General features: G+C 30.1%; 50 protein-coding genes and 2 tRNA genes (2 of these 52 cut by a window edge). 40 read left to right on the forward strand and 12 right to left on the reverse strand.

The window, feature by feature from the left end; genetic code table 11:
* On the forward strand, positions 1–64 hold the 3' portion of the coding sequence (gene trxA / locus BMX42_RS12680; RefSeq protein ID WP_091315057.1) for a thioredoxin. 254 nt of this gene lie to the left of the window's left edge; the window shows 64 of its 318 coding nt (coding positions 255–318); its start codon lies beyond the left edge, outside the window; the stop codon is at positions 62–64.
* A 47-nt stretch (positions 65–111) separates the two neighbouring features.
* Here trxA and BMX42_RS12685 read toward each other — a convergent pair whose 3' ends face one another.
* From BMX42_RS12685 to BMX42_RS12695, 3 genes are read right to left on the reverse strand one after another with little or no spacing between them, the layout of a single operon-like run.
* Positions 112–2,178: a tetratricopeptide repeat-containing sensor histidine kinase gene (locus BMX42_RS12685; protein WP_091315061.1), complete on the reverse strand. Its 2,067-nt coding sequence runs from the start codon at positions 2,176–2,178 to the stop codon at positions 112–114.
* A 30-nt stretch (positions 2,179–2,208) separates the two neighbouring features.
* Positions 2,209–4,206: an ATP-binding protein gene (locus tag BMX42_RS12690; protein ID WP_091315064.1), complete on the reverse strand. Its 1,998-nt coding sequence runs from the start codon at positions 4,204–4,206 to the stop codon at positions 2,209–2,211.
* Positions 4,203–4,907: a LytR/AlgR family response regulator transcription factor gene (locus BMX42_RS12695; protein ID WP_091315066.1), complete on the reverse strand. Its 705-nt coding sequence runs from the start codon at positions 4,905–4,907 to the stop codon at positions 4,203–4,205. Before BMX42_RS12695 ends, BMX42_RS12690 begins: the two co-directional genes overlap by 4 nt.
* A 142-nt stretch (positions 4,908–5,049) precedes the next feature.
* Here BMX42_RS12695 and BMX42_RS12700 point away from each other — a divergent pair, with 142 nt between their 5' ends.
* The 6 genes from BMX42_RS12700 (at position 5,050) to BMX42_RS12725 (ending at position 13,554) form a co-directional block, all read left to right on the forward strand.
* Complete coding sequence (locus tag BMX42_RS12700; protein WP_091315070.1) at positions 5,050–5,550, forward strand: hypothetical protein; 501 nt, start codon at positions 5,050–5,052, stop codon at positions 5,548–5,550.
* A gap of 161 nt (positions 5,551–5,711) precedes the next feature.
* Positions 5,712–8,690 carry a tail fiber domain-containing protein gene (locus tag BMX42_RS12705; RefSeq protein ID WP_091315073.1) on the forward strand — a complete coding sequence of 993 codons (2,979 nt, stop codon included), beginning with the start codon at positions 5,712–5,714 and terminating at the stop codon, positions 8,688–8,690.
* 25 nt (positions 8,691–8,715) lie between these two features.
* Positions 8,716–9,309 carry a hypothetical protein gene (locus BMX42_RS12710; protein WP_091315075.1) on the forward strand — a complete coding sequence of 198 codons (594 nt, stop codon included), beginning with the start codon at positions 8,716–8,718 and terminating at the stop codon, positions 9,307–9,309.
* Between the two features lie 117 nt (positions 9,310–9,426).
* Positions 9,427–10,353 carry a DUF58 domain-containing protein gene (locus BMX42_RS12715; RefSeq protein WP_091315081.1) on the forward strand — a complete coding sequence of 309 codons (927 nt, stop codon included), beginning with the start codon at positions 9,427–9,429 and terminating at the stop codon, positions 10,351–10,353.
* A gap of 86 nt (positions 10,354–10,439) precedes the next feature.
* Positions 10,440–10,513 (forward strand) — tRNA-Asp (locus BMX42_RS12720).
* A gap of 308 nt (positions 10,514–10,821) precedes the next feature.
* A complete protein-coding gene (locus BMX42_RS12725) occupies positions 10,822–13,554 on the forward strand; it encodes a DUF7619 domain-containing protein (protein WP_091315085.1) in 2,733 nt (910 codons plus the stop codon).
* 35 nt (positions 13,555–13,589) lie between these two features.
* On the opposite strand, the gene BMX42_RS12730 is transcribed toward BMX42_RS12725, so the two are convergent.
* Positions 13,590–14,090, reverse strand: a complete 501-nt coding sequence (locus tag BMX42_RS12730; protein ID WP_091315088.1) for a DUF456 domain-containing protein — start codon at positions 14,088–14,090, stop codon at positions 13,590–13,592.
* Between the two features lie 40 nt (positions 14,091–14,130).
* On the opposite strand from BMX42_RS12730, the gene BMX42_RS12735 reads away from it, so the two are divergent.
* Positions 14,131–14,604, forward strand: coding sequence for a hypothetical protein (locus tag BMX42_RS12735; protein WP_091315090.1), 474 nt, complete (start codon positions 14,131–14,133; stop codon positions 14,602–14,604).
* Between the two features lie 96 nt (positions 14,605–14,700).
* Here the strand turns inward: BMX42_RS12735 and BMX42_RS12740 are convergent, their stop codons facing one another.
* From BMX42_RS12740 to BMX42_RS14555, 3 genes are read right to left on the reverse strand one after another with little or no spacing between them, the layout of a single operon-like run.
* Positions 14,701–15,792, reverse strand: coding sequence for a glycosyltransferase family 2 protein (locus tag BMX42_RS12740; protein ID WP_245748292.1), 1,092 nt, complete (start codon positions 15,790–15,792; stop codon positions 14,701–14,703).
* Positions 15,793–15,798: 6 nt separating this feature from the next.
* On the reverse strand, positions 15,799–16,737 hold the full coding sequence (locus BMX42_RS12745) for a lysylphosphatidylglycerol synthase domain-containing protein (RefSeq protein ID WP_091315096.1): 939 nt from the start codon (positions 16,735–16,737) through the stop codon (positions 15,799–15,801).
* Complete coding sequence (locus tag BMX42_RS14555; RefSeq protein ID WP_177169172.1) at positions 16,718–16,855, reverse strand: hypothetical protein; 138 nt, start codon at positions 16,853–16,855, stop codon at positions 16,718–16,720. Before BMX42_RS14555 ends, BMX42_RS12745 begins: the two co-directional genes overlap by 20 nt.
* On the opposite strand from BMX42_RS14555, the gene ruvC reads away from it, so the two are divergent.
* From ruvC to BMX42_RS12810, 13 genes are all read left to right on the forward strand, one after another.
* Entirely contained in the window at positions 16,791–17,345 is a 555-nt protein-coding gene (ruvC, locus tag BMX42_RS12750) for a crossover junction endodeoxyribonuclease RuvC (protein WP_091315100.1), read from the forward strand. The two genes, BMX42_RS14555 and ruvC, sit on opposite strands and share 65 nt — an antisense overlap.
* A 72-nt stretch (positions 17,346–17,417) precedes the next feature.
* Positions 17,418–19,550, forward strand: a complete 2,133-nt coding sequence (locus BMX42_RS12755) for an erythromycin esterase family protein (protein ID WP_091315104.1) — start codon at positions 17,418–17,420, stop codon at positions 19,548–19,550.
* A gap of 58 nt (positions 19,551–19,608) precedes the next feature.
* Positions 19,609–20,736 (forward strand): radical SAM family heme chaperone HemW, encoded by a 1,128-nt coding sequence (hemW, locus tag BMX42_RS12760; protein ID WP_091315106.1) that lies wholly within the window; start codon positions 19,609–19,611, stop codon positions 20,734–20,736.
* Between the two features lie 56 nt (positions 20,737–20,792).
* Positions 20,793–21,077, forward strand: coding sequence for a GIY-YIG nuclease family protein (locus BMX42_RS12765; protein ID WP_091315109.1), 285 nt, complete (start codon positions 20,793–20,795; stop codon positions 21,075–21,077).
* Positions 21,078–21,147: 70 nt separating this feature from the next.
* Entirely contained in the window at positions 21,148–21,906 is a 759-nt protein-coding gene (locus BMX42_RS12770; RefSeq protein ID WP_091315112.1) for a cyclase family protein, read from the forward strand.
* Between the two features lie 7 nt (positions 21,907–21,913).
* The gene (locus BMX42_RS12775; RefSeq protein WP_091315115.1) at positions 21,914–22,273 is read left to right on the forward strand and encodes an MmcQ/YjbR family DNA-binding protein; all 360 of its coding nucleotides are present in this window, start codon (positions 21,914–21,916) and stop codon (positions 22,271–22,273) included.
* Positions 22,274–22,380: 107 nt separating this feature from the next.
* The gene (locus BMX42_RS12780) at positions 22,381–23,103 is read left to right on the forward strand and encodes a PH domain-containing protein (protein ID WP_091315119.1); all 723 of its coding nucleotides are present in this window, start codon (positions 22,381–22,383) and stop codon (positions 23,101–23,103) included.
* A 310-nt stretch (positions 23,104–23,413) separates the two neighbouring features.
* Entirely contained in the window at positions 23,414–24,709 is a 1,296-nt protein-coding gene (locus BMX42_RS12785) for a site-specific integrase (protein WP_091315123.1), read from the forward strand.
* Between the two features lies 1 nt (position 24,710).
* The gene (locus BMX42_RS12790) at positions 24,711–25,526 is read left to right on the forward strand and encodes a hypothetical protein (RefSeq protein WP_091315127.1); all 816 of its coding nucleotides are present in this window, start codon (positions 24,711–24,713) and stop codon (positions 25,524–25,526) included.
* Between the two features lie 144 nt (positions 25,527–25,670).
* Positions 25,671–26,006 carry a MerR family transcriptional regulator gene (locus BMX42_RS12795; protein ID WP_091315130.1) on the forward strand — a complete coding sequence of 112 codons (336 nt, stop codon included), beginning with the start codon at positions 25,671–25,673 and terminating at the stop codon, positions 26,004–26,006.
* Positions 26,007–26,139: 133 nt separating this feature from the next.
* A complete protein-coding gene (locus BMX42_RS12800; RefSeq protein WP_091315133.1) occupies positions 26,140–27,426 on the forward strand; it encodes a hypothetical protein in 1,287 nt (428 codons plus the stop codon).
* Positions 27,427–27,635: 209 nt separating this feature from the next.
* Positions 27,636–29,777, forward strand: coding sequence for a hypothetical protein (locus tag BMX42_RS12805; protein ID WP_091315136.1), 2,142 nt, complete (start codon positions 27,636–27,638; stop codon positions 29,775–29,777).
* Complete coding sequence (locus BMX42_RS12810; protein ID WP_091315139.1) at positions 29,764–30,063, forward strand: hypothetical protein; 300 nt, start codon at positions 29,764–29,766, stop codon at positions 30,061–30,063. The genes BMX42_RS12805 and BMX42_RS12810 overlap by 14 nt, the downstream gene beginning before the upstream one ends.
* A 120-nt stretch (positions 30,064–30,183) precedes the next feature.
* On the opposite strand, the gene BMX42_RS12815 is transcribed toward BMX42_RS12810, so the two are convergent.
* Positions 30,184–31,590 (reverse strand): cyclodeaminase/cyclohydrolase family protein, encoded by a 1,407-nt coding sequence (locus tag BMX42_RS12815; protein ID WP_091315144.1) that lies wholly within the window; start codon positions 31,588–31,590, stop codon positions 30,184–30,186.
* A 138-nt stretch (positions 31,591–31,728) separates the two neighbouring features.
* Positions 31,729–32,232: a hypothetical protein gene (locus BMX42_RS12820; RefSeq protein WP_091315151.1), complete on the reverse strand. Its 504-nt coding sequence runs from the start codon at positions 32,230–32,232 to the stop codon at positions 31,729–31,731.
* Positions 32,233–32,303: 71 nt separating this feature from the next.
* Between BMX42_RS12820 and BMX42_RS12825 the strand changes: the two genes are divergently transcribed.
* A complete protein-coding gene (locus BMX42_RS12825; RefSeq protein WP_091315155.1) occupies positions 32,304–32,543 on the forward strand; it encodes a helix-turn-helix transcriptional regulator in 240 nt (79 codons plus the stop codon).
* Positions 32,544–32,759: 216 nt separating this feature from the next.
* On the opposite strand, the gene BMX42_RS12830 is transcribed toward BMX42_RS12825, so the two are convergent.
* Positions 32,760–33,440, reverse strand: a complete 681-nt coding sequence (locus BMX42_RS12830) for a metal-dependent transcriptional regulator (protein ID WP_091315158.1) — start codon at positions 33,438–33,440, stop codon at positions 32,760–32,762.
* 87 nt (positions 33,441–33,527) lie between these two features.
* Here BMX42_RS12830 and BMX42_RS12835 point away from each other — a divergent pair, with 87 nt between their 5' ends.
* The 10 genes from BMX42_RS12835 (at position 33,528) to BMX42_RS12880 (ending at position 45,561) form a co-directional block, all read left to right on the forward strand.
* Positions 33,528–34,709, forward strand: coding sequence for a di-heme oxidoredictase family protein (locus tag BMX42_RS12835; RefSeq protein ID WP_091315161.1), 1,182 nt, complete (start codon positions 33,528–33,530; stop codon positions 34,707–34,709).
* Between the two features lies 1 nt (position 34,710).
* Complete coding sequence (locus BMX42_RS12840; protein ID WP_091315164.1) at positions 34,711–35,151, forward strand: Rieske (2Fe-2S) protein; 441 nt, start codon at positions 34,711–34,713, stop codon at positions 35,149–35,151.
* Entirely contained in the window at positions 35,148–36,371 is a 1,224-nt protein-coding gene (locus BMX42_RS12845) for a hypothetical protein (protein WP_091315167.1), read from the forward strand. Before BMX42_RS12840 ends, BMX42_RS12845 begins: the two co-directional genes overlap by 4 nt.
* Before the next feature lie 61 nt (positions 36,372–36,432).
* Positions 36,433–36,753: a DUF6660 family protein gene (locus tag BMX42_RS12850; protein ID WP_091315170.1), complete on the forward strand. Its 321-nt coding sequence runs from the start codon at positions 36,433–36,435 to the stop codon at positions 36,751–36,753.
* Positions 36,754–36,849: 96 nt separating this feature from the next.
* Complete coding sequence (locus tag BMX42_RS12855) at positions 36,850–41,199, forward strand: CusA/CzcA family heavy metal efflux RND transporter (RefSeq protein WP_091315174.1); 4,350 nt, start codon at positions 36,850–36,852, stop codon at positions 41,197–41,199.
* 11 nt (positions 41,200–41,210) lie between these two features.
* Positions 41,211–42,500 (forward strand): efflux RND transporter periplasmic adaptor subunit, encoded by a 1,290-nt coding sequence (locus tag BMX42_RS12860; RefSeq protein WP_091315178.1) that lies wholly within the window; start codon positions 41,211–41,213, stop codon positions 42,498–42,500.
* 27 nt (positions 42,501–42,527) lie between these two features.
* Complete coding sequence (locus BMX42_RS12865) at positions 42,528–42,815, forward strand: heavy metal-binding domain-containing protein (RefSeq protein ID WP_091315181.1); 288 nt, start codon at positions 42,528–42,530, stop codon at positions 42,813–42,815.
* A gap of 19 nt (positions 42,816–42,834) precedes the next feature.
* Positions 42,835–43,191, forward strand: coding sequence for a heavy-metal-associated domain-containing protein (locus tag BMX42_RS12870; RefSeq protein WP_091315185.1), 357 nt, complete (start codon positions 42,835–42,837; stop codon positions 43,189–43,191).
* 2 nt (positions 43,192–43,193) lie between these two features.
* Complete coding sequence (locus BMX42_RS12875) at positions 43,194–43,559, forward strand: DUF3703 domain-containing protein (protein WP_091315188.1); 366 nt, start codon at positions 43,194–43,196, stop codon at positions 43,557–43,559.
* A gap of 10 nt (positions 43,560–43,569) precedes the next feature.
* Positions 43,570–45,561, forward strand: coding sequence for a heavy metal translocating P-type ATPase (locus BMX42_RS12880; RefSeq protein ID WP_091315192.1), 1,992 nt, complete (start codon positions 43,570–43,572; stop codon positions 45,559–45,561).
* A gap of 284 nt (positions 45,562–45,845) precedes the next feature.
* On the opposite strand, the gene BMX42_RS12885 is transcribed toward BMX42_RS12880, so the two are convergent.
* Positions 45,846–45,918 (reverse strand) — tRNA-Phe (locus tag BMX42_RS12885).
* 121 nt (positions 45,919–46,039) lie between these two features.
* Between BMX42_RS12885 and BMX42_RS12890 the strand changes: the two genes are divergently transcribed.
* The 7 genes from BMX42_RS12890 (at position 46,040) to BMX42_RS12920 (ending at position 53,933) form a co-directional block, all read left to right on the forward strand.
* Positions 46,040–46,774: a type III pantothenate kinase gene (locus BMX42_RS12890; RefSeq protein ID WP_091315196.1), complete on the forward strand. Its 735-nt coding sequence runs from the start codon at positions 46,040–46,042 to the stop codon at positions 46,772–46,774.
* A complete protein-coding gene (locus BMX42_RS12895) occupies positions 46,767–48,017 on the forward strand; it encodes a BamG family beta-barrel-assembly machinery protein (protein ID WP_091315199.1) in 1,251 nt (416 codons plus the stop codon). The genes BMX42_RS12890 and BMX42_RS12895 overlap by 8 nt, the downstream gene beginning before the upstream one ends.
* Before the next feature lie 4 nt (positions 48,018–48,021).
* Complete coding sequence (gene lptC, locus BMX42_RS12900) at positions 48,022–48,567, forward strand: LPS export ABC transporter periplasmic protein LptC (protein ID WP_091315332.1); 546 nt, start codon at positions 48,022–48,024, stop codon at positions 48,565–48,567.
* A gap of 102 nt (positions 48,568–48,669) precedes the next feature.
* The gene (locus BMX42_RS12905) at positions 48,670–48,861 is read left to right on the forward strand and encodes a hypothetical protein (protein ID WP_091315204.1); all 192 of its coding nucleotides are present in this window, start codon (positions 48,670–48,672) and stop codon (positions 48,859–48,861) included.
* Between the two features lie 80 nt (positions 48,862–48,941).
* The gene (locus BMX42_RS12910) at positions 48,942–51,047 is read left to right on the forward strand and encodes a peptidylprolyl isomerase (protein WP_091315209.1); all 2,106 of its coding nucleotides are present in this window, start codon (positions 48,942–48,944) and stop codon (positions 51,045–51,047) included.
* A 73-nt stretch (positions 51,048–51,120) separates the two neighbouring features.
* Positions 51,121–51,774 carry an aminoacyl-tRNA hydrolase gene (gene pth / locus BMX42_RS12915; RefSeq protein ID WP_177169173.1) on the forward strand — a complete coding sequence of 218 codons (654 nt, stop codon included), beginning with the start codon at positions 51,121–51,123 and terminating at the stop codon, positions 51,772–51,774.
* Positions 51,775–51,866: 92 nt separating this feature from the next.
* On the forward strand, positions 51,867–53,933 hold the full coding sequence (locus BMX42_RS12920) for a T9SS type A sorting domain-containing protein (protein ID WP_091315213.1): 2,067 nt from the start codon (positions 51,867–51,869) through the stop codon (positions 53,931–53,933).
* A 533-nt stretch (positions 53,934–54,466) separates the two neighbouring features.
* Here the strand turns inward: BMX42_RS12920 and BMX42_RS12925 are convergent.
* On the reverse strand, positions 54,467–57,325 hold the full coding sequence (locus tag BMX42_RS12925; protein ID WP_091315216.1) for a T9SS type A sorting domain-containing protein: 2,859 nt from the start codon (positions 57,323–57,325) through the stop codon (positions 54,467–54,469).
* A gap of 261 nt (positions 57,326–57,586) precedes the next feature.
* Here BMX42_RS12925 and BMX42_RS12930 point away from each other — a divergent pair, with 261 nt between their 5' ends.
* A protein-coding gene (locus tag BMX42_RS12930) for a bifunctional riboflavin kinase/FAD synthetase (RefSeq protein WP_091315219.1) crosses the window boundary here: on the forward strand, positions 57,587–57,671 show its start. It continues 848 nt past the right edge of the window; 85 of the gene's 933 nt are visible here — the first part of the coding sequence; its start codon is at positions 57,587–57,589; the stop codon falls past the right edge of the window.

A 57,671-nucleotide genomic window follows, 5' to 3' on the forward strand; every position in this document is an offset into this window, starting at 1 on the left:
TGGAAGACAAGTTGGAGTTGCTCCAAAGAAAACATACACAGACGCTATTGATGCTTTATTATAATAGCTAAGTAAATAAACAAAAAGGCTCCACGAAACTGGAGCCTTTTTTTATAACTTTAATGTAAAAGTTGTGCCAATATCTTTTTTAGAGTTCACTTCAATTTCACAATTAATAGCTTTTGCTAAATCTCGAATTAAATGCAATCCTAAACCGGTTTTAATTCCAACCACTTCTTTGTCATCATATAAGGCTTTAAATTGTTCATCTGAAGCACCTTTTCCGTTATCAGTAATAGATAAATAGGAAACATTGTTTTCTTGCCAAGTTTTCCAAAGTATGCTTGGGTTTTCAATTCCATCTAAAGCTTTAATCGCATTTCCAGTTAAATTTCTAATGATAGTTTTTAAGTAATTTTCATCTGTATTTATTTGAATGTTTTGTGGGTTTTCAAAAGTAATTTCGACTTTTTCTTCGCTTGAAAAATGCATTTTCGTATCATCAAAAAGTGAATTCACGTTTATTTTCTTAGGTTGCGGTTTGAAATTTTCCATTTGACTTTTGCTCCATTGTAAAATATCTTCCATCGAATTTAGAAGATTTTCGGCTCCAGCCATAGTTTTATCTTGCATGCGTTTGGTGCTTTCTTCATCTAACATTTCTGGACTTTCTTTCTGAAGTTGTAAAAAGAAAACTAAGTTGGCAACCGGACCGCGTAAATCGTGATTTAAAATACTGAAAAATCGCGTTTTGGCTTTGTTGGCTTCGTCCAATTCAGAATTTAAGATTTGTAATTTTTCGTTGGTTTTTTTTCGATTTCGACTTTGGTAAAACAGTAAACTTCCAATAATCGCTAAAAGGAAAAGACCACCAATAAAGTAATATTTTTGTTTTTTAGCCGTGTCAATTTGAAGGTTTTTGTTTTGTATTTCTTGCTTTTTGACATTGTTTTGATACTTAGCTTCCATTTCAGCCAAATTCTTTTTCGCTTTTTCGGCAAGTAAGCTTTCTTGTAATTTGGTATATAACGACAAGTGATAATAAGCCAAATTTTTATCACCAAGACCTTCATAAGTATCAGCAAGAAGTTTGTGTAATTCGCTATTTTCTTCTGGTGTATCTTCTTTAATAATTGGTTCGGCTAATTTAAAAAAAGGCAGTGCTTTCTGATAGTTTTTTTGTTGTAAATAAATTTTCCCAAAACTTTGATTCACTTGAGCTTTTGTAAAATCACTGGCGTATTTTGGCGCAAAGCTGTTGGCGTAATTAGCATATTCTAATGCTTTAGAATTTTGTTTTCTTTCTAAGTAGTAATTCGAAAAGAGTAAATTACTTTCAATAAAATACTCATAGCAATCACCTAAATCGACAGTCTTTAAAAACGATTGGAATTTTGAATATCTTTCTTCTGCTTTTTTTAGATTATTTTGTTTTAAATAAATGGAAATAAAATCTTTATGAACAGCGGCAACACCTTCTTTGTATTTGGTTAAATATGGTTCGCTTTCGGTTAAATATTCTAAGCTTTTTGGTAAATTCTCCATAGTTACATATAGCTCAGAAATATTTACTAGTTGTACTCCGTAATTAATAGAGTCATCGTAATCAGCTTTAGATAGATGTTTTTTTCTTCCTTTTAAACCATCAATTTTATATTGCAATCCTTTTTCATATTGACCAACATTAATGTAATAATCTGAAATTTCGGCAAGAATTTTACTTTTTTCAAATTCGTTTTTGGAAGTATCAATTACTTGGTGTAATTCATTTAAAACGCGTTCTCTTTTTGAAGTTGAACCATAGTTTTTGTAGCAAACTAGCAATTGCTTTAAGGCTTCAATAACTCTTTTGTTGTTTTTTGCTTGTCGCCCAAATTGTTCCGATTTTTCTAAATAATACGAAATGCTATCGGTTTCACTTCCGTAATCAAAGGAAACACCAACATAGAAATTGAAAAGGGATAAATTAGAATAATCGCTTTTTGAAGTTAATTGAACGCCTTTTTTGCCGATAACTCTCAATTGTTTATAGTTTTCAACCGCTAGAAATTCATCACAATATTTTGCCCAAGCATGAAGCTTTTCTTTTTGAGTTTTATATTTAGAAAGATTAGGCTCTTTTTGACTAAAAAGTGTAGTTGTAAATAATACGAAAAGAATTAAAAAGATTTTTTTCATAATAATTGGTTATAAGTGAGTTTTTTCTTTCTATTTCAATTTTAAGGTAAAAGTAGTTCCGTTATCAATTTTAGAATCTACCAAAATTTCACAATCAATTGCTTTTGCCAAATCTCGAATTAAATGCAATCCTAAACCAGTTTTAATTCCAGTCACTTCTTTTTCGTCATATAAAGCTTTAAATTGTTCGTTTGAAGCGCCTTTTCCATTATCTGAAATTGATAAATAAGTAAAGTTGTTTTCTTGCCAAGTTTTCCAAATTATGCTTGGGTTATCAATTCCATCCAAAGCTTTAATGGCATTTCCAGTTAAATTTCTGATGATTGTTTTTAAGTAATTTTCATCCGTATTAATTTGAATATTTTGTGGGTTTTCAAAAGTAATTTGGACTTTTTCTTCACTTGAAAAATGTGATTTTGTATCTTCAAATAAAGAACTTATGGCAATTTTTTTGGGCTGCGGTTTGAAATTTTCCATTTGACTTTTGCTCCATTGTAAAATATCTTCCATTGAATTTAGAAGATTTTCGGCGCCAACCATAGTTTTATCTTGCATACGTTTGGTGCTTTCCTCGTCTAACATTTCTGGACTTTCTTTTTGAAGCTGTAAGAAGAAAACCAAATTGGCAACAGGTCCGCGTAAATCGTGATTCAAAATACTAAAAAATCGTGTTTTAGCTTTGTTAGCTTCGTCCAATTCGGTATTTAAAACTTGTAATTTTTCGTTGGTCTTTTTACGATTTCGACTTTGGTAAAACAGTAAACTTCCAATAATTGCTAAAAGAAATATTCCGCCTATGAAATAATATTTTTGTTTTTTGTTTGATTCGAGAGTTAGGTTTTTGATTTTAATTTGGTTGTTTTTTAAATCAATTTCTCTTTTGTCTTCCAAATTTTTTATTGTTTCTTTTTTAGAAAAATTAAATATAGAGTCTTTGTAAAGAGTAGCTTTTTCATAGGCTAATAAGCTATTTTGAAAATCATTATTTTGTTTATAAGCCAAATGCAATTTAAAATACCTTTTTTGTTTTTCGTCTAATAAATGTAATTTCGAAATTAGCTGAATGGATTTTTCATAAGAAGCAATACTTTTTTTGTTAAGCTCTTTCTTTAGTGAATTGCTTTTTTCTTGTTGAGCTTTAAAGTAATAAATGTCGCCGAATTGATAATAAATAGCCGCAATTTGAGCTTCATTTTTAGGTTTCAATTCTTCTGTTTTAAGTAAAGGAATTAAAATTTGTAAAGCATTGTCATATTTTTGATTGTCAATTAATAATCTGCATTCATTAATTAAATATTTGGTTTTTTCTAAATTCAACCCTTTTTTTTCTGCGTTTTTTAAAACATCTAAATAATAATTGTTTTTTATTAAAGTGTCTTTTTCAGCGACTAAACAATTAATTTTTGAATTGTTTAGTTCTTTTTTTAAGGGTATTGTATTGATAGCAATTCTAATGTTTTTTGTGCTGTCTGATTTTTTTCTGTAAAGTTTCGCTTTTTCGGCATCACCTAAATAGATATAAATTGTACTAATATTTTGCAGAGTAATCGATTGTAGTTCTTTGTTATTAACTTCTTCAAAAAGTTGTAACGATTCAAAAAAATATTTTAATGCAGTAGGATAATCACTTTTTAGAGAATACACTTTACCAATTCCTCCTAAAATTTCACCTTTAATGCTTTTGCTTGTTGCGTTTTTTAAGCCGAATTCGTAGTTTGAAAGTGCTTCGCTGAAATTACTTTTTGATGCACTAACTATTCCTAAATTTCTATAAGAATAAGCGATACCATTATTGTATTTTATTTTTTTAGCAAGTTCAAGCGCTTTGTTGGCATAGGATTCACAAAAATTAATATCTATTTTACGATATTCTTTTGCGATGTTGTTATATAAATCTACTTTGGTTTTTTCGTTTTTTATAGTTGGAATGACTTGTTCCAAAGAATCAATAAGCATTTTACCTTCTTTCTTCTGACAAAAAGCAAAAACTGAAAGTAAAACCAAAAGTAAATTTAGCAAGAATTTCATATCACAAAATTCAAATTGTCCTTAAAACTTCTGCCCACAGGAATGGAAACATTATTTTTTAATTCAATTTCTTGACTTCCTATTTTTTGAATAAACTGTTTTTGAACCGCAAAACTTCTGTGTATTCTAACAAAAGACTGAAATTTTTCTTCTTGTAAAATTTCACCTAAATTAGATAACACACAATGGCGTTTTCCTTCCGTTACTAAAATCGTATAATTTTTTAAAGCTTCCAAATATAAAATTTCGTGAAGTTTGACTTTAATTTGATCGTGTCCTGTTTTCACATAAACCACATCTCCACCAATAGTTGATTCGAATAAACTTGCTTTCAATCGAACTTCCATAAATTCTTCAATGCGTTTTACCGTTTGTTCAAATCGTGGAAACTTAAATGGTTTTACAATAAAATCTAAAGTTTGCAATTCAAAAGTTTCTGCTGCACTTTCAGCATGAGAAGAAATAAAAACACAAACGGGAATTTCAAGAGCTTTTTGACGTAATTCAATTCCAGAAGCCCCAGGCATTTCAATATCTAAAAAAGCAACTTCTACAGTGTTGGTTTCTAAAAAAGTAAGTGCTTTTTCTGCAGATTCAAATACGCCAATAATATTTAAAGTTGGAATTTTTTTTGCATATGACATCACGACAAGCCTGTCCATTTCGTCATCGTCTACTATTATGCAATTAAAAGGCTTCATCGTTTTGAATTTGAATTCAAATATAAGAAAATTTCGAATAAAATTTCTATTCGTGTATTTTAAATGCCGTTCGTCCTTTTGTGATTGTTCCGCTTTCTCTGATATGTTAAGTTTGTTGCTATTAATTTAAAAACCATTAATTATGAGTACTTATAAATATGTAACACCTTATTGGAGAGACAGTCAAACTGTTTTTGGTGAAGGAGTAAAAGCGTATACTGGAACTACTTTTTTTATATTGAATCACAATAATGAACGTGCTGATGTTGCGATTCATTTTTATGATTTAGATGGGAATTTGTTAACCGATATGGAAGTGTCAATGTTGGTTCCGCCTAATGCAGTTTTAGATATGCGAATTGTTGATGTTATTAGCGCTAAAGATCCAAACTATCGAGTATCAACTGGTTTAAGAACAGGTTCTATGCGAATTGTTAGTGATGTTCCTTTAGTAACAAGTGGAAAAATGTATAATGGAAGAGTCACATCAGGTGGCGATGTTGAAGATCTTAATGTGTGGTCTATTCCGTTTGAGGAAGTTCCGTTTGTGAAATTAGATTTGGGAAGAATTGGTGGTGAAATTCCAATTCCAGATAATAGCTATAAAGGATATTTTGGCAGAAGAAGACCTGGCCAAAAATAGTATACAAGTATAAAACCCCATATTAAACAATATGGGTTTTTTTTTATGTTTGCATTTCATTCGTGTATTTAAAACGTCGTTCGTCCTTTTGTGGTTTTTTACTGTTTGGTATTGAGTGAAATTTGTAGTGCTTAAATAAATTAACTACTTAAAATCTAAAAATGAAAAGGTTAGTACACATAATTTTGTTGATGACTCAGTTTGGGTTGTCGCAAGTCGGAATCAACACAACAACCCCACAAGCCCAATTAGATATTAAATCGAGTAATCAAGTCACACCTTCCAATACAGATGGAATTCTGATTCCTAAAATTGATGCATTTCCTCTTACAAACCCAACAGCCTTACAACAAGGAATGATGGTTTATTTAACCACAATTTCTGCAGGAAAACAACCGGGATTTTATTATTGGGACAATGTTACTATAAATTGGATTGGTTTAGGTGGAGGCTCCGCAAGTTCTGGCTGGGAAACTACTGGTAATGTAGGCACAAATCCAACTATAAATTTTATAGGAACCACAGATGATAACGATTTGATTTTTAAACGAAATAATATTGGTTCAGGTGTTATTAGCTTTTATAATACTGCTTTTGGAAATAATGTTTTTACATCGAATACTACAGGAAATATTAATACAGCATTTGGTTCTTTCGCCCTCAGATCTAATACCATAGGAAACAGTAATACTGCAGTGGGAGTAGGATCACTTGGTGCGAATACCACTGGTAATTGGAATACTGCTGTTGGTGCAGATAATATGAATCTTAACAACGGTTCCGCAAATGTTGCAGTTGGTAGTTTTGCGTTGCAGTCCAACGTTTCTGGAAACAATAATACTGCAGTCGGGACAGATGCGTTATTAAGTACCACAGGATCTGAAAATATTGCTTTAGGATCTCAGGCTGGGCTTTCTAACCAATCAGGTAATTCTAACATTATGATAGGTAATGGAACGTCTGTACCCGATGTGAACGGTAGTTTTCAGATGTCTATAGGAGAAGTTATTTATGGTGCAGATATGAGTACAACAGCTTTAGGTAAAATAGGGATTGGAGTGCCAGTTCCAACAGAAAAACTGGAAGTGGCTGGAAAAACTAAAACTACTGAATTGCAAGTTACAACTGGTGCAGTTGCTGGTAATGTGTTGACATCGGATGCTTTGGGGAATGCCACATGGCAAGCTCCGAATACAGGAAATTCTTGGTCGATAAATGGAAATTCAAATATAAATCCTAATACCAATTTCATAGGTACAACAAATAATATTGAAGTTTTTTTTAGAATGGGAAATCAAACTTCAGGGGTAATTGGAGCGTCTGACACTTCCTTCGGAAGAAACTCATTAGGTGTGTATTCATTAGGTAATGAAAACTCCGCTTTTGGAGTACTTTCTTTGGGAAGTAATCTGCTTTCTGGAATTCAAAATACTGCGGTTGGAAATAAATCAATGGCTAGTAATACAACTGGAAGTTTTGATACAGCTATAGGTTACCAATCGCTTTATACTAATACGACTGGAACAATTAATACTGCTAATGGTTATCAATCACTTTTTTCAAATACAGCTGGAGATAATAATACTGCAGTTGGAGGATATTCTCTTCGTGCTAATACAGTAGGAAATAGTAATGTTGCTAATGGATATTCTGCGCTTTATTTTAATACAGCTGGAAGTTTTAACGTAGCAACTGGTTTTTCTTCACTTTATAGAAATACAACTGGAGCGTTAAATACAGCAAATGGTTCAGCGGCACTTTATTCGAATACTACAGGTTACGAAAACACAGCAACTGGAGCAGGTTCACTTTATACAAATTCAACAGGTTATCAAAATGTTGCCAATGGCCTTGATGCCTTGTACTTTAATACAATCGGTACTGGAAATGTGGCTACTGGATATCGTACACTTTATAATAATACTTCAGGGAATCACAATGTAGCCAATGGATTTAGGTCATTGTATTCAAATACTGCAGGAGTTGGGAATATTGCATTTGGTTTTCAATCCTTGTATTCAAATACTACAGGAAATACTAATATTGCTGCTGGTTCTGGGTCATTATACTCAAATACTAACGGACAAAGTAATATTGCTGTTGGGCCTGCTACTTTGTACTTAAACACTGCAGGAAATGGTAATATTGCTACAGGAATTAGTTCGTTATATTCCAATACTATTGGAAACAATAATATTGGATTTGGATATAGATCATTGTACTTAAACACTTCGGGGAATTTTAATATAGCTATTGGGGATCTTGCATTAAATTCTAACACTACAGGAAGTAGTAATATTGCTAATGGAGGTCAGGCATTATTTTCAAATACAACGGGTAGCAATAATATTGCTATTGGTAATCAAGCGGGTTATAGCGAAACAGGTTCCAACAAACTTTACATCGAAAATAGTAACTCAACTACTCCGCTTATTTATGGAGAGTTTGATAACGATTTAGTTAAAGTGTACGGAAATATTAAAGTTGATAATATCACAACAGCAGGAAACGAAATGCAATTGGTTAACAAAAATAACTTTGTGCATAACAATGGAAATCAAGTGTTTGGAAGTGGTGGCGATGATTTAATTCTTTCTTCGCAAGAAGGTAGTCCTGAAACAGCTGGTTTTTATGGTGATGGAAACGCAGTGACAATTTGGTCAGCTGGTGACGGAAACCAAGGTCAAGCTGCAGCATTGGTTTATTTTTTAGATGAAGATTCTTTTGATGGTGCGAATACAAATCCATACGATAATAGTGCTTTGAAGTCTTATATAACACCAACTGGTGCTTATGTTCAGGTTTCCGATAAAAACAAAAAAGAAAATATTGTAAAAATTGAAAATGCATCTGAAAAAATTGATAATATTTCAGGATACACTTATCAGTTTAAACTTTCTTCAGAAGAAATCAAAAAAGGAAATAAAGCAATTGTTTCAAGTGGCGTTTTAGCGCAAGAAATTGAAAAAGTGTTACCTGAAGCGATTCAAAAAAATGAAAAAGGCGAATATTTTGTGGATTATGCAGCAATTACACCGCTTTTAATTGAAGCGATAAAAGCACAAAACGAAAAAATTAAAGCGTTAGAAAATTCACAAATTGAAATTTTAAAACGATTAGAAAAATTAGAAAACAAATAAAAATCAAGCACTAAATATAAAGATTATGAAAGCAATTAAAAGAACAATCAGTATTCTACTGATAAGCCTGATTTCAATTTCTTGTACAAAAGAAGAAGTTGTAAATAGAGAAGCAGTTATCACACCATTGCAATCTGCGGGAACAAGTTCAGGTGCAAATTGGGCAAGCTATTCTACTTATTCAAGAGCCGAAGCTGATATAGTGGTTTCAGGACTTCAAGGCAGAATAAATGAATTGGAACTTAAAATAAATGCTGAGGTAGAGGGTTTAGATTACTTAGATTTTTACCTAATATCACCATCTAATCAAATTTTACCGTTAATGGGATATATGACTCAGACAACTCCAGGTTTAATTACAATGGATGTTAAATTAACGGACAAAGGGCCATTACATATTGATGATTGGACTGAAAGCACGAGTATGACAGGTAGTTTTTATCCGTCTGGAGAATCAGGTTATGGGTATGGTTTAGCCAATCAAATGTTATATGATTTTAAAGGTTTTAATGATCAAAATCCTAACGGACAATGGACCGTTTATATAAGAGAAAAATTTAGTGGATCGGCTTATGCCCGAATTATAAGTGCTGAGTTGCTTATTTCAACTAAATATTAAAAAAAAACAGTAGTAGTTTTTTAGCAGAAAGAGGTTCGTCTCGTTTTCAAAACGACATTGGGCCTTTTTTTTATACTTCTTTTTTGTCTTCCAAAATATATAAACTATATTTGAGGTATGAACTTAGAATCGCAACTCGAAAAAATATCACAGTTTAAAAATTTAGAACTTTTGGCTAATCAAATTGTCGAAGGTTTTATTTCGGGTATGCATAAAAGTCCGTTTCATGGTTTTTCTGCCGAATTTGCCGAACATAAAATTTATAATCAAGGCGAAAGTACCAAACATATCGATTGGAAATTATTTGCCAAAACTGATAGATTGTATACCAAGAAATACGAAGAAGAAACCAATTTGCGTTGTCATTTAATTATTGATAACTCTTCTTCTATGCATTATCCAAAACTGAAAGACAATCAGTTGTTTTCTGAAAGTAAAATTGGATTTTCTATATTAGCATCTGCGGTTTTAATGAATTTATTGAAAAAACAACGTGATGCGGTCGGAGTTTCGGTATATTCTGATACGTATGAATATTACGCTTCAGAAAAAGGAAGTGAACGCCATCACAGAATGATTTTAAATCAATTTGAAAACATAATAAACTATCCAAAAGAGTCTAAAAAAACAGATACAATTACTTTTTTACATCAAATTGCCGAAAAAGTACACCGTCGTTCTATGGTCGTTTTGTTTACAGATATGTTTATTGGTGAAGATAACGAGAAGCTTTTTAAAGCATTACAACATTTAAAACACAACAAACATAAAGTAGTTTTGTTTCATGTTTATGATGGAAAAACCGAGTTAAATTTCAATTTTGACAATACGCCACGTAAGTTTATTGACGTAGAAACAGGTGAAGAAGTCAATTTATTTGCCGAAAACATGAAAGAAAGTTATGAAAAAGTAGTGAAAAACTACTTTGAAAATATTTCGAATACCTGTTCAGCGTATAAAATTAAGTATGTACCCGTTTCAGTTGATGAAAAATTTGAAAAAATTATTACTACATATTTAGTTGAAAAACAGAAGTTTGGATAAAAAGTCAAAAAAACTTGTAATTTTTTTTAGCAAAACGTTTGCAAATAAGAAAAACTGTTCTATATTTGCACTCGCATTACAGCAACGGTTTGGTAGTTCAGTTGGTTAGAATACCTGCCTGTCACGCAGGGGGTCGCGGGTTCGAGTCCCGTCCAGACCGCAAAATTTGGGAAGCACTTCAGAAATGAAGTGCTTTTTTGCCCAAATATCTTGAGGTTTCAAGATAAACTCAGTTGTGTTGTTTACCCGAGAGATCGGGAAAGGTTTAGTAGTTAGACCAATGAAAAGCTTTCCATTTTTGGAAGGCTTTTTTGATTTTATACTATTATGGTTTCATGAAATCTTAAAATGAGATAAAAAAACAAACATAACTTTTGTCGGTAAAATCATACATTGTATCGGCTTTTTGTATTTTTCTTATATTTAGGTATTGCTTTTTTGTATTTTTCAATCTTAAATATTCACAATATGAGAAAAACATTACTTCAAACATTATTTTTACTTTTTGCTTTTGTACAGTTTGTGCAAGCACAATGCTTGCAACCATCAGGTATTTTTACATCTAATATAACCGAAACTTCTGCAGTAGTTTCTTGGACTGATCCGAATGTGAATTCGGGTGCTATTTATGGAATCAATATAGTTCCTTCTGGTACTGCGCCAGGAACATCTTTTGTTTCAACAGCTAGTAGTCCTTATCAATTTACAGGATTAATGCCTTGTACAAGTTATAATGTTACACTTATAACTTATTGTTCTCCTAATGTAGTTAGTGATCCAACTACAGTTATATTTTCAACAACATGTAGTGGTGGATTATTTAATCAACCACAAAATTTATCACAATGTGTTGATGACCAAAATGGATTAGCTTGTTTTGATTTAAATGTGAATAACCCAGTTATTTTAGGAAATAGTAACCCTTCAGATTATACAATTACTTATCATGCCTCTCAAGCAGATGCTACTAATGACGTAAATCCATTATCTTCTACATATTGTGTTGCTTTAGGGAATTATACTTTATTTTCTAGAGTTGAAGAAAATGCTTTAGGTCAAATGATGCAGATAAATGCTTTTACAGTTGCTGCACAAACCTTCACAAACGCAGGTAGTTTAAATCCTATTGCGCAATGTGATGCTAATAATGATGGTACTGTTATTTATGATTTAACAACCATTCAAGCGCAACTTTCTACATTAAATCAATTGGTTTATTATCCTTCTTTGGAAAACGCTGAAAGCGAAACCAATCCAATTGCAAATCCAACCGCACTATCAATTAGTACAACATTACCAGTTGTAACAATTTTTGTAAGAGAAAATGTTGTTAATGGTTGTGATAATGTTTACTCTGTTAACCTACTTTCTCAAATAAATTGTAATGCTGCTTCAAACTGTAACAATGCAAATTCACTTTGTGGTAGTTTAGCAACTCCTTTTTCAAATACAATAAATGTAACTAATAGTGGTTTGCCTGGGAATATGGGTTGTTTAGGTTCCTCTCCAAATGCAACTTGGTTTACTTTGCCAATTAGTAGCTCGGGTACTATCAATTTACAAATCAATCAAGGAAATAATGTGCCTTTATATAATAATTTAGATATTGATTATATTGTTTACGGACCTTTTTCTACAAGTACAGGAAATTGTAATTCTGTAAATGATAATAACGTTGTAAGTTGTAGTTATTCTGCTCAAGCTACAGAATACCCAATAATTGCTAATGCAGTTGCTGGTCAATATTACTTAATGATGGTGACAAACTTTTCTAACCAAATAGGTGTTATCAATATTAATGTTTTGCCAACTTCTACAGGAACTATTGATTGTACAGGTATGGCTTTTACAGCGTTTTTAGATTCTAATAATAATGGAACTAAAGACACAGGTGAAGTAAATTTCCCATTAGGAGATTTCCACTATGAAAAAAATAACAATGGTACAGTTCATAATATTACTGCGCCAACAGGTAAGTTTACTATTTATGATAACAACATTTCGAATAGTTATAATGTAAGTTTTACAGTAAATCCATTATATGCTTCTTTATACAATGTAAATCCTTCAGCATTAAATAATTTATCTGTTGCAAATGGAGTGTTATCACAATATAGTTTTCCAGTAACTTCACTTCAAAGTTATACTGATTTAGGTGTGGTTGTTGTACCAGTAAATAATCCAAGACCAGGTTTTAATTATATTAATAAAGTGGTGTATGGTAATTTAGGAAATCAAGTTGTAGCTAATGGAACAGTTACATTCACAAAAGATACAGCGGTTTCAATAAGTTCGGTTTCACAAGTTGGAGTGGTAAATAATGCCAATGGTTTTACTTACGATTTCACGAATTTGCAACCTTTTGAATACAGAACAATTGACGTTAACATGCAAGTACCAACAATACCAACAGTAAGTGCTGGTCAGTTTTTAGTTAGCTCTGCTACAATCGCGCCTTTAGCTGGTGATGTTTCTCCAGAAAACAATTCAAATTCTACTAGTCAAATGATCATAAATGCATATGATCCAAATGACAAAACTGAAGCGCACGGACCAGAAATTTTACATTCTAGTTTCACGTCTAATGATTATTTATATTATACAATTCGCTTTGAAAATACAGGAAATGCAAGCGCTATAAATGTTCGTGTAAATGATGTTTTAAATTCGATGTTGGATGAAAATACTATTAGAGTAGAAAGTGCAAGTCATGCGTATGTTTTAGACAGAGTTGGAAATACTTTAACTTGGAAGTTTGATAACATTATGTTGCCAGTTTCTGTAGCCAACACAACAACAGGAAAAGGTTATATTACATTTAAAGTAAAACCAAAAGCTGGTTATGCAGTTGGTGATATCATTCCGAATAATGCTTCAATTTATTTCGATTTTAATCCAGCAATCGTTACAAATACTTTTCAAACAGAATTTGTAGCGCTTTTAGAATCGGAATCATTTAATGCAGATGAATTTGCAGTATATCCAAATCCAACTAGCTCAATTTTAAATATTCAATCTAAATTGAATATGACGATTTCTGAAGTGAACGTTTACGACTTATTAGGTAAACAACTTTTAAATAAGAAAATAAATGTTTCTGCAACAGAAATTGATATGATAAATTATAGTCCAGGTTTATACTTACTTGAAGTTGTTTCAGAAAACAATCAAAAAAGTATTCATAAGATTATTAAGAAATAATAAAAACTAAAAAATCCCGATTCGTCGGGATTTTTTTATATCCAAATGGTATAGTTGTCTATGACTATCCAAATAAAAATGCCCAATAAAATAAAACCATAAAACACTTTCATGAAAGTTCCAGCTAAAAAGCCTAAAAAAGAACCAAACGCTGCGTTTAAAGCTCTTTTTTTATCTTGAGAGTTATAGATTAGTTCTCCAATGAAAGCGCCTAAAAACGGACAAATTAAAAACGCGAACGGTATCGGTAAAAATATTCCAACTACTAAGCCAATATTCGTTCCCCAAATGCCGTAATTACTACCGCCAAACATCTTCGTTCCTTTGGCAGGAATGAGATAATCTAAAATGCTTAAAACTATCGTAAGAACTAATGTAATTCCTAATAACCAATAATTGGTTTCAATTCCAGGGACGAAAAACAAACACAATAATCCCAACCAAGAAAGAGGTAAACCTGGTAAAGCAGGCAAAATACTACCAATAATTCCACCAATAAGTAAACAAATTCCTAAAATCAATAAAATATATTCCATAAAAGTGTATTTTTGAAAATCTAAATGTATAAAAAAATAAATGAACAAAGTAATTGCTTTATTCCTGATACTCTCACTACAATCGTGCCAGTTTTTCGATAAGAAAGTGCCCGATGAAAAGGATTTGTTAGAACAAGAACTCAAAAAAATTAATTGGGAGCAAGTAGACGAATTTCCTTCTTTTTCAGAATGCGATTCGTTAACGGATAAAGATAGTCAGCAAAGTTGTTTTTATGAAACGCTTTCTATGCAATTGCATTCCAAATTGAAAGACGATAGCATTGCGAAATTGTTTCCGCAATTAGATACGATTCAAGTAAAAGTTATTATTTCTTCGAATTCTAATTTGAATTTTGAACCGATAATTTCAGATTCCATCGCCTATAACAAACCACAATTAGATAGTATTTTTCAATTGCGATTAACCGATTTTCCTAAAATTAATCCAGCGATAAAAAGAGGCGTTCCCGTTAAAACTGAATTTCAAATTCCAGTGGTTTTACAGAAAAAGTAGTTTTTTTTTGAAGCTAATCCTGCTGTCCGCTATATCTTAACACCCTTGAAGGGTTGTAACCCTCCAAGGGTGTTAAGGATGCCGCTTCCATCAGGGCTAAAAACGTCTTTCTTTCCATTCAAATTTCCCGAACAACGCTTTTACAACAACTAAAACCGTAAAGAAAGGATACACTAAAAAACTACTTAAAAAGTTTTTGAAAGGCAACCTAAAATACGCAGCACTAAATTTTAAAAACATAAAGTCAATTCCAAATTTCAACACCCAAAAATAAATGGCTAATTGAAGTGTTTCTAATTTATAAAAAGGCGCAACTAACAAAAGTAAGCCACTTAAATTGGTCAAAAAAACAATGATTCCTAAAATTTTCGGATACCAATTATTGTATGCTGAGGTCTTGCTCGCCCATCGCACTCTTTGGTTGGTTAACGCTTTCCAAGAATCGCAACTTTTGGTCAAAACAATATTCAAATTACCTAAATAAGTAATTTTATCTGGAGCGGATTTTAATGCTTTTTGCAATAAAAAAACATCATCGCCACTAGCTAAATTGTTATTGCCTTCAAATCCGTTTAAAGTTTCGAAAAAACCTTTCTCATAAGCGAAATTGGCACCATTACACATAAATGGTTTCTCAATTCCGAAACTTCCAGCTGTAGCACCTTGTAAACTCAAGAAGTCATTATTCTGAAAATCATGTAAAAATCCAGTTTCAGTTGTATAACCAACAGAACCTACACACATTTTCGCTTTTTTATTTTGAATTTCAGTATCAAAAATTGCCAACCAATTTTCAGGAACTTCACAATCAGCATCAGTAGTCACAATCCAATTGTATTTCGCTATTTGAATCGCCGTTTCAATCGCATCTTTTTTTGGAGAATTACTTTTTCTTTGGTTTAGAATAATTTTTAAATCGTAAATCGTACTTCTTAAATCGTACTTTTCTTCCGATTCATCATCCACTAAAATCACTTCAAATAATTCCTTCGGATAATTCAATTTCTCAATCGATTCTAAAAGAAAAGGTAAGTTCTCAGCTTCATTTCTAAAAGGAACAATTATCGAAAAAGTAGTTTTTGGAGATAAGATTTCAATTTTTGTTTGCTTATTTGTTTTTACAATGCCAAAAGCTAATTGAGTAATCAAAGCCGCATAAATAAATAAAATAAAAGCAAATAAAACCATAATAATTTAGTGACTTGGTTTCTTTGTGGCAATATCTTGCGTCTTATAAATCAATACAAAATAACTTCCAATAAGAACCGGAAGCACCACGTTTAGCAACCACATAAAAGTACTAATAAATAAAACAATATATTCGTCGATATTTAGTTTTTCGAAAAACCAGATGGCCACGCCGCCTTTCACTACAAAATCTAAAAACTGAAAAGAAGGTAAAGAACTGGCAATAAAATACACAGCAGTAATGGTAGCCATCAAAGTGAAATAGTCAATTTCGACACCAAATAACAAAAACAAAAAGTAATATTGGTGCGAAAAAGTCAAATATCTAGCAATGGCTAATAAAATATTTTTCTGATGAATTTTCTTCGGAATTTCTGCAATTTTTTCTAAAAATAAAGCAATAGAATAGCCTTTTATATTGGCGTTTTTCGTTAGAAACAAGAAAGTCAAAACTAATAATCCAATTCCAATTAAGATGAAAAAATACATGGTGTATCCCAAATATAACAAACCAATTAATCCGAAAACGATAGTCAAAACCATTTGAATTCCGTTGCAAATTAAGTTCAAAAACAAAACGCGTTTGGTTTCCTTTTTTGGAAAATAAAGTGCTTTTCCGGCATATTCTCCAATTCCGTTTGGTGTAAATAATCCAGCAGTAACACCAGCTAAAACTTGTTTAGTTGCCGTGTATAAAGAGATTTTTTCAATGACTAAAACTAAATTCTTCCATTTCAAAATCTCCAAAAAACGATTCAAAACACTAAAACATAACATAAAAAGTATCCAACTAATGGTAAATTTATGTTGTAAAATTCCTGAAAACTGTTTCCAACTCAGTTTGTCGTCGTGGGCTAGTTTGTCGTAAATAAAATAAAATGCGCCAAAAACAATGACCAGTTTTATTATAAGTGTGAGATATTGTTTAGTTTTGTTTGAAATCATTTTGCAAAGAAACAAAACTTTGAACTTGAAACCTTAAACCTGAAACAAAAATTTTGGCTAACGAACGCATCATACTCGGCATCGATCCTGGAACTACCATCATGGGTTTCGGACTCATTCGTGTTATAAATAAAAAAATGGAGTTTATTCAATTAAACGAATTGCAACTCAATAAAATGGACGACCATTATATGAAGTTGAAACGTATTTTTGAACGAACTATCGAGTTAATCGACACATATCATCCAGATGAAATTGCCATTGAAGCACCTTTTTTCGGTAAAAACGTACAATCGATGTTGAAATTAGGAAGAGCACAAGGTGTAGCGATGGCCGCAGGTTTGTCTCGAGATATTCCAATTACAGAATACGAACCGAAGAAAATCAAAATGGCCATTACCGGAAACGGAAACGCGAGCAAAGAGCAAGTCGCAAAAATGTTACAACAATTGTTAGGCTTGAAAACGTTGCCTAAAAATCTCGATTCTACAGACGGATTAGCAGCTGCAGTTTGTCATTTTTTCAATACAGGAAAAGTAGTTGGATCAACAAATTATTCAGGTTGGGACGCTTTTGTGAAACAGAATGAAACGAGAGTAAAAAAATAAAGAAAAATAGTACAATTTTGACACAATAATTTTTTAGAATAGAAGTTATTAGTTGTGATAAATTACTTTCAAATGAAAAAAACACTTACTCTTTTTTTACTATTTTTCCATTTTGTGGTCTTTTCTCAAAATTCCATTCCAAAAAGTGTAATTTTATCTGAACCACCAATTTCTAAGGATTTTAGTTTCTTAAAAGAGGAATTAAAAGATGTTCAAGTTGTAATGCTTGGAGAAATCAGTCATTTCGACGGTAATGTTTTTGAAACCAAAACCGAAATTGTAAAATATTTGGTTGAAAATATGGGTTTTAATGTAATTGCATTTGAATCTGGAATTTACGATTTATGGAAAGCACAAGAAGAAATTAAAAAAGGAACAAATTGCAAACAAGTTTTTAGAAATTCGCTGTTTTCCATGTGGGGAAAAAGAAAAGAATTTCAAAGTTTTGTCACGTTTTTTGAAAATAACAAAGCAAACTTAAAGCTTTTTGGATTCGACCATCAAATTACTAGCACAAATGGCACAGTAAATTTATCAAATGATTTATTTAACTATTCAAAACAAATTAATCACAATTTAAAATTGAATAAGGAAGATTTTGCTTTGCTTTTAGAATCGATTTCTAATTCGAGCATGTTTGACGAAAGCGATATTTCCTATCAACTTTTTTCTTCTGAATTAAATAAATTGAAACAAAAATTAATTCTACAAAAAAACTCAGAAGAAAAATTTTATTGGACTCAAACTGTAAACGGATTACTGACATTAGGTGAAGACGCTTATACACGTCAAAATTTCACAAGTGCTTTCAATTGTACAGCTATAGATAATATAAGAGATAAACAAATGGCTGAAAATTTATTGGCCTATGTAAAACAAAATCCTGAGGCAAAAATTATTTGCTGGGGCGCCAATCAACATTTTGCTAACAATTTACAATCTGTAAAAGCGCCAATTATTAAAGACTTTGTTCCCATGGGGTCTTATATAAAAATAGCGTTACAAGATAAAGTCTATAGTTTGGCGGCAATAACAGCTAAAGATTCTATTTTTCTTCAAAACAAATGGTATAGCACTCCAATAAATGCAGGTTCTTTTGAAGATGTTTTGAAAAAACAATTTAAGAATAATCATGTGTTTATTTCCGCAAAACAACCTAAAATAGATAAAATAAATGAAAACAGACTTTTTAGTCCAATAACATTTATTGAAGGAAAACTAAGTGATTTTCATGATGGTTATGTGTATTTTCCTAAGGCAACTTTATCAACTATTGATGAGTATGAAGATGTAATTCTTGAAGGAGCTCAACAAAATGATGTTGTAAAAAATAAAAAAGAAGCCTCTATAAACTTAGAAATTAAGGATAGACCAAACGAAACGTACATTGAAGAAGTTGTAATTTATAGTAAAAACACACCTTATCAAATTCTTAAAAAAGCTATCGGAAGTTTTGATAAAAATTATCCAGATAAAGGATTTAGTTCTGATTTAAAGACTAATATTTTAATTAAAGTTGCAGATACTACATGTGTAAACGCAGATATTTTGGCACAACAATACGATTTAGGGTATGTTAACCATGAATTTAGAAACACAAAAAAAGTATTGCAAACAAAATGGAATGTGAATCAAAATTTTGAAACAGAAAGTTTTAAAGAATATCACGGGTTGATGTATAATAGTCCTATTCAATATGCTCCAGTTTTAAAAAACAATAAGTTTAAAAAATTTCTATTAAACATTGAAGGAACAACTAAAATAAATAATGAGGAAGTTTTTGTGATTCAGTTTTCTTCTCCACGTAATCATTCAACATATACTCGTAGAGTTTTTTTGAGTAATTATTCGGGCTATATTTACATTAATAAATCGGATAATGCTATTGTGAAAATTATTGAAAATTGGGAAGTAACAGATTTTCCTATTTCGTTCCGAGAAGGTTATACTTTAAAAAATAATTTAGTAAAATATACGAACAAAGAATATTTAAATGAAAGTACAATAACTGAATTTGTAAAAGAAAATAAATTATATTTTATTAAAAATGCCACAAATGTCGTTTCTGGGAATTTATATAATGACAAAAACGAAAAAACAGATTATGAAATTGCAACAACAGCAACTTGGAATAACTTTAATATTTCTAGCCCAAATGTAATTAAAACGAACAAAGAAGTACTTTTGTTTGAAGTAAAAAAATAAATTAATATGTCACTTTACGATTATTTTATTGTCAAATTGAACATTGAAAATTAATAAAATGTCAGGAATTTACATCCACATACCCTTCTGCAAGCAAGCTTGTCATTACTGCGATTTCCATTTTTCGACTTCCATGAAGAAGAAAGACGAGATGGTTTTGGCTTTAGTGAAAGAAATGGAACTGCGAAAAAATGAATTTCAAAATGAAATTATAGAAACCATTTATTTCGGTGGTGGAACGCCGAGTGTATTATCGATTGACGATATACGATTTTTAATTGATGCAGTTTACAAACATTATCAAGTGGTTGAAAATCCGGAAATTACTTTAGAAGCGAATCCAGATGATTTGGATAATGAAATCATTCTTCAATATGCTAATTCTCCAATAAACCGCTTGTCAATTGGTGTGCAATCGTTTTTTGAAGACGATTTACAACTCATGAATCGTGCTCACAATTCGGCGGAAGCCAAAAAATGTTTAGAATTCGCCACGCAACATTTCGATAATATTTCGATCGATCTAATTTACGGAATGCCCAATATGAGCAATGAAAAATGGTTGCAAAATATTGAAACGGCATTAAGTTTTAATATTCCACATATTTCCAGTTATGCGTTAACGGTTGAACCAAAAACGGCTTTACATAAAATGATTAAATCTGGGTCAATTCCTGCTTTAGATGACGATTTAGCGCAACAACATTTTCATATTTTAATCGATAAGCTTCAAGAAAACGGATTTGTACATTACGAATTATCGAACTTTGGGAAGCCAGATTATTTTTCGAAAAACAACACAGCGTATTGGTTAGGAAAAAAATATATTGGAATCGGTCCGTCCGCACATAGTTATAATGGTAAAAATAGAAGTTGGAATATTGCCAATAATTCGCTGTATTTAAAAGCGATTGCAGAAAATAAATTACCGTCAGAAACAGAAATTTTATCAAAAACCGACCAATATAACGAATATATCATGACAGGTTTACGAACGTTTTGGGGTGTTTCTTTGGAAAGAATTGAAACCGAATTCGGAGCAGATTATTTAAACTATTTACTGCAACAATCAGAAAAATACATTTCAGACAATTTGTTAGAAATTGAAAACAATGTTTTAAAAACGACTAAAAAAGGAAAATTTTTGAGTGATGGTATTGCAAGTGATTTGTTTATGCTGAACTAGTTTCAGCATCTGTTTTAATCTGAATTTATTTTAGATTCTAATTCAAAAGTTAATTTATGATTAAAGGATATATTTATATAATGTCAAATAAAAACTTGTCGGTTCTTTATATTGGTGCGACAAAAGATTTGAAAAGTAGAATAGATAGCCATTTAAACGGAACTGGAGCAGTTTTTACAAAAAAATATAACGCCAATATTTTACTTTATTTTGAAGAATTTGATGATTATCAGGATGCCTTTAAAAGAGAGAAACAATTGAAAAATTGGCATAAAGAATGGAAATGGAATTTAATTAAAATTTCAAATCCTCAATTAAAAGATTTATATTTGGATTTATAATTTACAGTCTCTATTGTTAAAACACGAAAGGTGTTAATACAAAAAAGATACTGAAACAAGTTCAGTATAAATGAAAGCTACTATAAATAACTTCAAAATTGACTTATCAAAACCCATTGATATTTCTTTACCCTTATCCAACACGGATGCGAATCCAATTGCGTGGTATATTGACAAACCTGTAATTGAACCCGTAACTTTTGAAAATTGGATAGGAAAAGTTTCTGAAGGAAGTTCTACTAATTTCAATAATATATTTTTCAATCCACACGGCCATGGCACGCATACTGAGTGTTTAGGTCATATTACAACGGAGTTTTATTCTATCAATCAGTGTTTGAAGCAATTTTTCTTCATGGCGGAAGTTATTTCTATTCAACCAGAAAAAAGAAATGAGGATTTTGTGATTACGAAAAGCCAAATTGAAGATTCTCTGGATGGTTCAGCTCCAGAAGCGATAATCATTCGAACGATTCCCAACGTTTCGGATAAAAAATCAAAAAACTATTCGCATACCAATCCGCCTTATTTGTTAGAAGAAGCCGCGACATACATTCGAGAAATCGGAATTAAACATTTGCTTATCGATTTACCAAGTGTAGATAGGGAAGAAGATGAAGGAAAATTATTGGCGCACAAAGCGTTTTGGAATGTCAAAAACACCACAATATTAAATGAAGATGCGCGTTTAGATTGTACGATTACAGAATTAATTTATGTAGACGATTCCGTTTCCGATGGAACCTATTTGCTGAATTTGCAAATTGCTTCTTTTGAAAATGATGCAAGTCCGAGTAAACCAGTTTTGTATAGTTTAGAAGCTAATTAATAAGAATATGAATATTCAACAACTATATGAATTTTGCTTGTCAAAAAAGGGTGTAACTGAACACTTTCCTTTTGATGAAGATACTTTGGTGTTTAAAGTTGGTGGAAAAATGTTTTGCTTGACTTCCTTAAAGCAATGGGAAAAAGACGAGCCAAGTTTGAATTTAAAATGTGATCCAGATAAAGCAGAAGAACTTCGAGCTCAATATGAGGCTATAAAACCTGGTTATCATATGAGTAAAAAGCATTGGAATACGGTAGATTTTCATTCAGATGTCAACGATAAAATGATGTGTGAATTAATTAACGATTCTTACGATTTGGTTTTTAGGAGTTTAACTAAAAAAATCCAATCAGAAATAATATAACGTCACTTCGAGTGTTCCGATTTTTCATCGGAATGTATCGAGAAGAGAAAATTAGGCATTACTTTTGATAAACATAAAGCAACAAACTATAAACTATATATTTTATTATGATAGATAATTTAAAGAAAATATTAAACGAAGATCAAGATCCGAAAGCCATTGAGAAAATTACTTCTAAACTAGAGAATTTATTAATGTCTAATGAAGAAGTAGGTTATATTGCCGTACAGAAAAAACCAGCAATAACTGTTTTTCCAGATAGTATTGTGGTAACTAACAAACGAATTATTTTATGTAAGCCTAAAAACTTAGGTTTATCAATGGAATTTATGGATTACGATTGGGATGATATCGCTGGAACTTTTGTAAAAGAAGGTTTTTTAGGATCCGATTTTACCTTTTCTACAAAAACTGAATTAACACATACGGTTGATTATTTGCCTAAAAATCAAGCGCGTAAATTATATACGTATGCGAAAGAACAATTGGATATATTGAAAAAGGGAGTATCAACAAATATAAATCCCGTTCCAGATACTGAAATTGAAGCTGCTGTTGAAGCTGCTGCTGCAAATGCTGCAGTTGAAGTTGAAGAAGTTCCAACAGAAGAGGTAACACATTTTGCGGAAATTATTTCGGCAGATATGATTCCTCCAGTACAAGATACAGAATTAGAAGTGCCAATTCCACATCATGAAAAGAAACTTTCCGATTTATCTAAAGACGAATTATTTGATAAGTTAAATAATTATAAGAAGTTGTTAGATAATGGCTTAATTCTTCAAGGAGAATACGACAGATTGAAAAATGAAATTTTACCGTTGTTGTAAGATTTGAATAAAAATAAAAAAAACCGACAATTTTACTTGTCGGTTTTTTTATGAGGTTTAGTTAATTAGTAAAAACAAAAAACCCCGACAAAGTCGGGGTTTAAGTGGTACCTCCAGTACCTCATTTACGTAAACACTAATCAAGTTCAATTAACGTTAATTGTTATTAATAATATGTAATGACCTGTAAATAAAGATTTAGTATGATATTTAATATTATTTAGTTTTATTTTTGTTTACTAAATGGTGTCACTTATGTTGTCCCTTTAATATTAATTTATTATATTTGGGTACAACATTAAATTAAGGTATGAGAACTAGTGGTACAGTCAATTTTAGATTAAAAGAGTCAACAAAAGAAGAAAAACCTATCTTCTTAGATTTTTCCTATGGGAGAAATAAAAGGTTTAAATATGCAGTGGGATACTCTGTACTTCCTAAATATTGGACAGGCTCAGAAATTAAAAATGTTGTTGCGGTTAGAAACTCAAATCAAATAAATGATTTACTAAGAGATTTAAAATCCGAAATCTTAAATTTTGTAAGTGATTGTGATGCAAAGCAAATTGTTTTATCTAACGATGTATTTAGAGCTCATTTAAATAAATTTACTCATAAAAATCAACTTGAGGAAGTAGTAGAAATAAAACAAAATTTGTTTGGTTATTTTGATAAATATATAGCTCATAAATCCAAAGAGTTAAATAGGGGTGACAAAAGTGTAACTATTAGGTCTTATAAACAAACATTTAAACATCTTAGGGAATTTGAATTTGATTCGGGGTATATAGTTGATTTCGAAACAATTGATAATGAATTCTATATTGAATTTGTAGATTATATGAATAACAAAGAATATAAAAAAGGAGTTTGTTATTCAGGAAATACAATTGGAAAGCATATTAAAAACTTTAAAACATTTATGAATTCAAGTTTGCAAGAAGAATTACATTCTAATATGAAATTCAAAAAATTTAAAGTTTTTACTGAACAAACAACTGCAATTTATTTAACTCTTGACGAACAAAAAAGTTTATTAGATTTAGATTTATCTGAAACACCTCACCATGAACTTGCAAGAGATGTTTTTATTATTGGTTGTGAAATTGGTCAAAGAATTAGTGATTATAATGATTTAAGTAGGCATACAATAGAGAGGCATGAAAATGAGGAATATATCAAGATTAATCAACAAAAAACTGGAAATACAGTACTTTGTAAAATAACTCCTGCAATACGTTTTATTATGGATAAGAGATACGAAGGTAAATTTCCTCCTAAAATTTTAGAACAAAAACTTAATGATTATATAAAGATAGTTGGTAAAAAAGCAAAAATCAACGAAAAGGTTAAATGTGAAATGACTAGAGGTGGTGCGAAAGTTCAAACTGAGGAGTTCAAATATAATCTGATTATGGGGCATAGCGCAAGAAGGAGCTTCTGTACGCTTAAATTTAAAGCTGGTATGCCAGTCCATTATATAAAATTACTTTCTGGACACCAAACAGATTCAGAATTTTTTAAGTATATCCGTAATCCTAAAGAAGAAAGAATTGCTCAAATCACAGCAACAAAGGAATTTACTGATTCAAGTTTAACGATATAAAATGGATAAAGAGTTTAAAAATCAATATTGTTTTAATGTGTTCAAAATTGATTGCGATATGTCATTTGAAAGATTTATTTTTTTTAATCAAACATATTTTAGGGAAATTAAAATCATGTCACTAAATAATATTTCTGTAGAAATTCAAAATCAAATAAATTATGATGGCTTTGAAGATGAATTTAATAATTATATAGAAGACAAAATATTTAAAATCAATAAACTTTTTGATAGCATAGTCACAATTGAAGAATTCGAAGAGTTCAACAGTTTGTTTAACTCACTAAAACAAAATATTAAAAAGAATAATTTAAAGTCTCAAATATATTTTAAATATATTACATTGAATTATAATCTTTTAAAAGCAGTTAAAAACAAATTAAATAAAAAAAAGAGGGATTTAAATTTAAAACCTGAGCCAAATTTTAATAGATTGAAAAATATTTCAACTACAAAATTTATATTAAACAAAAGTATAGGGTATGATAATACTGTCAAATTAAGAAATGATTTAATTCAATTTCGTCTAATAGATAAAAAGCAACCTTCTGTTATTTTTTATAATGTTTTTAGAGGTTATGAAATAAATAAAAAAATTAACTGGACAGGTACTAAAGGTGATTTGGGGTTATTCATCAAAACACTAAAAAAGTATGATTGTATATTAAATATTAATCCATACATAATTGCTAAAAATGCTTTTACTTTAGATGGAATTCAAATAAATAGTTTAAGAGATCCTAAGAAAATTGATGCTGAAAAATACTTTGAAAAAATTGAAAAAATAGTAATAAAATTTCAAAATTCGAAGTTTTGATATATTTTAATGACTTGCATAATAAATTAAAAATCAATGTATTATGTATAATTATCCATCAAATAACCCCTCATTTGTTCTAAAAAAGTTAATTGTATCCATATTGCATTTCGTAATTTAGCACTATAACTAAAAAGAAAACTTATGGATGAAATTCAAATTAAAAACCCAAACACAAATCATTTTGTGAATCAGCTTTTAGAATATTTTGCTGATAAGGTAGCAGGAAAATTATTATCAAAATTAGAGGAATCTAATTGTTTAGTAAAAACTATTTCAATAAGTCAGGAAGAATTTATTGAGAATAAAAACGATGAGGATTTACTCTTCAAAAAAGAAGTATGTGAGCTTCTTAAAATTAAGATGCCTACTCTCAATTCTTGGAGAGTCAAAGGTGTATTAATGCCTGATACTTATGTTGGACGGTCTCCAAGATATAAGAGAATTACTATTGAAAGGTATTTAAAGAATATTGCATAAACTTATCTAATGTCAATTTTAGTGTCGTCTTACACTAATTAGTAATTGACTTAATCAACACATTTATTAAGAAAAAAAAATTCCCTATTTGTAGGGGTAGGATTTTTATTGTCTAATTTTAAAGTAATAAAGTATGAAAATATATATAAATAGATATTTGAATGAACAAATATTAGAAATCAAAAAAAATGAAAAAAACTTCAAATTTAATGTTGAAAAAGCACAAATTATTATCTATCAATTAACCAATATTTCAAAAGATAATATTGATGAAGATGGTTATATATCAGTTTGCTCAGTATTGTTTAGAAAATTGACTTTTAGGGATTATAATAAATACTTAGACATACTAATAAATTTTAATTTATTAGTGCGTAAAAATTATTCAACTAAACTCAATTCTTGTAATAAATACAAAATTATTGTGTCAGAATCAGATGCTTCTTTGTGTGAAGAAGTTGATATTTATGATTATAAATTGACTAATAAAATGAGTAGCAATATAATGCCTTCTGCAAAACAAAATTACAAGAATTTGTATAACTGGTTAAAGCATGAAGATTTTACTATTGATTATGAAAATGCAATCAATAAAATACAAGAACTTAATGCAAAACCTTGTATTAAATTAAATTTCATTCAATCTGTAAATGCAATTAGATATAAAAATATTAGATTTATCTGCCGTCAAGCTACGGATAAACGTCTTCATACTAATATAACAAATTTAAAAAGTGTTCTAAGGCAATTTTTATATTATAAAAGCAAAAAATTGGTTAATATAGATTTGAAAAATTCTCAAATTTATTTTCTGGCTATGTTATTATTATCAATAAAACATAAGAAAGTAAATGAGATAAGAAATACTAATGTTAATATAATCTTGCACGAATTGCCTGAAACACTTGATATGATTGAGTTACAACGTTTTGTTGATTTAGCTGTCAATGGTGTTTTTTATCAAGTACTTGGTCAGGAATTAATAATTGAAAAGGGGTTTAATAAATTATATGAGAAAAGAAAGTTTGATGTAAAAAGAAAACGAATGATTTATGAAATTTACGACAATCCTAAGGAGCTTATGAAGCCTATAACTTTTGAATTGCTATTCTCAAGTAATGATACAAATTCTAAGGAAAAAGATTGGTTTTATGAAAAATTTCCAACTATTAGCAATGTGTTAATGAAAATAAAGGAAATAGATTATACAAGTTTAGCTCTTTTACTTCAAAATATTGAATCTGATACAATATTAAATAGGGTAACAAAATTTATTAGTAAGCATTATCCACATGTTTTTATGTTGACAATTCATGATTCGATTATGACTTTACCTGAACATGCTAATATTGTTCAGAAAGTTATTATGGATATTACATCAGAATTATTTGGATATTCGCCTAAGTTGTCTGTTGAATAATTGAATTGTTTTATTGCTAACTTGATATAAATAAAAATAGTTGCCAATCTTTTGGAAGATAATTGAAAATGATGGGAGAGATTACTTAAATTGTACTCTTCTTGATTAAGTGAAGTAAATTCAATAAAAATATAATAAGTTGTAAATTATTTGGCTATATTTACTAACTAAGGAAAATATTATAACAAGAAATAACTTTGTAATTCAGAATGAAAATTGATATTCATACACATACAAAAAAAGTAAAACAAGGTGATTCTTTAAATCGTAATGTTAGTGTTGATAAATTTACTGATATTATCAAAGAAACAGACGTAAAAATTTTAGCAATAACAAATCATAATCACTTTGACCATTTACAATATATTCAATTCAAAAATAATGTTGATGGAATTTGTCATATTTGGCCAGGTGTAGAGTTTGATATAATTGAAGATGAACGTAGGGCACATTTAATTGTTATAGTTAACCCGAAAAACTCTCAAGAATTTAGTAATAAAATTAATGAATTAATTGGGACTACTTCAGCAGATTTGTTTACTATAAGTATTGATGAAGTTGTTAGTAATTTTGATGATTTAGACCCAATTTATATAGCTCATTATCATTCAAAAAAACCTGACTTAATAGATAAAGATATTGATAAACTTATAAGTTTAGTTTCTAATAATAAAAGAGTTTTAAAAGAAGCTTCAAACTCAGTGTCTGCTGGTATTTATGTAAATCATGGTCATAATTCTATTCATGGTTCTGATGTTCAAAATTGGGACAACTACATTCAAGACTCTAAAAACTTACCTGAATTAAGATTGCCAGTTGAAAGCTTCGAACAATTTTGTTTATTATTAGATAAAGATGAAGCTACAATCAAGACAATTCTTGACCAAAAAACAAAAGAATCTATACAAATTAATCCTTTTGGAATTGCAGAACTAATAGAGGTTGATATATATAATGATATTAATATAATTTTTGGTTCAAAAGGTACAGGGAAAACCGATATTTTAAAAGAACTTTCAACTTATTATAATGGGAAAGGATTTAAAACAGAAGTTTATGAGTCAAATTCTAAAAGACTTGAAGATGTTTTTGATTTAAAAGGAAATCAATTATCAATTGATGTTGAGAATTTAGGAATTGAAAATTGTACAAACGAATTTTCAGCACTTAGAAGCGCTTCTGAAAAAGGAGTAACAAGTTTGTCAAATTATTTGAGATATTATTCAGCTGAAGCTAAAAATAAGATATCACAAAGTATTAAAATAAATCATTTTACACTTCTAGATGAAAACTCTTCAAAAAGAAGTTTTGAAGATGTAAAAGGTAATATTAATAAGTTTAGTGAATTTAAAAGGTATTATAATGAAGATGTAAAACTAAAAGAAATTGTTGATGAGGAACTTTTATTAGAATTAGATAATGTTATTACAAGAATATTAGAAAAAATAAATTTAGAATCTGATAAGCGTTTTATTGATTTTAAAAGCATTAGTTTTTTTAATAAATTAGTACAAGTATTTGTTTCTGAAATATCAAAAAAGACTGGTCAGCCTGAAAAACCAACTAGTACTGGCTTTTACGAATACTCTAGTAATAGGATAGCAATAGAAAAAGATGTAAAAAAAATAAGAGAAAATATTTTAAAATCAATTGAACCTATAGTTGATGAAGTTGGAAACTTGGGTGAAAAAGGAATAATGTTTTGTCAAACTAATTTACAAATTCAAAATGGTATAATTTCAGATTCTGATTACAAGCATATCCAATGTAAAACAAAAACTCCACAGAAATCAGTTGCTGGGCAAATTGAATCTATTTCAAAACACATTTATGAAAATACATTATTTGAAAAAATTGATGAGCTTAAAAAAATTGAAGGGGCAGAAACTGTAACTTCAGTATCAGATTTAATACTATTTTATAAACATTTTACTTTAGATGGTAGAGTGTACACACCATCAAATGGTGAATCTTCTATGGTTTTATTACATAATGAGCTGATGATTGATAAAGAAATTTATTTAATTGATGAGCCTGAAAAAAGTTTAGGTAATGACTATATTAGTGAAGTAATAGTGCCTTTATTAAAGGAAAAAGCAAAAAGCGGAAAAAAAGTAATTATAGCAACACACGATGCAAATATCGCTGTTAGAACATTGCCATATAATTCAATTTATCGTGAACATGATATTAATGGATATTACACTTATTCAGGAAATCCATTTACAAATAGCTTAATTTGTAATTCTAGCTTAAAACCAAATTTAGATTGGAAATTAATTAGTATGAAAACATTAGAGGGTGGTAAATCTGCTTTCGGAGAAAGAGGAAAAATCTATGGAAATACATAAAGCAATAATTGAAAGAAATACTGCGGAAGCAACATTAAAACTATTAGTTGGTACAGATGAATTAAATATTGTTCTAACTGATGATAAACCTAATGAGGTCAAATCAGTTTTTAATAAACTTTTGTTACATTTAAAAAATGGAGAATTTGAATTTGAATTAACGGATGATAAAGAAGATTTGTATTTTCATATTTGTAAAGAATACATAATACAACTTAATTCTGAGCTAAAAAGTACTTATACAGAACTTAGAGATAATGGATTGTTAAATGAATCATTATTATAGTTGTTTTGATTTATTTTTAATCAAAACAACTATAATGTTTTATTAATATTTAATCTATACTTTAAATTTGTTTCTTAATAATAATTGAAGTTTATTGAGTTCTATTAACTAACAATTTTGTTAAAATTTTAATAGATTAAGTTCTTCAAGTCTTATAGCCATTGCTTCAATTGAAACGTTGAAAGTTTTTGATAAAGAGTTAAAGTGTTTTCCATCAAAACTTTCAGATGAGGATAATTTTCTTGATAAACCTCTAAGGTCTTTACATTCTGTTGTTAAATCACTTACTCTACGACCACCAAATTTGAATGAAGAATCTTCATCTATTATAAAAATATCTTTTCCGAATCTTGATTCAAATTCTATATTAACCCACTTTGTAGGCATTAAAAAGTAAGTTGCAAATTTATCGGCTTCGAATTCTACTTTATCACGCTTTCCTTTTGTTTCAATAAAATCTGAAGGTATATCTCTGTGTAAAATAGATTGTTTATGTAGAATTGCATGACCTAATTCATGAGCAGCTGTAAATTTTTTGACATTATCAGGATAAATGTTTGAGATAGCAACGATTTTATTGGGTTGGTCAATTATTCCAGCTACTTCTAAAGAATTATCATTATCAGTGTGAACTCCATAACTTGATGACGATATATAATCGTAGCCCAAAACTTTTTTAAAGATTACATCAGGTTGTAAAATTTCTAAATGACTTTTTGGAGGATTAATTTTCCAAATCAAATGTTTATTTTCCCATATTAATATTTGTAAATCTCGAACACAATCTTCAATTTCAAAACCCGATGTTGCTTTGTGTTTTTTAATTATTTGATTCACTCCTTCAAATAAAGGAATTTTCTTATTGAATTCTTCTTTTAGTACTTCTACTTTAGTATCAATAAGTTGATTTAATTTTTTATAATCGTCATCTAATTTGTTAACTTGATTTACTACATGTTTGGTGTATTCATATTCATCACTGTTAAATGAAAGTACGTTAAGTCTGATAATTGCGATGCATCCTGAAATTGCTGAAACCGAACCGCTTAAACCAACTTGAGAATCACCTCTTGCAGACTTAAATCCATTATCAAAAACATACGAAGCAATTTCGGCTAATTCTTTACAAAGCAAGGCGATTTCAAAAGGTATATTAATTGAGATTTTTAAATCTTCAAGCGCTTGTCGTCTTAATTGATTTTTTATAAACTCGTCTTCTTCATTATCTCTAGCAATTCTTGATTTTATGGTTTTGTCAAATTGAATAGAATCGCTAACAAATAATTCTGCTAATTTCGGATAAATTCTATTTTCAATTTCATCAAAATATTCTAAAAGTTGAATAATGCAATGAGAATATAAATGTCTTCTCTTTTCATCACCAGTTAAGCTTATAACAGTTGATATTAGTTTTGCTGAAACCATACCTTGAAAAGCAGCAGCACTTCCAGAACCAGGTTTGTGGTTTCCTGCTCCAAATTTGTGCATTAATTCATTGACTGTTTTTTCTAGTAAATCTATTTCCATAAATAATAATATATAAACAAATATAAATAATTGATTATTAAAAAGTTATATATCAGTAATAATTTTAAATTATATGTTAAATATTATGAAAATTCTAAAAATTATTTTAATAAAAATGCAAGCTTAATAATTTCAATGTTAATCGTTTAGCTTATTTTTTTGACTACTAATTTTGAATTTATACATTAAAAAGGCAGATAATAAAACAAGAATAACTATTATCGCATATAATATTTTGTTTTCATCATTTTTTTCTTCAAAAGAATAGTTGGTTGAACTATTTGTATTTTCATTCTCAGTTAAATTTAGTCTCTCATCTTTGATACCATTTAGAACTTCTTTTACTGAACTGTCTTTTATTTTTTGTTTATCAGCAAAAGATAATTTCATAGCTTCAGCTCTTATGGAGTCCTTAATTAACTTTCTTTTATTCTCAGTTTGATATTGTTTGTTACCACCAATAGATTCAGTTTTTGAATTTCTAGGAATTAGATTCAAGTAACTAGTGTTTGATGGTGCTGGTTGTTCAATATGTGTTGTTCTTGGAGGAATACTATACCCTCTTTCTTGATAATATTTTTCAGTAATGCTATCCTGACCATAGATAAAAACTGAAAAAAGCATAAATATTAAATTCTTCATAGTTGATTAGATTTCTATTGTAAACATATATGTTTACCTGTAAGACAAATATAAAAATTAATATTGACATCATGTCAATAGATTTACAAGAAATAGAATTATACCAAAAACTAATAGGCTTAAAGGTCAAGGAGTTGAGGGTTGCTAGGAATATGTCTCAAAATGACTTAGCGTTCTTGTGTGAATTAGACAAGCAAAGTATTTCAAGAATTGAGAGAGGAAAAACAAATATTACATTAAAAACTTCTTTAATTTTATCTAAAGCTTTTAATGTTAAAATTTATGATTTTTACAATATTGATGTGAAATAGGCTATGGTTAAAAAGCAGCTAAAATGTATGTTTTTAAGCATGTCTTTTTGTAGTTCAAATAAGTAAAAACATTATAACTAAAACGTAAATTTCTAAATTAGAAGAAAAAGTTCTTCATCAATAATTTCTCCTGCATTTTGTTTATGTACTTTTTTAATATAAGTTTTAAAAACTAATTCTTTAATTTTTTCTTAAGTGAATATTTAGTTTTCAAAATTAATTAGTAATAAGCAATTGATTTGGGTCAGTATTATTGATATATAAATTACTTGCTATTTTATTGGATATTGTTGTTGTCGTATTTTCAATTTTAATAATTAAAGTATTATCATAGTTTTCACGTTCAATAATTTCTATTATTGTCCCTATAGTAATCTTTTTGTTATCCAAAAATTTAAGAAAATGAGAAGATGTGTCTTTAACTCCAACACAAATATATTTTTTATTTAAATCTGCTTCTGAAAGTAATACTTTTTGTGACTCATAAATAATTCCATCCTGATTAGGTATCGAATCTCCATGAGGATCTAATCTTGGGAAATTTAAAAAAGCATCTAAATGATTAATTAATTTTTCGGACTTAATATGTTCTAATTCTTCAGCAATTTCATGAACTTCATCCCAACTAAAATTAAGTTTGTCAACTAAAAATGTTTCCCATAGTCTTTGTCTTCGTATTATTATTTTTGCTTTATATATACCTAATTCGGTTAAAGTTACTCCTTGATATTTTTCATAATTAATTAGTTCTTTGTTTGCTAATTTTTTTATCATATCTGTTACGGATGATGCTTTTGCTTTAACCATATCAGCAATCGCATTTGTGCTAATTTCCTTTGAAGTATTTTCAGATAAGAGATAAATAATTTTTAAATAGTTTTCTTCTGAAATAGTCATATTTTGTCTTTTTACAAAATTACATCAATATTTTAGTTTTTAATAAATTATTTTTTTAGTTTTGCCTAAAAATAATATTTATAACATATGAAAAAAATATTTATATTTTTTGTTTTCTGTTTTAGTCTAATCTCATGCGAGACTAGTTATGTAGATATTCCAGCAGATGATGAAATTTTAGATGGACCAGTTGATGGTTTATCAAATGAAGAATTAGCACGATTTTTAAAAGGTGATGAAGGCTTTGCTGAAGTTTTTACTGGCAATACTGGTTTAGGTTCTGTTTTTGTAGCATCAAGCTGTATCAGTTGTCATGCAGGTGATGGAAAAGGGCATCCATTTACTACTTTAATTCGTTTTGGACAAATTGACGAAACAGGTAATATGTTTTTAAACCAAGGTGGACCACAATTACAAAACAGAGCAATGCCAGGATATACTCCAGAACAAATTCCTTTTGGAGCAACATTTGCAAAATTTACACCACCAGCCAATACTGGTTTAGGATTTTTACAATACTTAACTGATGCTGATATTTTAGCAATGGCTGACCCAGATGATTTAAATGGTGATGGAATTTCTGGTGTTCCAAATTGGGTTGTACTTCCAAGCTATATTGACCCACAAAGTGCCGCTACACAAGGAGGAAAATACATTGGGCGTTTTGGTAAAAAGGCTGCTGCTTTCAATTTACTACATCAAACTGTAAATGCATATAATCAAGATATGGGAATCACATCACTATATTTTCCTATTGATGTTTATACTGGAGAAGAAATTGACCCTGAAATTACTACTAGTAAAGTTAATGATGTAGTGTTTTATTTAAAAACTTTAAAAGCACCTGTTCAACGAAACCAAAATGACCCTGAAGTAATTCATGGGAAAAATTTATTTAACCAAGTAAATTGTGTTGGTTGTCATAAATCGGATTTAACTACAGGATATTCACCGATTACTGCTTTAGCATTTAAAAACTTTTCACCTTATACCGATTTATTATTACACAATATGGGAAGCGGTTTAGATGATGGTTATACTGAAGGAATTGCTAAAACTTACGAATGGAAAACTCCAGCATTATGGGGATTAGGACTTTCAGAAAACTCACAAGGTGGTCAATATTTTTTAATGCATGATGGTCGAGCACATAGTATAGAAGAAGCTATTTCTATGCATGGTGGAGAAGCTACAAATAGTAGAACAGCATTTAATAATCTTTCTCAGGCTGAGAAAAATGCAGTTTTGAAATTTTTAAAATCGTTATAAGATGAACAGAAAAGATTTTCTAAAAACATGTGGTTTTGGTTGTTTAGCAACTATTACGGGTATTTCTTTATTGCAAAGTTGTAGCTCTTCACAAGTATTATCGAAAGAAATAAAAGGTTCTGATATTTTAGTTCCAATTTCCGATTTTGAAACCACTTCAAACGGAAAAACAGAATATAAAAAATATGTCATAATTCAGAATGAAATATTACAATTTCCTATTTGCGTTTATAGATTTAATGAGAATGAATACAAAGCTCTATTAATGAAATGTACACATCAAGGTGCAGAATTACAAGTGTATGGAGATAAATTACAATGTGCTGCTCATGGCAGTGAATTTAGTAACATTGGAACTGTAGAAAGCGGACCAGCAAACACTGATTTAAGAAACTTCCCCATAACTATTGAAAACAATATTTTAAAAATATCATTAAAATGAAATTAAGATTAACCCTTATACTTTTTTTATTTATATCAAATTTGTTTGCTCAAATTGACCCTTCATTACTAAAAAGAATACCAAAAGACACTGTAAAGCAATTATTAAATATGGATGCGATGTATAATCGTCCATCTTTAAATATAAACAAAACACCTATCGCAATTGGTGGTTATCTTGAAACAAATTGGCAAAAACTAACTACTGATGGAATTTCTGAAGGGCATCAATTTCAGGCGAGAAGGTTGTCTGTTTTTATGTCATCAGCAATTAGTAAGCGTATAAAGTTTTTAAGTGAAATAGAATACGAAGAGGGTGGTAAAGAAATCGCTATTGAATTTGCTTCTGTTGATGTAGAATTTCATCCTTTAGTAAATTTTAGGGCTGGAATTATCATCAATCCAATTGGAGCATTTAACCAAAATCACGATGGTCCGAAATGGGAATTTACTGACCGACCGATTTCTGCTACGCAAATGTTGCCAGGAACTTTTAGTAATTCTGGTGCAGGATTATTTGGAAAAAAATATTCTGGAAATTGGATGTTTGGTTATGAAGCCTATTTTTCAGGAAGTTTTGATAATTCCATAATTGATAACACTGAAGGAAAAACGTTTTTACCTTCTGCTAAAGAAAACCCAGAACGGTTTGAAGAAATAAATAGTGGTGAACCACTTTTTACAGGTAAAATTGCTGTTAGAAATAGTAAAATTGGAGAAATTGGACTTTCTCATATGGGTGGAATTTATAATAAATTTACTGATGACGGAATCACTATTGATGTTCCAAGACGTGTTAATGTTTATGCAATAGACTTTAACACAACACTTCCAAAAATTAAAACATTTATTACTGGTGAATGGGCTTGGATTAACGTAGAAGTTCCTGAAACCTACACACAACAATTTGGAAACAAACAACACGGTGGTTTTTTAGATATTGTTCAGCCAGTTTTAAAACGAAAAATGTTAGATTGGGAAAATGCGAGTTTAAATATTGCTTGTAGATTAGAATATGTAGATTGGAATGTTGGAAGATTTAATGAAACAAATGGTAATATTGGTGAACATCTTTGGAGTATTATGCCAGCAATTAGTTTCAGACCAACAAGTCAGACCGTAATTCGTTTGAATTATAGATTACAGAAGCAAACCGATATTTTTGGAAATCCACCATCTATTACGGATGGATATAGTTTAGGAATTTCAACTTATTTTTAAAATAAAAAACACGAATTATAATTATTTTTATTTTTTGTAAAAAAATACTACTTTTACATCAATGAAAATATTAAACATCATATTATCAGTATATATAATTATGCTTACTGCCTATCCTTGTGCAGATAAGCATAATGATGTTTTAGTGAAATCTTCTAATACAAGTCCGCAACACAATCATTCTCACGATGAAGAAGCAGATCTATGTTCTCCTTTTTGTGTTTGTAATTGTTGTGGTCAACAAACATTAACGTTTTTAGAAATTCAATCCTTTCAATTCTTAGTGCATTTTCAAGAAATAAAATCTTCTATTTCTTTTTATAAGTCAACTTCTTTTTCAAATTTCTACGGAAGTATTTGGCAACCCCCACAATTAGTATAATGAAGCCCGAGTAATTTCGGGTTAATAAGTTGTGTCTTTTAAACAACTTAAAAAATAAAAACAGTTCTCTGTTTATTAATTCATTATACAATAAAAATGTTAGATAAAATCATTCATTTTAGTATCAATAATAAATTTATTATTGGGCTTTTCACACTAGTATTAGTTATCGTTGGTAGTTATTCACTTTATACTTTACCAATTGATGCATTACCAGATATTACAAATAATCAAGTACAAATTATTACAAGTTCGCCTACTTTGGCAACACAAGAAGTAGAGCAATTTATTACTTATCCAATTGAGCAATCGGTTAAGTCAATTCCTGATATTGTTGAGCTTCGTTCAATAAGTCGTTTTGGATTAAGTGTTGTAACCGTTGTGTTTAAAGAAGAAATAGATATTTATTGGGCAAGAGCTCAAATTACAGAAAGAATAAAAGAAGCCGAAAATACAATACCAAAAGGTGTTGGAACTCCCGAAATGTCTCCAGTTAGTACTGGTTTAGGTGAAATATACCAATATGTAGTTTTTCCTAAAAAAGGATTTGAAGAAAAATATAACGCAACTGATTTAAGAACCATCCAAGATTGGATTATAAAACCTCAGTTAATTGGAACAAAAGGTGTTGCTGAAGTGAATACCCTTGGTGGAAATCTAAAACAATATGAAATTGCAGTTCAGCCTGATAAACTGAAAAGTATGAATACTACAATTACCGAAATTTTTGATGCGTTAGAAAATAACAATGAAAATACAGGTGGTGCTTACATAGATAAAAAACCTTATGCTTATTTCATCCGTGGAGTGGGTATGGTTAATGGTATAGAAGACATTAATAAAATCGTAGTAAAAAATCAAAATGGTATTCCTATTCTTATTCGTGATGTTGCAAATGTTCAAATAGGTAGTAGTATCAGATATGGTGCAGTTACAAAAGATGGAAAAGGCGAAGAAGTGTCAGGAATGGTAATGATGCTTAAAGGTGAAAATAGTGGTGAAGTTGTTACGGTTGTGAAAGAGAAAATGGAACAAATCAAGAAATCACTTCCTGAAGGTGTAGAAATTGAAGCGTTTATGGACAGAACAGTTTTAGTTGACAAAGCTATTAGCACTGTACAAACAAATCTTATTGAAGGTGCTTTAATCGTGATTTTCATTTTAGTATTATTGTTAGGTAATTGGAGAGCAGGTTTAGTAGTAGCTTCTGTTATTCCATTGGCTTTATTATTTGCCATTTCAATGATGAAACTTTTCGGGGTTAGTGGTAATTTAATGAGTTTAGGAGCAATTGATTTTGGATTAATTGTAGATGGTGCTGTTATTATTGTAGAGGCTATAATACACCGACTCCAAGTCAGTAATAAAGGTAAACTAACTACTAAACAGATGAATGATGAAGTGTATCAAGCATCATCAAAAATTAGAAGTAGTGCAGCTTTTGGAGAAATAATAATTTTAATTGTTTATCTGCCTATTTTAGCTTTAGTAGGTATCGAAGGAAAAATGTTTGGACCAATGGCACAAACAGTTTCATTTGCCATATTAGGGGCGTTTATATTGTCATTGACTTATGTGCCAATGATGTCAGCTTTGGCATTAAAAAAACAAACAGGACATAAAAAGAATTTTAGCGATAAAATAATAGATGCAATTTACAATTTCTATACACCTATTTTAGAAAAAGCATTACGAGTTAAAGAAGCAATTATTGGTGTAGCTATTGCCTTATTCATTGGTTCATTATTTTTATTTAATACATTAGGTGGTGAATTTATTCCCACACTTGATGAAGGAGATATTGCAACGCATTTAATCATAGCTTCAGGTAGTTCATTATCTCAAGAAGTGGAAGCAACTACAAAAGCAGAACAAATTTTAAGAGAAAAGTTTCCAGAAATTAAAATGATTGTAACCAAAATCGGTTCGGCTGAAATTCCTACTGACCCAATGCCTGTTGAAGCTGGAGATATGATTATTCTCTTGAAAGATAAAAGTGAATGGACATCAGCAGAAACGAAAGAAGAATTAATGGAAAAAATGGAACACGCTTTGTCTGATATTCCAGGTGCATTTACAGAGTTTTCTCAGCCTATTCAAATGCGTTTTAATGAGTTAATGACTGGTGTAAGAAGTGATGTAGCTGTTAAAATTTTTGGTGACGATATTGATATGTTAGTTAGCAAAGGTGAAGAAGTTGTGAAGTTAATTAATGGTGTTGAAGGTGTTTCTGATGCTAAAGCTGAACGAGTTGCAGGTTTACCACAAATAACAATTCGTTATAATAAAGATAAATTAGCTTTATATGGTTTAAAAATTGGTGACTTAAACAGAGTTGTTCGTATGGGTTTTGCAGGCGAAACAGCAGGTGTTGTTTATGAAGGCGAAAAACGTTTCGATTTAGTTGTAAGATTAGACAATGATAGTAGAAAAGATATTGAAAATCTAAAAGCTTTATTTGTGACTTTGCCATCAGGCAATCAAATACCTTTAGAACAAATTGCAGATGTAAACTATGAAGATGGACCAATGCAGATTTCTCGTGAAAACGGAAAACGTAGAATTGTAGTAGGTTTCAATGTTCGTGGTGCTGATGTAAAAACAGTAGTAGAAACCATTCAAGCTAAATTAGATGAAAAACTAAAATTACCAGAAGGATATTATACTACTTATGGCGGACAATTTGAAAATCTTGTTGAAGCAAACAAACGACTTTCTGTTGCTGTGCCAGTAGCTTTAGGTTTGATTTTAGTTTTACTTTACTTCACATTTAAATCAATCAAACAATCTTTATTAATATTTACAGCTATTCCATTATCTGCTATTGGTGGTATTGTTGCTTTATGGTTACGAGATATGCCGTTTAGTATTTCAGCAGGTGTAGGATTTATTGCCCTTTTTGGTGTGGCAGTATTAAATGGAATTGTTTTAATCGGGTATTTTAATGAACTTAAAAAGCAAGGTATGGATAATGTATATGACAGAATAAAAGAAGGAACTAAAGTAAGATTAAGACCTGTAATATTAACAGCTGCTGTAGCTTCTCTTGGATTTCTACCAATGGCTATAAGTAGTAGTGCAGGAGCAGAGGTTCAAAAACCATTAGCAACTGTTGTAATTGGCGGATTAATAACGGCTACTTTACTAACATTAATAGTTTTACCAATTCTGTATTTATATTTTGAAAAAGGAATAAAAATTAAAAGAAAAACTATGAATAATTCGGCTTTAGTAATAGCTTTTTTGCTAGGTTCATTTACTGTAACTGCACAAGAAACTCAAAAACTTGATGTAAAGCAAGCACTTGAAATTGGATTAAAAAACAATCAAAGTATTCAAGCTTCAGAATTAGAAGTAAAAATGCAAACACAGATGCAAAAAACAGCATTTGAACTTCCTAAAACGGAATTGTTGGGTACTTTCGGACAAATAAATTCGCAAGCTCAAGATAAAAATTTTAGTATCAGTCAAAGTTTTAATCCTTTTCAAATTAGTGCTAAAAGAACCTTGCTTAAAGAATATAGTAATGCTAGTGCAACTAAATTAGGTGTTTCAAAACAAGAAATAACCTATTCAATTCGTCAATCTTGGAATACCTTATTGTTTTACGAAAAACAAAATACCGTTTTAGAAAAGCAAAATGTAGTAATGCAAAAATTTGTAAAGTCTGCTAATTTAAAGTTTCAAACAGGTGAAACAAATGCTTTAGAAAAAACAATTGCATTGGCAAAACAACAAGAATTAGAACAAAAAATAAAGCAAAATAAAACACAAATTGCAATTGAAAAATCAAAGCTAAAAGTAATTTTAGATCTAAAAACTGATTTTATGGCAATAGATACTTCATTTGTACCATATCCTGCTATGACAAAAGTTGATAGTTCAATGGTAAAACAAAACCCAATAGTTCAATTAGCAAATCAGCAAGTTCAAATAGCACAAGCAAGTCACAAAGTGGAAAAATCAGCATTATATCCAGATTTTTCAGTTGGTTATTTTTTGCAGTCTATAACTGGTAATCAAGATGTAAACGGAACATCAACCTATTATAATAATTCACCTCAATTTCAAGGATTTTCAATTGGTATCGCAGTTCCGTTATTTGCAGGAAGCAATATTGCAAAAGCGAAAGCCGCAAAAACAAATATTGAACGTGAACAAAAAAATGCTGACTATATAAATCAGCAATTTAAAAGCCATTTAGAACAACAATCAGAACAATTGGTCACATATGGTTCATTAATTGATTATTATAAAAACACAGCATTACCAAATGCTAACTTAATAATCAAAAATGCAACAAAAGGGTATCAAAACGGCGATATTTCTTATGTAGAATATGTTCAAAGTATAGAAACAGCAAGTCAAATTCAATTAAATTATAACGAAGCGATTTATAATTATAATCAAACTATAATTACAATTCAATACAGTATCAATCAATAATAAAAAATAAAATGAAAAAATCGAATATAATATATGCATCAATAGTAGGAGCGATAATTCTTGCTGTTATTTTATATTTCTCTTTACGTCATACTGAAGGTGATGGACACGTACATACAGATGGTGAAACTCATACGGAAGAAAGTCATTCGGACGAAAAAGAGCCAACAACAATTAAAGAAGTTGAATTAAATGAAGCTCAGTTTAAAGCATCAAGTATAGAATTAGGTACTTTTTCAGATAAAAATTTGAGTGAAGTAATTAAGGCTAATGGATATACAAAGTTACCACCACAAAATCAAGCTGATGTATCTGTTTTCACTACAGGAATTGTAAAAACAATAAATGTAATGGAAGGGCAGAGAGTAAGTAAAGGACAAACCATTGCAACAATTGAAAGTCCTGAGTTTACTAAAATTCAAGAAGCTTATTTAACTTCAAAAAGTAATTTAGAGTATTTAAAATTAGAATTTGAAAGACAAAAAACATTAAGTGATGAAGAAGTGAATTCTAAAAAAGTTTTTCAAAAAACCAAATCAGATTATGAAATTGAAAGGGCTAGATTTAATTCATTGCAAAAACAATTAAATACTTTGCACATTAGTGGTAATGGAAATACTACTGCTACTGTTCCTGTTATTGCTCCAATTTCAGGAAATATTACAGAAATTTATATTAAAATTGGTAGTAATGTTGAAGCAGGTAAACCCTTAATGAATATAGTTGATAATTCTAAATTGCACGTAGATTTATTAGTGTATGAAAAAGATTTATTCAAAGTAAAACAAGGTCAAAATGTACGTTTTATTCTAACTAATCAAAACAATACTGAAATTAAGGGTAAAATATTTAGTGTAGGTAAATCTTTTGAAAACGAAACAAAATCAGTTGCAGTACACGCTGACATTTCGAATAATCAACAAAAATTAATACCAGGAATGTATGTAAATGCACTTATCGATGCAGGAGCAAATACTGTTAAAGCTTTACCTTCGGAAGCAATAATTAAAGCAGATGGTAGAGAGTTTATTTTTGTTTTAGAAGAAGGTCACAAAGAAGAAGTAGCACACGACGAAAAAGAAGGACATAATCACGAAGATGGTGACAAGCATGAAGAATCGGAAGGGAAAACTTTCCATTTTCAACGTATTGAAGTAAAAACAGGAACTACACAATTAGGATATACGCAAGTAACATTACTTCAAAAAATAGAGTCAAACGCAAAAATTGTCTTAAAAGGTGCTTATTATGTACAAAGTCATTTACTAAAAAGTGAAGGCGGTGGTGGTCATTCACATTAATAAATTTTAATCTAAATAATATAACAAATGAAAAAATCAGTTTTAATTTTGGCTTTTGCCATTGCAACATTAAGTGTAGTTTCTTGTAATAAAAATGAAAAAACAGAAGTTACAACAGAACACGAAGGTCATAATCATAAAGAAGGAGAAGCTCACAAATTAGCTTACGAATGTCCAATGGATTGTGAAAAAGGAAAAACATATGACAAAAAAGGAACTTGTCCAGTTTGCAAAATGGAATTAATTGAAGCCAAAGCGGAAAATCACGAAGGACACGACCATTCAAAAGAGAACCACGAAGGGCATAATCATTAATCTAAAAATAAAATAAAACATGAAAAATTCAATTTTAAAATCAATCGTATTAGTTGTGTCATTATTTTTCTTTTCAAATTTTGTTTCAGCTCAAAAAACAACACAAAAAGCAGTAATCAAAACTTTTTTACATTGCGACCATTGTAAAGAATGTGAAACTTGTGGGCAAAAATTTAAAACAGAAATGCTTAAAATTAAAGGAGTAAAAATGTATGAATTAGATGATAAAGCAATGACTTTTACAATCTATTACAATTCAAAAAAAACAAACCTTCAAACCATTAAAGAAGCTATTTCAAAAATGGGTTATGATGCAGATGAAGTAAAAGCTGACCCAGAAGCTTATGAAAGTTTAGACGGTTGTTGTAAAGCATAAGTATGAAGTTTAATATCAAAATGCCAAATAAACTAATTCCTTTTTATCAAAAAGAGTTAGAAGCCGTTAAGGATAATTTAAAGCAAGATAATTTACAAACTGCTTGGTATCATTTGGAGCGTGCCCATATTATTGGGCAAAAATATCCTTATGAACACACATTTGTACATTGGAAAATGTTACAATTTGGTATTAAGATAAAAAGTTCAAAAGAAATTATTGGTCAAATTCCACGATTATTGGTAGGTGGTGTAAAATCATTTGTTGGTCATATTCCAGTAGGTAATACAGGTGGTGCAAATGTACCACCTTTAAAAGTTATGGTAATACCTGAAGATATTAAAGAAATTTTAAATTCGAATTCATAACAATTATATTATGGAACATCAGCACATTTACGACAAGCAAGGAAAACAAATTTGTTGCTCATTAGAAGAAAAAATAAATAAAAAAACCGAACATCATTCTGATGATGATGGACACGACCACGACCATTCAAGCGAGGAAAAATCAACGTTTCAAATGTTTTTACCAGCAATAATAAGTTTTGTTTTATTATTGATTGCAATTGGTTTCGATAATTATTTTACGCAAAATTGGTTTACTGGTTATATTAGAATAGCTTGGTATGTTGTAGCTTATATTCCTGTTGGATTTCCTGTACTTAAAGAAGCTTTTGAGAGCATTAAAAAAGGTGATGTGTTTTCAGAATTTCTGTTAATGTCAATTGCAACAATTGGTGCATTTGCAATAGCCGAATTTCCTGAAGGTGTAGCTGTTATGTTATTTTATGCTATTGGTGAAATATTCCAAACATTGGCTGTTCAAAGAGCAAAGGCTAATATTAAAACATTGCTCGACCAACGACCAGACGAAGTTACTATTTTAGAAAATAATGTAGCTAAAACAATCAAAGCTTCAACCGCAAAAATTGGAGATATAATCCAACTTAAAGCAGGTGAAAAATTAGGTTTAGATGGTGAATTACTTTCTGATACAGCTTCTTTCAATACTGCCGCATTAACTGGAGAAAGTAAACCAGATACAAAAGCAAAAGGGGAAACAGTTTTAGCAGGAATGATAAACTTAAATTCGGTTTGTCAAGTAAAAGTAACTGTTGCTTATTCGGATAGTAAATTGTCAAAAATTCTTGAAATGGTGCAAGATGCAACGTCTAAAAAAGCACCAACAGAATTATTTATTAGAAAATTCGCAAAAATATACACTCCAATTGTAGTTGCTTTAGCCGTTGCAATATGTTTGTTGCCAATCTTTTTTATAGAGAATTATCAGTTTAATGATTGGCTGTATCGAGCATTAATTTTCTTGGTTATTTCTTGTCCTTGTGCTTTAGTTATTAGTATTCCTTTAGGATATTTTGGAGGAATTGGTGCAGCTTCTAAAAATGGAATTCTTTTTAAAGGAAGTAATTTTCTTGATGTAATGGCTTCCGTTCAAAATGTTGTAATGGATAAAACGGGAACAATGACTGAAGGAGTTTTTAAAGTTCAAGAAGTTGTTTTTAATTCCGATTTCAATAAGGAGGATATTTTAAAAATGGTTAATGCTTTAGAAAGTCAAAGTACACATCCAGTAGCAACTGCTATACATCAATTTGTTGGAGATATTGATACTTCAATTGTTTTGCAAAATGTTGAAGAAATATCAGGACACGGATTAAAAGCAAACGTAAAAGGAAAAGAATTATTAGTTGGTAATTTTAAATTGATGGATAAATTTTCTATTGCTTATGATGTTGACCCGTCGAGTATAGTTTATACTTTAATTGCTGTAGCTTATGATAAAAAGTTTGTAGGTTATTTAACTATTGCTGACAGTATCAAAGAAGATGCACAAATCACAATTGATAAACTAAAAGCACTAGGTATAAAAACCACAATGTTAAGTGGTGATAAAAATACAGTAGTTCAATTTGTTGCTCAAAAACTTGGAATTACAAATGCTTTTGGTGATTTATTGCCAGAGGATAAAGTAAATAAAGTAAAAGAAATCATTGCAAAAAACGAAACTGTAGCTTTTGTTGGAGATGGTGTAAACGATGCACCTGTAGTTGCTTTAAGTAGCGTAGGTATTGCAATGGGTGGTTTAGGAAGCGATGCAACAATAGAAACTGCCGATGTTGTTATTCAAGATGATAAACCAAGCAAAATACCTTTGGCAATAAACATAGGTAAGCAAACTAAGAAAATTGTTTGGCAAAATATTATTTTAGCATTTACAGTAAAAGCAATTGTTTTGGTTCTTGGAGCAGGTGGTTTAGCTACAATGTGGGAAGCCGTTTTTGCAGACGTAGGTGTTGCTTTATTGGCTATTTTAAACGCTGTTAGAATACAGAGGATGAAGTTTTAGTTAAAAAAAAATACGATATTTTTATAGATAGATTGTTTAACCACCTACGTATAATACCCCCATTGGATTGATGATTTTTGGTGTACCCCGCCTTTTTCTTATATCTAAATTTATTATGTTTTGTAAAATTCAGGAATTATGAAATAATAAAATTTATTATAGATAAAATTAAATATTATTTCGTGAGATAGATGTGGTGAGTGAATGTTGGCTCGAATGTCGTCCCTAGTAAAAACAAAAAATCCGTAACTACTTAATTAAAAGCCTGTTACGGAAAATTTTTGTGGTACCTCCAGGGATCGAACCAGGGACACATGGATTTTCAGTCCATTGCTCTACCATCTGAGCTAAGGTACCTTGAATAATTCTGTAATATTACTTCCTTATTGCGGGTGCAAATATAGAACCATTTTTATATTTTCCAAAACAAAAAATAAAAAAAATCATTTTCGTACATTTGCAATTCTAATATTTAGATATGATACTTACTATTGATGTAGGAAATACAAACATTAAAGTCGCTGTTTTTAAACAGGTTAACTTAATTGAAAAATTTGTTTTTCAAAAAAATGAGCTTAAAAATAATTTTAAAAATATTTTAAAAAAATATTCAAATTGTACAAATGCAGTGCTTTCTTCGGTCGGAAAACTAGATGAAACTGATATTTTGTGGCTAAAAAGTCATTTGAATTTACTTGAAATTAGTCATGATTCTGCTTTTCCATTCAAAAATTTATACGGTTCTCCTAAAACTTTAGGTGTAGACAGAATGGTTTTGGCTGCAGGAGCTGTTTTATTATACCCAAATCAAAATACTTTAATTATAGATGCTGGAACTTGCGTTACTTATGATTTCGTAACAAATAAAAATGAATATTTAGGTGGTGCGATTTCTCCAGGTTTGCGTTTACGTTACGAATCATTACATAATTATACAGCGAAATTGCCCTTGTTGTTAAAAAAATCTCCAGAAAATTTTATTGGGAATACTACAGAAGAAGCCATTCATTCTGGTGTGGTTAATGGTTTGTGTAATGAAATTGAGGGCTTTGTTTCTCAATATTCTGTTAAAAACGAACAATTTACAATAATTTTAACAGGCGGAGACGCTAATTTTTTGGCTAATCGATTAAAAAGTGTCATATTTGCCGATGAAAATTTCTTATTAAAAAGTTTACAACAATTATACACTTATAGTTTACAAAATGATTAAAAAAATTGCCTTAATAGTTACTATACTACTAGCAAGCTTCGGTTCTGCACAAGAAAATACTCCTTCGCCTTATTCTTTTTACGGAATTGGAAGCGCAAAATTTAAAGGTACTAATGATATTGTTAACATGGGTGGAATAAGTGTTTACTCAGATAGTACGCACATTAACGTATTAAATCCAGCTACATATTCTAATCAAATGTTAACTACTTTTCAAGTTGGTGCAACAAGTTCATTTTATAAATTAAATGCGGGTACACAACTTGAAAAAGCTAAAAAAACAACTTTCGATTATTTAGTTATGGGTTTTCCCGTTTCTAAAAAATTAGGAGTTTCTGTTGGTTTGTTGCCTCAAAGTGCAGTTGGTTATAGATTTAAAAAAGATAATATAGCTGTTGATAATACTGTAAGTAGGTATTTAGGAAGTGGTGGAGTGAATAAAGTGTTTTTCGGTTCTGGATATAAAATTAATTCAAAATTTAGTGTAGGTTTAGATTTTCAATATTTATTTGGTTCGATTAATACCGAGTCTCAAAAATTTGGAGTAAATCTACAAACAGGTTCAAGAGAAGTAAATGAATCTTCTTTGTCAGGAATCGCATTTAATGCAGGTTTTACATATAATACGAAACTTAATAATAAATTAAATTTTATGTCTAGTTTAGTTTATTCTCCTGAATCTAAATTAAATTCTAATAATACAAGAAAAGTTGCCTTGATTACTACTTCTAATGGAAATGTAATTCCAGCTTCTTCAGATACAGAGGTTGTTGTTGCAGATACAAAACTTAATATTCCATCAAAATTAGCTCTTGGTGCTGGTGTTGGAAATAGAAAATGGTTTGTTGGTGGAGATTTAACATTCTCAGGAACTGGAAGTCAAATTAATAGATTTGATAATTATTCAAATGTATCATATGAAAATGCTACAAAAATATCTATTGGAGGTTTTATTATTCCTAAATTCGATTCGTACAACAACTATTTAGCAAGAATTACTTACCGTGGTGGTTTCAGATTTGAAAACACAGGTTTAGTAGTTAATAACACAGCGATTAAAGATAAAGCAATGACTTTAGGTTTTGGATTGCCAATATCTGGATCATTTTCAAGCTTAAATTTAGGAATTGAATACGGACAAAGAGGGACGGTAATGAACGGATTGGTTCGTGAAGATTATTTTTCTGTTAGTTTGGGATTAATTTTCAGTGATAAATGGTTCAAAAGAACATTATATAATTAATAGAATGAAAAAATTTGTTGAATATATACTCGTTTTTACTCTGATTTTGTTTTTACAAAGTTGCGAGAGTAATTTAAAAGATGTTCAGCGAATTTATAAAACTTCGTTTGTTCCAACTGGTGAAGCGGATTCTATTAATTTAAAATATACGGATTCTGGTCGCGTAAAATCGATAGTGCAGAGTTTAAAAATGGTCGACTATTCTACAGCAAAAAATCCTTTTGTAGAATTTCCTAAAGCAGTTTTAGTGACTCTTATTGATGATAATGGGAACAGAACAACTGTTGTGGCTGATAAAGCAATTTCGTATAAAAAAACAGAAGTAATTGATTTAATCGGAAACGTAAAAATCGCAACTTACGATGGAAAAGTTTTAGAAACCAATCAATTATATTTTGATCAGAAAAACGAATGGTTTTTTACTGAAGAATTTTTTAAATTTAAAGATGCAGACGGAAGTTTTTTGCAAGGTGTTGGAATAGATTTTAGTAAAGACTTTAAAATTTTCAATATGCAAAATAATAACGGAGAAGTTAATAACATGAAATAATATAAACTATGAAATCGCTACTAAAAAAGAGTTTATTGTAGATAAACACTAATAAATAAAAGCGATGCTATATATTGTCACTAAAAAATAAAATTTACATATATGAAATACTACAAATTTTCTCAATACTTATATTTGGTTGCAGCAATTGTATTTTCAGTTTCTGTAATTTATAAAATTTTAAATAAACAAGATTATGGATTACAAGCAATTATTGCGGTTGGATTTATAATTATGTTCTTCGTGAGAAGAAGTTTTTTAAAGAAAATGGAAAACAATCAAGAAAACAAGTAAAAAAATTGGCAATACTATTTTATTATTAAATAGATAATTGTATTTTCGCCCACTGAATAAAAAAATAACTCAATATAAAAATGGCAATTTTATCAAAAATTAGACAACGTTCTATCTTATTAGTTCTAATCATTGCATTAGCATTATTTTCATTTGTATTAGCAGATGTAATTAAAAGTGGTGGATTTAGCGGAGGTTCAAATAACATTGGTTCAATCAATGGAACAAAATTTGAATACCAAGAATTCATGGCTAAAGTGGCTAATGTTGAAAAACAACAACAAGGTGTTAGCAATACTCAAGCTTTAAATTCAGTTTGGGAACAAGAAGTAAGAAAAGCTTTATTATCTGAACAATATGATAAAATTGGTTTATTACTTGGAAAAGAACAATTAATGGCGGTTATCAAAAATGACCCTCAATTGTCTCAATCTCCACAGTTTTTAAATGCTGCGGGTAAATTTGACGATAAAAAATTTGCTGAATATATCAATTCTTTACAAAGCGCTCCAGACCAAACACAATGGAACCAATGGAAAGCTTACGAAATTCAAATTGAAGATTTCGCTAAAGAACAAATGTATAATACATTAATTAAATCAAGTGTTTATACAACTAAAGCTGAAGGTAAATTAAAATACGAAAGAGATAACAATAAAGTTGATTTCGATTATGTAGCATTAGCATTTTCTACAGTAAGTGATGACCAAGTTAAGGTAACTGACGAGGAAATTATTGCTTACATGAAAAAAAGCCCTAAGAAATTCAAATCAGATAATACAAGATCAATAGAATATGTATTAGTTGAAAACAAACCATCTGCTGCTGACGAAGCTGCAATGAAATCTAAAATTGATGGTTTTGTTAATGGTAAAATTGAAATGAAAAATGGTGTGAATGATACAATTCCTTCATTCCGTTCTGCAACAAATTTAGCTGATTACGTTAATAAATATTCTGAAATCAAATTTGATTCTACTTATGTAGCTAAAAAAGATATTAATCCACAATTCGCGGAACAATTATATACGTTAGCACCAGGACAAGTTTTCGGACCATATACTGATAATGGCTATTCTAAATTATCAAGAGTTGCTGGTAGAAAATCAGGAGCTACTGCTAAAGTAAGTCATATCTTAATCGCTTATAAAGGTGCAATGCAAGCTGCTCCATCAATTAAGTTAACAAAAGAAGAAGCGAAAGCTAAAGCAGAAGGTTTATTAGCACAAGTTAATGCTAATCCAAGTAGTATTGGAATGTTAGCTATGGTAAATTCTGATGACCAAGGTTCAAAACAAAATGGTGGAGTTTATGATAATGTAGCTCCAAAACAAATGGTTAAACCTTTCGATGATTTCTTATTTAACAACCCAGTTGGAAAAACAGGTGTAGTTGAAACTGACTTTGGTTTTCACGTTATGAAAGTTGAAGGTAAAAATGATGCTGTCTTATTAGCTACTGTTGCCTTAAAAGTACAACCATCTGAAAAAACAGAAGATATTAACTACAATAAAGCTTTAAAAGTTGAAACGGATGCACTAGCAAATGGACTTGAAAAAGCTGCTAAAAAAGCTGCTTTAACTATCGCTCCAGTTACTAGCGTAAAAGCTTATGACGAAAATGTAGCTAACTTAGGTTTACAAAGACAAATTGTAACTTGGTCTTTCAATGATGACACTAATGTTAATGACGTAAAACGTTTTGATATCGCTAACGTAGGATTTGCAATTGTAAAATTAAAATCTAAAAATGATGATGGACTTTTACCATTAGAATTAGCAAAACAATCTGTTGAACCATTAATTAAAAATGAGAAAAAAGCAGCTATTCTTAAAAAGAAAATGACTGGTACTACATTAGAAGCAATTTCTAAGTCAACTGGTTCATCTATTTCTCCAGCTGTTGGTGCTTCAATGGCTTCTCCAATGATTCCTAACTTAGGATACGAGCCTAAAGTTGTTGGAGCTGCATTAGGATTAGCTTCTGGAAAAACATCTAAAGTAATTGAAGGTAATTCTGGTTTATTTATGGTTAGAACTAAAGCATTAACTAAAGCTCCAGCTGTAAAAGATTATAAAACTCAAATTGATCAATTGAATCAACAATCAAAAGGTGCTGCATCATACAGAGTTGTTCAAGGATTAAAAGATAAAGCTGATATTGTTGACAATAGAGGTAAATTCTAAAAAATAGAAATTGAAAAATAAAAAAAGGGCTGAATTTTTCAGCCCTTTTTTTATTTTTGTAAGTGTAAATAAAATGAATGTAATAAAGTCTTTACTTCGATTTTTTGGTTCGAATTCTAAAACCGAGTTGGAAGAAGTTAATTCAAAAGAATATCAGGAAATGAAAAAATTTTTAATTGTTGGTTTAGGGAATATTGGTGCAGAGTATGTAAATACTAGACATAATATAGGATTTAAAGTATTAGACTATTTTGCAAATCAAGAAAATATTTCTTTTCAAACTCAAAAATTAGGTGATGTTGCAGAATTCAAAATTAAAGGAAGAACAGTTTTGTTATTAAAGCCAAATACTTATATGAATTTGAGTGGTAAAGCTGTGAAATATTGGATGGAAAAGGAAAATATTGAAAAAGACAATATGCTTGTAATAACGGATGATTTGAATTTATCTTTCGGAAGTATTAGAATCAAAACAAAAGGCTCTGATGGCGGTCATAATGGGCTTAAAAACATACAGCTTTTGTTGAATTCAACTGAATATCCTCGTTTTAGATTTGGAATTAGCGATGCGTTTAAAAAAGGCAAGCAGGTTGACTATGTTTTAGGAGAATGGTCTTTGGAAGAAAAAGAAGCTCTAAATGAAAGATTAAGTATTTCTTCTGAAATAATAAAGTCTTTCGCTCTAGCAGGTTTAAACAATACCATGAATTTATTTAATGGTAAATAGATTGTTGAAATGTAAAAATTTTGACTATTATTTTTAAAAATGTGATTTTTGGTTATATTTGTTCAATTAATTAACCAAATCATATTAATAAAATGAAAAAAACTACTTTATTTTTGTCATTAATCTTTTGTTTTGGAAGCGTTGTTTACGCACAAAACAAATCTGGTGACAAAACTGTTTTTGGGAAAAAAGTACTTCCTGAAAACATTTCTCCTTCAGGGCATATTAGATGTGCTACTTCAGAATACGAACAATATTTAAGAGAAAAAAATCCATCAAAAGAATCAGCGGAACTTTTTGAAAAATGGATGGCTAAAAAAATTGAAGAGCAAAGATCAATTGGAGAAGTTGCTTCTCAAAGTGGTGGAATTATTTATATTCCAGTTGTTGTTCACGTTATTCATAACGGAGATGCCTATGGTACGAATGAAAACATTTCTGACGAGCAAGTTCAATCTCAAATCACAGTGATGAACCAAGATTTTAGAAGAATGTCTGGTACACCTGGTTTTAATTCTGATCCAGTTGGTGCTGATGTTCAAGTTGAATTTATTTTAGCAAAAGTTGATCCTAGTGGAAATCCAACTAATGGTATTAATAGAGTTAATTTGTGTCAGGCTTCTTGGTCTACTGACGATATTGATCTTATTGTTAAGCCTACTACTATTTGGGATCCAGCTTTGTATATGAATATGTGGTCAGTTGATTTTTCAGACAATACATTACTTGGGTATGCTCAATTTCCTGAATCAAATTTAGGTGGTATGAGTCCTGCTGCACAAGATCCTAATTCAGATGGTGTAGTGGCAAATTTTGCTACTTTTGGTAGTTCTGCTTTGGCTACTGGAAGTTTTTCTCCTCCATACGATAGAGGTAGAACAATGACTCATGAAGTTGGTCACTTTTTAGGATTAAGACATATTTGGGGTGATAACAGTGCTTGTCCTGCAACTAACACTATTAATGATGAAGATTTTGTAGCGGATACACCAGCTTCTGCTGGGTCAAATTTTGGATGTCCAGCAGGAACAAATAGTTGCCCTTTAAATCCAGGTAATGATATGATTGCTAATTATATGGATTATACTGATGATACTTGTATGAATATTTTTACTGCAGGTCAGAAAACTAGAATTTTAACAGTTTTAGGGAATTCGCCAAGAAGAAATTATGCAGCATCTAACAAAGATGTAGCGATTCCTTTATTTGCAAATGATGCAGAAGTGAAAATTGAAATGGCTTGTGGAGCTGCATCGCCTTCATGTACTACTCCTAATCCAGCTTCGCCAGCAAAAACTGTATTATTGTATAATAGAGGTACTTCTAACTTAACTTCTGCAACATTAAGTTATAATTTTGGAGGTACAGTTTATACGAATAACTGGACTGGAAATTTAGCGCCAAATAAGTATGCTACTATTGTTTTAGCAAATTCTTCAGTTAACGGATTATTGACGGTTTCTGTTACTGCTGCTAATGGTGGTGCAGATCAAAGAGCATCAAATAATGTAGCTACTAAAAGTTTTGGTTCTACTCTTGCTTATGCAAACTCAACTACATTTACATTTAATCTTGTTGGAGATTCATATGGTAGTGAAACTTCTTGGACATTAAGAAATCAAGCTGGAACCATTTTGTATTCTCATGGTGCATATACTGATATTCCTTCAGGAACTCAAGTTTTAGAAAATAATACAGTTTGGAATTTGCCTACAGGTTGTTATTATTTAACAATGATGGATTCATGGGGAGATGGATTAAATAATGGGGTTGTACAAGGTTACTACACTGTAACTGGTGGTGCTACAACTGTTGTAAATGAAACTGCATTCACTGGTCCAGGTGGAAATACACCAAATTCAAAAGTTCATTATTTTACTAATAATGTTGCCTTAAATTCTGATAGCTTTAGTTTAATGGATGATGTTGTATTATATCCAAATCCTGCTAAAGAAAGAGTTACAATTTCTGTGCCTCAAGGTTTAGATGTTGTTGGTAATTTTGAAGTTTATAATGCTTTAGGACAAAAAGTTTTAACCAAAAATGTTTCTTCTGAAAATGATTTAAATATTAATACGAATGACTACCAAGCAGGTATGTATTTTATTAATTTAACTTTGGGGGAATTTTCTAAAACATTACGTTTTATAAAAGATTAATTTCTCATTATATAGAATTAAAAAGGATTGGTTTTTACCAATCCTTTTTTTATGAATAGATTTCTGTATCTGTATGAAATAATCTTGTCCAATTTTTTTATTTAATGAAATGAGTTGGTTTATTTTATTTTAAAAGGTGCTGTAGTTTTTTTAGTTGTATTTTACTTGTTATGGTTTGATTTTAGATAATTATGTCTAAAATAATAAGTTATTAGTGAACACTTTTAAGCTCTTGTGAGCTTTGCATTTAATCAATATCTTAATGATGTTGTTACGATTTAAACTGTATTTAATATTTTGAAATAGTTTTATGGTTTAATTATAAGTATTAGAATTATGACTGTAAAATGTAAAGAGTTTTAAGTCAAGTGTGTAGAATAATTGTAAATACTAAAAGAACTTAGTAGACGCTTGTGTTTAAAGTTAGTATAAGTGTTTCTGATTTTTATTATAAATGCTTTTTTGAAATATAATGAAGCAAAAAAAAGGCAACCTAATTAAAGGTTGCCTTGCTTTTAAAGAAAGAAAATTAATTATTCAACAATAATTTTCTTAACCTGTTTTTTATCACCATCTTTTATAGTAACAATGTAAATTCCACTTTGAACATTCTTTAATTGAATTTGTTCATTGAAGAATCCATTGTTAGAAAATGATTTTGAATAAACTTCACGACCTCTAATATCGTGTACATTTACATTAATTTTATTTTTTGAATCTGATGTGAATTGAATGTTAAATACACCATTGTTTGGATTTGGATAAATTGAAATAGAATTATCAAAGTCAACTGATGGATTTGATAATAATGTTGCAGCTGTTCCAAAATAGTAAACACCATTAATACCACCTGAGAAAGTAGCTGTTAACGTAAAGAATGTACCAAAAGTACCAGTAGTTGTTGTTAATGCTGTACTTACACCGTTTTTAATTACTTTTAATGCAGTTCTGCTGTTTCCAGTTGCAGCTTCCCATCCAGCAACTTCTGCTTCAGTGAAGTAAAACTTAATTGTTCCTGTACCAGCAGTATTGTTAGTTGCAGTAGCAATTGTTAATGATTTAGCCATAACTTTTAAGTTATTAGCAGTATTTGTACTGAAGTCAACTGCTGCAGCTCCAGCACTAGTAATACTTCTGTTTACTTCAACTGTTGTACAACCATGGTCAAAATTATTAACAGTACCATCTAACATTATGTTTTTTGAAGTTGCATCTGCAGCATAAAATGTACCTGCAGCAGGAACTAATGCTTGGTATTTAGTTGCAGTATTAATTTCTGTTTGAACAACAGCTGCATTATTTGTAACGATAGAAATGTCATCTAACATGATCCAGTTTTGGTCAAAAGTGTTATGATGTCTGAATACTAAATAAACGGTTTGTCCTGCGTAAGAAGAAACATTAGCTGTAATAGTATTTCTTTGAGCTCCACCTGCTAAAACAGCATTATTGATTACTGGTGTTTGAGCGTTTAAAGTAGCTACAGTAAATGTTGATGGGTTTACAGTAGTAAGATATACTGAATAATGTTCTAAGAAGTACGGCGCAGCTTGAGTTGTACCAATACCAAAACTTAATGTTGAAGTTCCTGTTGGAATAGTAAATGCAGTACCTGAATATAAAATATTATCAGGATTTAAACCTGTGCTAGGTGAAAGCCAAGATCTAGAAAAAGCAAAATTATCATCAAACCCAATAGTGTTTGGTGTATTTCCAATTCCCCAGTTATTACCGTCAGCATCTAAATCTTTAATTGACGCAATTACTGAAGGGCTAGGATCGAAAGTTTCTTCAATAACAGTTACATTTGAAGTTGGAGTTGGAGCAACATCATTGTCGTTAATTGTAAATTTAACAGTGTTGTAATCTGCAATAAGAACTGCATCTCCACCACCAGCATTGACAGTAGCTCCAATAACTACAGTTTCCGCTGATTCTCCAATACCATCATTAAAAACTCTTACAGTTAAAATCTGATCAGCTGTTGATCCTGTAGGGAAAGTAACAGTTGGAGTCATGATTTGGAAATCTTTTAAATTTGTTGCAGTTGAAGCACCATTTACATTGAAAGTAACAATTGTACTTGCAGTAGGAGCTTTTGTAGTTCCAACGTTGAAATTGTAATCTGTATAACTACAGTTTGTTCCTTCAGTAATACCACAATTTGTTAAACTAGGTTTGAAATAGATTCCACTTAATGCAGGAGCAGTTCCTCCTAATGATGCATTTAATGTAGATCTTCTAGGTGCAGCGCCCATAATAGTTTGCATTCTTGCTTTTTGACCAGCTGTGAATGTGTCCATACAAGCATCTGGCGTATAGTCCATATAATTTTGAACTTGATCATTACCAGGTGCAGGACAAGAGTTTACAACTGCACAAGTATAATTTGCAGCAGCAGACGCCGGAGTGTCAGCTACGAAATCTTCATTTGTTGCAACGTTTGACGCTATAGCAGGACAAGCATCATCTCCCCAAATATGTCTTAAACCTACCCAGTGACCTACTTCGTGAGTCATAGTTCTACCTTCGTCATATCCTGGATTTAAAATAAAAGTTCCATCGTTAAGATTCTTTGTTCCCATAGAATCAAACGCACAAACAACACCATCTGTACTTGCAGTTTGTGGAGTTGTGCTCAAACCACCTAAACTTGACTCTGGAAATTGCGCATATCCTAATAAACCACTTAAACCACCTGCAGTTAAAGCAGCACCACCTGGACGAATAATCCACATGTTTAAATATTTAGTTGGATCCCATTGAGTTGTAGTTTTCATAGCTTCAACTTCTGATCTAAGTTCCCAATCTGGACCACCTGGACCATCAGGATAATTATTTGTTGGAGGAGTAAGTACTCTTCTAATTACACCAGTAGTTGGTTGACCACTTGGATCTCTTTTTGCCAAAACGAAATTAATTTCAGTATCAATAGCAACTCCAGTAGAGTTAGCTCCTCCCGGAGTACCAGCTAGTCTTCTAAAGTCATTATTCATTACTGTTAATTGAGAAATAGCTTGTGCGTCAGTAATGTTTTCACCAGTTCCAACACAATCTCCGTTATGAACAATATGAATTACTACTGGGATATTGTAAACAGCAGTAACACTTTTATTGTTTTTAATTCTATCTGCTTTTTGTTTTTCAATTTCTGTAGCTAACCACGTTTCAAACTGTTGCTTATTTAAACGATTCGGGTATTTTTTTTGTAACTCTATTTCGTTTATCTCAGTTAAACATCTATGGATGTTAGTGTTTATCTTATTTTCTGAAGATACAGATTTTTTACCAAATTGAACTGGCTCCACTTGGGTTTTAGTTTGAGCATTTAAACTTAAAGACGAAGCGCCTATAAGCAAAAGCGACCAAACTAGATTAGTAGTCTTTTTCATGTATTTGTTGATTTAATTAAAACTTAGCGTAAAATTAATTGTTTTTTTTTAAATATAAAATTTTTAGAAGAATTTAACTTTTTTAAAAGCATTGATTTTTAATGTTTTGAGGTTTAAGTTGATTGTATTTTGTGTTTTGCTAATTTTATTTTTACTTTTTTGGTTTATTTGACTCTTATTTTAAAACGAATTTTTATTTATATTAACCAATTTTGTTGTTTAGAATAATTATTATCAATTAATTTGCATAAAAAATTTCAGTTGAAAATCTATCATTCAATAAAAGATTTTACCACATCCAAAAAAACAATTGTTACTTTAGGTACTTTTGATGGCGTGCATATTG

The sequence above is a fragment of the Flavobacterium terrigena genome (assembly GCF_900108955.1).
Taxonomy (GTDB): Bacteria; Bacteroidota; Bacteroidia; order Flavobacteriales; family Flavobacteriaceae; genus Flavobacterium; species Flavobacterium terrigena.

Coding starts and splice junctions, on each gene's coding strand:
- BMX42_RS12685 (WP_091315061.1), bottom strand. CDS start 2,178: ATGAAAAAAATCTTTTTAATTCTTTTCGTATTATTTACAACTACACTT.
- BMX42_RS12690 (WP_091315064.1), bottom strand. CDS start 4,206: ATGAAATTCTTGCTAAATTTACTTTTGGTTTTACTTTCAGTTTTTGCT.
- BMX42_RS12695 (WP_091315066.1), bottom strand. CDS start 4,907: ATGAAGCCTTTTAATTGCATAATAGTAGACGATGACGAAATGGACAGG.
- BMX42_RS12700 (WP_091315070.1), top strand. CDS start 5,050: ATGAGTACTTATAAATATGTAACACCTTATTGGAGAGACAGTCAAACT.
- BMX42_RS12705 (WP_091315073.1), top strand. CDS start 5,712: ATGAAAAGGTTAGTACACATAATTTTGTTGATGACTCAGTTTGGGTTG.
- BMX42_RS12710 (WP_091315075.1), top strand. CDS start 8,716: ATGAAAGCAATTAAAAGAACAATCAGTATTCTACTGATAAGCCTGATT.
- BMX42_RS12715 (WP_091315081.1), top strand. CDS start 9,427: ATGAACTTAGAATCGCAACTCGAAAAAATATCACAGTTTAAAAATTTA.
- BMX42_RS12725 (WP_091315085.1), top strand. CDS start 10,822: ATGAGAAAAACATTACTTCAAACATTATTTTTACTTTTTGCTTTTGTA.
- BMX42_RS12730 (WP_091315088.1), bottom strand. CDS start 14,090: ATGGAATATATTTTATTGATTTTAGGAATTTGTTTACTTATTGGTGGA.
- BMX42_RS12735 (WP_091315090.1), top strand. CDS start 14,131: ATGAACAAAGTAATTGCTTTATTCCTGATACTCTCACTACAATCGTGC.
- BMX42_RS12740 (WP_245748292.1), bottom strand. CDS start 15,792: ATGGTTTTATTTGCTTTTATTTTATTTATTTATGCGGCTTTGATTACT.
- BMX42_RS12745 (WP_091315096.1), bottom strand. CDS start 16,737: ATGATTTCAAACAAAACTAAACAATATCTCACACTTATAATAAAACTG.
- BMX42_RS14555 (WP_177169172.1), bottom strand. CDS start 16,855: ATGAGTCCGAAACCCATGATGGTAGTTCCAGGATCGATGCCGAGTATG.
- BMX42_RS12755 (WP_091315104.1), top strand. CDS start 17,418: ATGAAAAAAACACTTACTCTTTTTTTACTATTTTTCCATTTTGTGGTC.
- hemW (WP_091315106.1), top strand. CDS start 19,609: ATGTCAGGAATTTACATCCACATACCCTTCTGCAAGCAAGCTTGTCAT.
- BMX42_RS12765 (WP_091315109.1), top strand. CDS start 20,793: ATGATTAAAGGATATATTTATATAATGTCAAATAAAAACTTGTCGGTT.
- BMX42_RS12770 (WP_091315112.1), top strand. CDS start 21,148: ATGAAAGCTACTATAAATAACTTCAAAATTGACTTATCAAAACCCATT.
- BMX42_RS12775 (WP_091315115.1), top strand. CDS start 21,914: ATGAATATTCAACAACTATATGAATTTTGCTTGTCAAAAAAGGGTGTA.
- BMX42_RS12780 (WP_091315119.1), top strand. CDS start 22,381: ATGATAGATAATTTAAAGAAAATATTAAACGAAGATCAAGATCCGAAA.
- BMX42_RS12785 (WP_091315123.1), top strand. CDS start 23,414: ATGAGAACTAGTGGTACAGTCAATTTTAGATTAAAAGAGTCAACAAAA.
- BMX42_RS12790 (WP_091315127.1), top strand. CDS start 24,711: ATGGATAAAGAGTTTAAAAATCAATATTGTTTTAATGTGTTCAAAATT.
- BMX42_RS12795 (WP_091315130.1), top strand. CDS start 25,671: ATGGATGAAATTCAAATTAAAAACCCAAACACAAATCATTTTGTGAAT.
- BMX42_RS12800 (WP_091315133.1), top strand. CDS start 26,140: ATGAAAATATATATAAATAGATATTTGAATGAACAAATATTAGAAATC.
- BMX42_RS12805 (WP_091315136.1), top strand. CDS start 27,636: ATGAAAATTGATATTCATACACATACAAAAAAAGTAAAACAAGGTGAT.
- BMX42_RS12810 (WP_091315139.1), top strand. CDS start 29,764: ATGGAAATACATAAAGCAATAATTGAAAGAAATACTGCGGAAGCAACA.
- BMX42_RS12815 (WP_091315144.1), bottom strand. CDS start 31,590: ATGGAAATAGATTTACTAGAAAAAACAGTCAATGAATTAATGCACAAA.
- BMX42_RS12820 (WP_091315151.1), bottom strand. CDS start 32,232: ATGAAGAATTTAATATTTATGCTTTTTTCAGTTTTTATCTATGGTCAG.
- BMX42_RS12825 (WP_091315155.1), top strand. CDS start 32,304: ATGTCAATAGATTTACAAGAAATAGAATTATACCAAAAACTAATAGGC.
- BMX42_RS12830 (WP_091315158.1), bottom strand. CDS start 33,440: ATGACTATTTCAGAAGAAAACTATTTAAAAATTATTTATCTCTTATCT.
- BMX42_RS12835 (WP_091315161.1), top strand. CDS start 33,528: ATGAAAAAAATATTTATATTTTTTGTTTTCTGTTTTAGTCTAATCTCA.
- BMX42_RS12840 (WP_091315164.1), top strand. CDS start 34,711: ATGAACAGAAAAGATTTTCTAAAAACATGTGGTTTTGGTTGTTTAGCA.
- BMX42_RS12845 (WP_091315167.1), top strand. CDS start 35,148: ATGAAATTAAGATTAACCCTTATACTTTTTTTATTTATATCAAATTTG.
- BMX42_RS12850 (WP_091315170.1), top strand. CDS start 36,433: ATGAAAATATTAAACATCATATTATCAGTATATATAATTATGCTTACT.
- BMX42_RS12855 (WP_091315174.1), top strand. CDS start 36,850: ATGTTAGATAAAATCATTCATTTTAGTATCAATAATAAATTTATTATT.
- BMX42_RS12860 (WP_091315178.1), top strand. CDS start 41,211: ATGAAAAAATCGAATATAATATATGCATCAATAGTAGGAGCGATAATT.
- BMX42_RS12865 (WP_091315181.1), top strand. CDS start 42,528: ATGAAAAAATCAGTTTTAATTTTGGCTTTTGCCATTGCAACATTAAGT.
- BMX42_RS12870 (WP_091315185.1), top strand. CDS start 42,835: ATGAAAAATTCAATTTTAAAATCAATCGTATTAGTTGTGTCATTATTT.
- BMX42_RS12875 (WP_091315188.1), top strand. CDS start 43,194: ATGAAGTTTAATATCAAAATGCCAAATAAACTAATTCCTTTTTATCAA.
- BMX42_RS12880 (WP_091315192.1), top strand. CDS start 43,570: ATGGAACATCAGCACATTTACGACAAGCAAGGAAAACAAATTTGTTGC.
- BMX42_RS12890 (WP_091315196.1), top strand. CDS start 46,040: ATGATACTTACTATTGATGTAGGAAATACAAACATTAAAGTCGCTGTT.
- BMX42_RS12895 (WP_091315199.1), top strand. CDS start 46,767: ATGATTAAAAAAATTGCCTTAATAGTTACTATACTACTAGCAAGCTTC.
- lptC (WP_091315332.1), top strand. CDS start 48,022: ATGAAAAAATTTGTTGAATATATACTCGTTTTTACTCTGATTTTGTTT.
- BMX42_RS12905 (WP_091315204.1), top strand. CDS start 48,670: ATGAAATACTACAAATTTTCTCAATACTTATATTTGGTTGCAGCAATT.
- BMX42_RS12910 (WP_091315209.1), top strand. CDS start 48,942: ATGGCAATTTTATCAAAAATTAGACAACGTTCTATCTTATTAGTTCTA.
- pth (WP_177169173.1), top strand. CDS start 51,121: ATGAATGTAATAAAGTCTTTACTTCGATTTTTTGGTTCGAATTCTAAA.
- BMX42_RS12920 (WP_091315213.1), top strand. CDS start 51,867: ATGAAAAAAACTACTTTATTTTTGTCATTAATCTTTTGTTTTGGAAGC.
- BMX42_RS12925 (WP_091315216.1), bottom strand. CDS start 57,325: ATGAAAAAGACTACTAATCTAGTTTGGTCGCTTTTGCTTATAGGCGCT.